At 49.8% G+C, this 57,671-nt stretch carries 55 protein-coding genes and 4 pseudogenes (2 of these 59 cut by a window edge); 33 read left to right on the top strand and 26 right to left on the bottom strand.

The window, feature by feature from the left end:
• Positions 1–512: the 5' end (the start) of a zinc-dependent alcohol dehydrogenase family protein gene (locus FAH67_RS01515; RefSeq protein WP_003679910.1), read on the bottom strand. 529 nt of this gene lie to the left of the window's left edge; 512 of the gene's 1,041 nt are visible here — the first part of the coding sequence; its start codon is at positions 510–512; the stop codon falls past the left edge of the window.
• Positions 513–674: 162 nt separating this feature from the next.
• Between FAH67_RS01515 and mutY the strand changes: the two genes are divergently transcribed.
• The gene (gene mutY / locus FAH67_RS01510) at positions 675–1,709 is read left to right on the top strand and encodes an A/G-specific adenine glycosylase (protein WP_003679909.1); all 1,035 of its coding nucleotides are present in this window, start codon (positions 675–677) and stop codon (positions 1,707–1,709) included.
• A 6-nt stretch (positions 1,710–1,715) separates the two neighbouring features.
• On the opposite strand, the gene FAH67_RS01505 is transcribed toward mutY, so the two are convergent.
• Both FAH67_RS01505 and FAH67_RS01500 read right to left on the bottom strand, forming a co-directional pair.
• Positions 1,716–2,072, bottom strand: a complete 357-nt coding sequence (locus FAH67_RS01505) for a hypothetical protein (RefSeq protein ID WP_003679908.1) — start codon at positions 2,070–2,072, stop codon at positions 1,716–1,718.
• Between the two features lie 3 nt (positions 2,073–2,075).
• A complete protein-coding gene (locus tag FAH67_RS01500) occupies positions 2,076–2,273 on the bottom strand; it encodes a zinc-finger domain-containing protein (protein ID WP_003745781.1) in 198 nt (65 codons plus the stop codon).
• A gap of 113 nt (positions 2,274–2,386) precedes the next feature.
• Here FAH67_RS01500 and FAH67_RS01495 point away from each other — a divergent pair, with 113 nt between their 5' ends.
• Entirely contained in the window at positions 2,387–2,881 is a 495-nt protein-coding gene (locus FAH67_RS01495; RefSeq protein WP_039863681.1) for a DMP19 family protein, read from the top strand.
• Between the two features lie 63 nt (positions 2,882–2,944).
• Here FAH67_RS01495 and FAH67_RS01490 read toward each other — a convergent pair whose 3' ends face one another.
• The gene (locus FAH67_RS01490; protein WP_244284779.1) at positions 2,945–3,604 is read right to left on the bottom strand and encodes a M48 family metallopeptidase; all 660 of its coding nucleotides are present in this window, start codon (positions 3,602–3,604) and stop codon (positions 2,945–2,947) included.
• Positions 3,605–3,729: 125 nt separating this feature from the next.
• Here FAH67_RS01490 and FAH67_RS11700 point away from each other — a divergent pair, with 125 nt between their 5' ends.
• Together FAH67_RS11700 and FAH67_RS11695 are read left to right on the top strand one after the other, a co-directional pair.
• Positions 3,730–3,888, top strand: a complete 159-nt coding sequence (locus FAH67_RS11700) for a transposase (RefSeq protein ID WP_112890726.1) — start codon at positions 3,730–3,732, stop codon at positions 3,886–3,888.
• Positions 3,889–3,905: 17 nt separating this feature from the next.
• Positions 3,906–4,367 (top strand): IS5 family transposase, encoded by a 462-nt coding sequence (locus FAH67_RS11695; RefSeq protein WP_112890756.1) that lies wholly within the window; start codon positions 3,906–3,908, stop codon positions 4,365–4,367.
• 43 nt (positions 4,368–4,410) lie between these two features.
• On the opposite strand, the pseudogene FAH67_RS01475 reads toward FAH67_RS11695, so the two are convergent.
• Positions 4,411–4,539 (bottom strand): annotated as a pseudogene (locus FAH67_RS01475) (M48 family peptidase); the annotation flags it as partial.
• 103 nt (positions 4,540–4,642) lie between these two features.
• Positions 4,643–5,551, bottom strand: a complete 909-nt coding sequence (locus tag FAH67_RS01470; protein ID WP_232500806.1) for a serine hydrolase — start codon at positions 5,549–5,551, stop codon at positions 4,643–4,645.
• Positions 5,552–5,864: 313 nt separating this feature from the next.
• On the opposite strand from FAH67_RS01470, the gene clpX reads away from it, so the two are divergent.
• The gene (gene clpX / locus FAH67_RS01465; RefSeq protein ID WP_003679945.1) at positions 5,865–7,130 is read left to right on the top strand and encodes an ATP-dependent Clp protease ATP-binding subunit ClpX; all 1,266 of its coding nucleotides are present in this window, start codon (positions 5,865–5,867) and stop codon (positions 7,128–7,130) included.
• Between the two features lie 194 nt (positions 7,131–7,324).
• On the opposite strand, the gene FAH67_RS01460 is transcribed toward clpX, so the two are convergent.
• Complete coding sequence (locus FAH67_RS01460) at positions 7,325–7,663, bottom strand: hypothetical protein (protein WP_003679946.1); 339 nt, start codon at positions 7,661–7,663, stop codon at positions 7,325–7,327.
• Between the two features lie 429 nt (positions 7,664–8,092).
• On the opposite strand from FAH67_RS01460, the gene FAH67_RS01455 reads away from it, so the two are divergent.
• Positions 8,093–9,487 (top strand): DEAD/DEAH box helicase, encoded by a 1,395-nt coding sequence (locus tag FAH67_RS01455; RefSeq protein ID WP_112890869.1) that lies wholly within the window; start codon positions 8,093–8,095, stop codon positions 9,485–9,487.
• A gap of 77 nt (positions 9,488–9,564) precedes the next feature.
• A pseudogene (locus FAH67_RS11690) lies at positions 9,565–9,672 on the top strand (IS5/IS1182 family transposase); the annotation flags it as partial.
• 103 nt (positions 9,673–9,775) lie between these two features.
• On the opposite strand, the gene acnB reads toward FAH67_RS11690, so the two are convergent.
• On the bottom strand, positions 9,776–12,361 hold the full coding sequence (acnB, locus tag FAH67_RS01450) for a bifunctional aconitate hydratase 2/2-methylisocitrate dehydratase (protein WP_003679951.1): 2,586 nt from the start codon (positions 12,359–12,361) through the stop codon (positions 9,776–9,778).
• 200 nt (positions 12,362–12,561) lie between these two features.
• Positions 12,562–13,603, bottom strand: a pseudogene (locus FAH67_RS01445) (sensor histidine kinase).
• Between the two features lie 93 nt (positions 13,604–13,696).
• Here FAH67_RS01445 and argH point away from each other — a divergent pair.
• From argH to FAH67_RS01400, 7 genes and pseudogenes are all read left to right on the top strand, one after another.
• Positions 13,697–15,076 carry an argininosuccinate lyase gene (argH, locus tag FAH67_RS01440; RefSeq protein WP_003679955.1) on the top strand — a complete coding sequence of 460 codons (1,380 nt, stop codon included), beginning with the start codon at positions 13,697–13,699 and terminating at the stop codon, positions 15,074–15,076.
• A 57-nt stretch (positions 15,077–15,133) separates the two neighbouring features.
• Complete coding sequence (locus tag FAH67_RS01435) at positions 15,134–15,604, top strand: DMP19 family protein (protein WP_003679957.1); 471 nt, start codon at positions 15,134–15,136, stop codon at positions 15,602–15,604.
• 296 nt (positions 15,605–15,900) lie between these two features.
• Positions 15,901–16,896, top strand: a complete 996-nt coding sequence (gene fbpA / locus FAH67_RS01425) for a heme ABC transporter substrate-binding protein FbpA (RefSeq protein WP_003679961.1) — start codon at positions 15,901–15,903, stop codon at positions 16,894–16,896.
• Positions 16,897–16,963: 67 nt separating this feature from the next.
• A complete protein-coding gene (gene fbpB / locus FAH67_RS01420; RefSeq protein ID WP_039863688.1) occupies positions 16,964–18,481 on the top strand; it encodes a heme ABC transporter permease FbpB in 1,518 nt (505 codons plus the stop codon).
• Positions 18,482–18,501: 20 nt separating this feature from the next.
• Entirely contained in the window at positions 18,502–19,560 is a 1,059-nt protein-coding gene (locus FAH67_RS01415) for an ABC transporter ATP-binding protein (RefSeq protein WP_003679964.1), read from the top strand.
• Between the two features lie 252 nt (positions 19,561–19,812).
• Positions 19,813–20,148, top strand: a pseudogene (locus FAH67_RS01405) (argininosuccinate lyase); the annotation flags it as partial.
• Positions 20,149–20,251: 103 nt separating this feature from the next.
• Positions 20,252–20,776 (top strand): hypothetical protein, encoded by a 525-nt coding sequence (locus FAH67_RS01400; protein ID WP_003679966.1) that lies wholly within the window; start codon positions 20,252–20,254, stop codon positions 20,774–20,776.
• Positions 20,777–20,826: 50 nt separating this feature from the next.
• Here FAH67_RS01400 and fumC read toward each other — a convergent pair whose 3' ends face one another.
• Positions 20,827–22,215: a class II fumarate hydratase gene (gene fumC, locus FAH67_RS01395; RefSeq protein WP_003679967.1), complete on the bottom strand. Its 1,389-nt coding sequence runs from the start codon at positions 22,213–22,215 to the stop codon at positions 20,827–20,829.
• Between the two features lie 320 nt (positions 22,216–22,535).
• On the opposite strand from fumC, the gene FAH67_RS01390 reads away from it, so the two are divergent.
• The 7 genes from FAH67_RS01390 (at position 22,536) to FAH67_RS01360 (ending at position 31,319) form a co-directional block, all read left to right on the top strand.
• Positions 22,536–24,455, top strand: coding sequence for a TonB-dependent receptor (locus FAH67_RS01390; RefSeq protein ID WP_003679969.1), 1,920 nt, complete (start codon positions 22,536–22,538; stop codon positions 24,453–24,455).
• Positions 24,456–24,512: 57 nt separating this feature from the next.
• Positions 24,513–25,490, top strand: coding sequence for an ABC transporter substrate-binding protein (locus FAH67_RS01385; RefSeq protein ID WP_003679972.1), 978 nt, complete (start codon positions 24,513–24,515; stop codon positions 25,488–25,490).
• A 215-nt stretch (positions 25,491–25,705) separates the two neighbouring features.
• A complete protein-coding gene (locus FAH67_RS01380) occupies positions 25,706–27,550 on the top strand; it encodes a DUF262 domain-containing protein (RefSeq protein ID WP_003679974.1) in 1,845 nt (614 codons plus the stop codon).
• A gap of 137 nt (positions 27,551–27,687) precedes the next feature.
• Positions 27,688–28,485: an ABC transporter permease gene (locus FAH67_RS01375; protein WP_003679975.1), complete on the top strand. Its 798-nt coding sequence runs from the start codon at positions 27,688–27,690 to the stop codon at positions 28,483–28,485.
• A complete protein-coding gene (locus FAH67_RS01370) occupies positions 28,485–29,177 on the top strand; it encodes an ATP-binding cassette domain-containing protein (RefSeq protein WP_172459154.1) in 693 nt (230 codons plus the stop codon). Before FAH67_RS01375 ends, FAH67_RS01370 begins: the two co-directional genes overlap by 1 nt.
• 309 nt (positions 29,178–29,486) lie before the next feature.
• Entirely contained in the window at positions 29,487–30,101 is a 615-nt protein-coding gene (locus FAH67_RS01365; RefSeq protein WP_003678684.1) for a CadD family cadmium resistance transporter, read from the top strand.
• Between the two features lie 120 nt (positions 30,102–30,221).
• A complete protein-coding gene (locus tag FAH67_RS01360) occupies positions 30,222–31,319 on the top strand; it encodes an NnrS family protein (protein ID WP_003678683.1) in 1,098 nt (365 codons plus the stop codon).
• Positions 31,320–31,371: 52 nt separating this feature from the next.
• Here the strand turns inward: FAH67_RS01360 and pgi are convergent, their stop codons facing one another.
• From pgi to zwf, 5 genes are all read right to left on the bottom strand, one after another.
• Positions 31,372–33,015, bottom strand: a complete 1,644-nt coding sequence (gene pgi, locus FAH67_RS01355; protein ID WP_003678682.1) for a glucose-6-phosphate isomerase — start codon at positions 33,013–33,015, stop codon at positions 31,372–31,374.
• A gap of 142 nt (positions 33,016–33,157) precedes the next feature.
• Positions 33,158–34,006 carry a DNA-binding transcriptional regulator HexR gene (gene hexR, locus FAH67_RS01350; protein ID WP_003678681.1) on the bottom strand — a complete coding sequence of 283 codons (849 nt, stop codon included), beginning with the start codon at positions 34,004–34,006 and terminating at the stop codon, positions 33,158–33,160.
• Positions 34,007–34,083: 77 nt separating this feature from the next.
• Positions 34,084–35,064: a glucokinase gene (locus tag FAH67_RS01345; protein ID WP_112890846.1), complete on the bottom strand. Its 981-nt coding sequence runs from the start codon at positions 35,062–35,064 to the stop codon at positions 34,084–34,086.
• Positions 35,045–35,740 carry a 6-phosphogluconolactonase gene (gene pgl / locus FAH67_RS01340; protein WP_039863451.1) on the bottom strand — a complete coding sequence of 232 codons (696 nt, stop codon included), beginning with the start codon at positions 35,738–35,740 and terminating at the stop codon, positions 35,045–35,047. The genes FAH67_RS01345 and pgl overlap by 20 nt, the downstream gene beginning before the upstream one ends.
• Positions 35,741–35,803: 63 nt before the next feature.
• Positions 35,804–37,249, bottom strand: a complete 1,446-nt coding sequence (gene zwf / locus FAH67_RS01335; RefSeq protein ID WP_039863473.1) for a glucose-6-phosphate dehydrogenase — start codon at positions 37,247–37,249, stop codon at positions 35,804–35,806.
• Positions 37,250–37,732: 483 nt separating this feature from the next.
• Between zwf and edd the strand changes: the two genes are divergently transcribed.
• Positions 37,733–39,568, top strand: a complete 1,836-nt coding sequence (gene edd / locus FAH67_RS01330) for a phosphogluconate dehydratase (RefSeq protein WP_003678702.1) — start codon at positions 37,733–37,735, stop codon at positions 39,566–39,568.
• 90 nt (positions 39,569–39,658) lie between these two features.
• Positions 39,659–40,297, top strand: coding sequence for a bifunctional 4-hydroxy-2-oxoglutarate aldolase/2-dehydro-3-deoxy-phosphogluconate aldolase (locus FAH67_RS01325; protein WP_003678704.1), 639 nt, complete (start codon positions 39,659–39,661; stop codon positions 40,295–40,297).
• A gap of 61 nt (positions 40,298–40,358) precedes the next feature.
• On the opposite strand, the gene FAH67_RS01320 is transcribed toward FAH67_RS01325, so the two are convergent.
• From FAH67_RS01320 to FAH67_RS01295, 6 genes are all read right to left on the bottom strand, one after another.
• Complete coding sequence (locus tag FAH67_RS01320) at positions 40,359–41,963, bottom strand: NAD(P)-binding protein (protein ID WP_003678706.1); 1,605 nt, start codon at positions 41,961–41,963, stop codon at positions 40,359–40,361.
• Between the two features lie 310 nt (positions 41,964–42,273).
• The gene (gene speD, locus FAH67_RS01315) at positions 42,274–42,657 is read right to left on the bottom strand and encodes an adenosylmethionine decarboxylase (RefSeq protein WP_003678708.1); all 384 of its coding nucleotides are present in this window, start codon (positions 42,655–42,657) and stop codon (positions 42,274–42,276) included.
• Complete coding sequence (locus tag FAH67_RS11455; protein WP_003678710.1) at positions 42,654–42,800, bottom strand: hypothetical protein; 147 nt, start codon at positions 42,798–42,800, stop codon at positions 42,654–42,656. The genes speD and FAH67_RS11455 overlap by 4 nt, the downstream gene beginning before the upstream one ends.
• A 2-nt stretch (positions 42,801–42,802) precedes the next feature.
• A complete protein-coding gene (locus FAH67_RS01310) occupies positions 42,803–44,323 on the bottom strand; it encodes a DUF4178 domain-containing protein (protein ID WP_172459140.1) in 1,521 nt (506 codons plus the stop codon).
• Positions 44,324–44,526: 203 nt separating this feature from the next.
• Entirely contained in the window at positions 44,527–45,540 is a 1,014-nt protein-coding gene (locus FAH67_RS01300; protein ID WP_003678715.1) for an SPFH domain-containing protein, read from the bottom strand.
• 50 nt (positions 45,541–45,590) lie between these two features.
• Entirely contained in the window at positions 45,591–45,989 is a 399-nt protein-coding gene (locus tag FAH67_RS01295; protein ID WP_039863452.1) for a DUF350 domain-containing protein, read from the bottom strand.
• A gap of 207 nt (positions 45,990–46,196) precedes the next feature.
• Here FAH67_RS01295 and FAH67_RS01290 point away from each other — a divergent pair, with 207 nt between their 5' ends.
• Complete coding sequence (locus tag FAH67_RS01290) at positions 46,197–46,949, top strand: CPBP family glutamic-type intramembrane protease (RefSeq protein WP_003678717.1); 753 nt, start codon at positions 46,197–46,199, stop codon at positions 46,947–46,949.
• 73 nt (positions 46,950–47,022) lie between these two features.
• On the opposite strand, the gene FAH67_RS01285 is transcribed toward FAH67_RS01290, so the two are convergent.
• The gene (locus tag FAH67_RS01285) at positions 47,023–47,370 is read right to left on the bottom strand and encodes a cupin domain-containing protein (protein ID WP_003678718.1); all 348 of its coding nucleotides are present in this window, start codon (positions 47,368–47,370) and stop codon (positions 47,023–47,025) included.
• Positions 47,371–47,545: 175 nt separating this feature from the next.
• Between FAH67_RS01285 and FAH67_RS01280 the strand changes: the two genes are divergently transcribed.
• Both FAH67_RS01280 and FAH67_RS01275 read left to right on the top strand, forming a co-directional pair.
• Positions 47,546–48,436, top strand: a complete 891-nt coding sequence (locus FAH67_RS01280; protein ID WP_003678719.1) for a DMT family transporter — start codon at positions 47,546–47,548, stop codon at positions 48,434–48,436.
• An 18-nt stretch (positions 48,437–48,454) separates the two neighbouring features.
• On the top strand, positions 48,455–48,811 hold the full coding sequence (locus tag FAH67_RS01275; RefSeq protein WP_003678720.1) for a SpoIIAA family protein: 357 nt from the start codon (positions 48,455–48,457) through the stop codon (positions 48,809–48,811).
• Positions 48,812–48,968: 157 nt separating this feature from the next.
• Here the strand turns inward: FAH67_RS01275 and argS are convergent, their stop codons facing one another.
• On the bottom strand, positions 48,969–50,687 hold the full coding sequence (argS, locus tag FAH67_RS01270) for an arginine--tRNA ligase (protein WP_003678721.1): 1,719 nt from the start codon (positions 50,685–50,687) through the stop codon (positions 48,969–48,971).
• A 153-nt stretch (positions 50,688–50,840) separates the two neighbouring features.
• On the opposite strand from argS, the gene FAH67_RS01265 reads away from it, so the two are divergent.
• Both FAH67_RS01265 and FAH67_RS01260 read left to right on the top strand, forming a co-directional pair.
• Complete coding sequence (locus tag FAH67_RS01265) at positions 50,841–51,377, top strand: isochorismatase family protein (RefSeq protein WP_003678723.1); 537 nt, start codon at positions 50,841–50,843, stop codon at positions 51,375–51,377.
• A 13-nt stretch (positions 51,378–51,390) separates the two neighbouring features.
• On the top strand, positions 51,391–51,891 hold the full coding sequence (locus FAH67_RS01260) for a GNAT family N-acetyltransferase (protein ID WP_003678727.1): 501 nt from the start codon (positions 51,391–51,393) through the stop codon (positions 51,889–51,891).
• Positions 51,892–51,948: 57 nt separating this feature from the next.
• Here FAH67_RS01260 and tehB read toward each other — a convergent pair whose 3' ends face one another.
• Both tehB and FAH67_RS01250 read right to left on the bottom strand, forming a co-directional pair.
• Positions 51,949–52,818 carry an SAM-dependent methyltransferase TehB gene (tehB, locus tag FAH67_RS01255; protein ID WP_039863453.1) on the bottom strand — a complete coding sequence of 290 codons (870 nt, stop codon included), beginning with the start codon at positions 52,816–52,818 and terminating at the stop codon, positions 51,949–51,951.
• Positions 52,819–52,830: 12 nt separating this feature from the next.
• Positions 52,831–53,220 carry a PH domain-containing protein gene (locus FAH67_RS01250; protein ID WP_003678731.1) on the bottom strand — a complete coding sequence of 130 codons (390 nt, stop codon included), beginning with the start codon at positions 53,218–53,220 and terminating at the stop codon, positions 52,831–52,833.
• A gap of 119 nt (positions 53,221–53,339) precedes the next feature.
• On the opposite strand from FAH67_RS01250, the gene rnhA reads away from it, so the two are divergent.
• The 3 genes from rnhA (at position 53,340) to FAH67_RS01230 (ending at position 55,669) form a co-directional block, all read left to right on the top strand.
• Entirely contained in the window at positions 53,340–53,777 is a 438-nt protein-coding gene (gene rnhA, locus FAH67_RS01245; protein ID WP_039863454.1) for a ribonuclease HI, read from the top strand.
• Between the two features lie 248 nt (positions 53,778–54,025).
• Positions 54,026–54,424 (top strand): HIT family protein, encoded by a 399-nt coding sequence (locus tag FAH67_RS01235; RefSeq protein ID WP_039863455.1) that lies wholly within the window; start codon positions 54,026–54,028, stop codon positions 54,422–54,424.
• Positions 54,425–54,475: 51 nt separating this feature from the next.
• The gene (locus FAH67_RS01230) at positions 54,476–55,669 is read left to right on the top strand and encodes an LD-carboxypeptidase (protein WP_003678737.1); all 1,194 of its coding nucleotides are present in this window, start codon (positions 54,476–54,478) and stop codon (positions 55,667–55,669) included.
• A 63-nt stretch (positions 55,670–55,732) separates the two neighbouring features.
• Here FAH67_RS01230 and serC read toward each other — a convergent pair whose 3' ends face one another.
• Entirely contained in the window at positions 55,733–56,839 is a 1,107-nt protein-coding gene (gene serC / locus FAH67_RS01225; RefSeq protein WP_039863456.1) for a phosphoserine transaminase, read from the bottom strand.
• 343 nt (positions 56,840–57,182) lie between these two features.
• Here serC and rimP point away from each other — a divergent pair, with 343 nt between their 5' ends.
• Positions 57,183–57,614, top strand: a complete 432-nt coding sequence (rimP, locus tag FAH67_RS01220; protein WP_003678740.1) for a ribosome maturation factor RimP — start codon at positions 57,183–57,185, stop codon at positions 57,612–57,614.
• Positions 57,615–57,641: 27 nt separating this feature from the next.
• Positions 57,642–57,671: the 5' end (the start) of a transcription termination factor NusA gene (gene nusA / locus FAH67_RS01215; protein WP_003678742.1), read on the top strand. The gene runs 1,476 nt beyond the window's last position; 30 of the gene's 1,506 nt are visible here — the first part of the coding sequence; its start codon is at positions 57,642–57,644; its stop codon lies beyond the right edge, outside the window.

The following is a 57,671-nucleotide window of genomic DNA, read 5'->3' as shown; positions in this document are numbered from 1 at the left end:
AAGACGGTATCGCCGGGTTTTACATCGCCGTATTGCACGCCGATTTCGTGGGCGGTCGGCAAAGCGTCGCTCAACAGCAGAGCGACTTCTTCGTTGACGTTGTCGGGCAGCGGCACGAGGCTGTTATCGGCATAAGGCGTGCGGACGTATTCGGCTTGCGTGCCGTCGATCATGTAGCCCAAAATCCAACCGCCGTTGCGGCAGTGTGAATAAAGTTGGATTTTGCAGTTGTCGCAAGTGCAGCATTTGCTGACGCATGAAATAATGACTTTATCGCCGACTTTGATGTTTTTTACAGCCTCGCCGACTTCTTCTACAATACCGATACCCTCATGACCGAGAATACGACCGTTGGCAACTTCGGGGTTTTTGCCTTTCCAAATACCCAAGTCGGTACCGCAAATCGTGGTTTTGACGATTTTGACGACTGCATCGGTCGGATCGATAATTTGAGGGCGGGGTTTTTCTTCGAAACGAATGTCGTTTGCGCCATGATAAACCATTGCTTTCATGTGAATCTCCTTGATTGGTTAATAAATTTTAACAATACAGCGTAAATCCACGTTAACTATATTTATATACCCCTACACTAGATAAGTCAATCCTGATTATTATTTTGAATGTTATAGTGTAACATACTGTTTTAAAAATAAATAATTAAAAAGTAAATATTAATGAACACATCCTCATCCTTCTCTCAACGACTCATCGATTGGCAACGGCAGCATGGCCGTCACGACTTGCCTTGGCAGGTCAAAGACCCTTATTCCGTCTGGCTTTCCGAAATCATGCTCCAGCAGACGCAAGTCGCCGCCGTGTTGGACTACTATCCGCGTTTCTTGGAAAAATTCCCAACCGTACAGGCACTTGCCGCCGCGCCGCAAGACGAAGTGTTGTCATTGTGGGCGGGCTTGGGCTATTACAGCCGCGCGCGCAACCTGCACAAAGCCGCGCAACAAGTCGTCGGACAATTTGGCGGCACGTTTCCATCGGAACGCAAAGACTTGGAAACCCTCTGCGGCGTAGGCAGAAGCACCGCCGCCGCCATTTCTGCCTTTGCTTTCAACCGACGCGAAACCATTTTGGACGGCAACGTCAAACGCGTACTCTGCCGCGTGTTCGCCCGCGACGGCAATCCGCAGGACAAAAAATTTGAAAACTCGCTTTGGGTGCTTGCCGAAAGCCTGCTGCCGTCTGAAAACGCCGATATGCCCGCCTACACGCAAGGTTTGATGGACTTGGGCGCAACCGTGTGCAAACGGACAAAACCCTTGTGCCATCAATGCCCGATGGCGGACATCTGCGAAGCGAAAAAGCAAAACCGCATCGCCGAGCTGCCGCGCAAAAAAACCGCCCCCGAAGTGCAAACCCTGCCGCTTTACTGGCTGATTGTCCGCAACCGAAACGGCGCAATCTTGCTGGAAAAACGCCCCGCCAAAGGCATTTGGGGCGGTCTGTATTGCGTACCCTGTTTTGAAAAATTAGACGATTTGTATGCTTACGCCGAACGCTTCGGCATTGTTTCAGACGGCCTTGAAGAACAAACCATGTTTACCCACCGCCTGACCCACCGCTTATTGATGATTACCCCTTTTCAGACGCAACAAAGGCCGTCTGAACATCTTTCAGACGGCCTTTGGGTATCATCGGAACATTTGGCGGATTATGGTTTGCCCAAACCTTTAATCAAATATTTGGCTAAAGGCTAAACCGCCCTATTCCACAATTTCTTTAAATACAACTTCTTTCCCTCCGCGAATCAATACGGCAAACCCATCGCCAATCTGCCAACGCGAGCTTGGATTGGCGTACTCAACGCCCTGACTCCGCAAGCGGACTTGCACCAGTTTCTCAACCGTATTGCCTTCACGCAACTCAACCATCATCGGGCTGTGGCTGTTGATATAAATTGCAGTAATCGTCCGGCCTTGTACAGATTGATAACGGACAGAATACGTCTGCGCCTGTGCAATGACAGGTAACGGCGCGTCAGGGAGCACAGCCTTATACGAGCCGCACGCAACGCACAAACTCACGCACAAAGCGCAGATGATTTTGTTCAACATAGGCATAGATCAGTAATGGTGATGCGGAATCTCGCCATCAAGACGGTAATAAGTGCCGCAATACGGGCATTCAATCTCACTGTTGGACTGAATCGGCAAGAACACACGCGGATGGCCGTTCCATGTTTCATGATTAGGGCCGGAGCAATGCAGCGGCAAATCCTGCGGCTTGATGACTACAACGTTTTTTTCAGACTGTGTACTCATGGTTTGGTTCCTCACTATGTTTTCTTATCTTCCGATATTGTAAAGCAAAACGGCCGCCAGGTTCAGACTGAAAACATTATATAATCACTTTTTTCAGACGGCCTTTGATGATTATGACTACCCTGCTCCGCCTTCAAGATTTCGATACTTCCGATTCCGCTTCATTTCTTTATACACTCAGCGCAGCCTATTTGGACTACACCGAACAGGCAGGCGATGAAGACATGTCCGGCCTCAACGACGAACAACATACATTGACAGCCCTTTGCTACCTCGACAGCCAGGTTCAAGAAGGCGGCTTCGTACAGCTTATCGCTTCAGGATACGGAGAATATATCTTCGGCAATCCGGTTGCCGACAGCCTACGCCGCTGGCGCATCAAACCGATACCGAAAATCTTAGACAAAGCCAAAGCCCTGTACGAAAAACACGGCGAAGCCATTGAAAAAATGGCAGACGAACAAAGGGATTTCGACGAAATCCGCAAAGCTTTTCCCGATTTTGAAGAGCTTGACGGCGATTATTATGACGTTGCCGACGAAGACTTGGAAACTGCGGCAGCGTACGTTCAGGCAAATTGGGATAAATTTGCCAAACTGTCAGACTGAAACCATAAAACTTTGCCGGTTCGAATCATCTGTTCAAACCGGCAAAATCATCAATACGTCAAATTAACGTTTATTTTTCTGATAAATCGGCATCACTTCAGGCAACATTTTGCGGATTGCATTGATACGCGCCTGATTGGTCGGGTGGGTCGACAAAATAGACAATGAGCTGCCGCCCTGTACTTTGTTCATTTTTTCCCACACGCTTACCGCTGCCTCAGGGTTGTAGCCTGCTTCAGCCATCAAACGCACACCGCCGGCATCCGCTTCGCTTTCCTGATAACGTGAGAACGGTTTGGTTGCCAACAAATCTGCACCCAAACCGACCAAATCACCATCCACACCGGTTGAGCTGGCCAAAATCGAACCGCCCAAGCCGGTCAACACTTGTCCGCCCAAAGCTTTTTTACTGTGCTCCAACAAAGCATGGGTCATTTCATGGCCGACAACAGCGGCAATTTCAGCATCAGTCAGCTTCAATTTTTCTACTATGCCGGTGTACACGGCCATTTTACCGCCCGGCATTGCCCATGCATTCATTTCATCACTGCGGATAACGTTCATCTGCCAGTTGAAAGGCACGCCGGTTTTGTTGACGCGCTCAGCATGAGGACGCAGACGTGCAAACACGCGTTGAACACGTTGAGCGGTTGGAGATGAAACATCCAAAGCTTTTTGACCACGCGCTTTTTGAATGACTTGTGTGTAAGAACCTGTATTCACAAAAATGATAAAATATCTTTATGACTAGGAAATCCTACCCAACAGACTTAACAGATGCCCAATGGCAAGCGATTGAGCCACATTTTAACCGGCTACGCCACTACAAATGGGATAAACGTAAATGAGTGAATGCCGTTTTGTACATTACCAAAACAGGTTGCCAATGGCGTATGCTGCCCAATGATTTTCCACCTTATCCGACCGTATGGAGTTTCTATCGCAGAGCCAACCAATCAGGCTTATGGGATAGGATTCTTTTGGCATTGGTTCAAAAAAACGTTTAATCCATCAAAAACAAGCGATGCCGACTTATGCCATTATTGATTCGCAAAGTGTCAAAACAGCTTCCGGCGCACATGATAAAGGTTTTGACGGAGGTAAAAAAATCAAAGGCCGTAAGCGACATATAGCTGTTGATACGTTGGGTAACCTATTGTCTGTTGTGGTTCATGCAGCCAATATTCATGACACAAAAGCAGGTATTTTTGCAGCAAAAAAAGCGTTTGAGACCTATCCGGGTTTAAAAGGTTTCTGTGCAGACGCAGGTTATCGGAATACATTTGAGCGCGAAGTATCGGAGCAATTGGGTTTAACTGTTGAGATTTCAAAGAAAATTCAAGATATTTCTTGGCATATTCTGCCCAAACGTTGGATTGTAGAACGAACGTTTGCATGGTTGGGTTGGTCTCGACGTTTGGCAAAAGATTTTGAGCAGACGAATTTATCTGCTGAAAATTTTGTCAAACTAGGGTATATTTCATAAATATTAAAATTTATCAAATAGTTGTTTGTGAATACAGGTTCTAACTTTTAGCCGCATCTTCATTTAAAGTCGCGGTATCGTAGCCAACCATATCTGCTACAGAAGTACAGCCGGTCAACGCCAAAATCACGCCCATGCCGGCCCAATATTTTTTATTCCATTTTTTCAACATGTTTTGTGTTTTTAAGTTAACGTAACGACATTGTATCCAAATTTAATACACTTTACACAAAAGGCCGTCTGAACGGTTTCAGACGGCCTTTAAGCGTAATATTTTAAGAGCGGCGCTGCAACATCCAAGACTCAATCTTACGCGCATCGTTCACGCGTGTTGTAGAAGACGGAGAGTTGAGCAATACGATAGTAATCGGCTGATTCTGTACATTGGCCTTAACCACCATAGAACGTCCTGCCTCGCGGATATAGCCGGTTTTCTGTAATTCAATATTCCAGCTGCCCTCACGCACCAATGCATTGGAGTTTTTGTAGTTTTGACGACCGTTTACCGTCCAAACCGAGCCGTAATTTGAAGTAGAATTTTTGCGGATCAGCGGATATTTGCTGGCTGCCGCAACCATGCGGTTCAAATCACGCGCAGTTGAAACGTTTTGGAAATTCAAACCGGTAGGCTCATAGAAACGGCTGCTGCTCATGCCCAGGCTTTGTGCTTTGGCATTCATTGCCGCAACAAACGCGCTCAGACCGCCCGGATAGGTACGGCCCAACGCATGGGTAGCACGGTTTTCACTGCTCATCAGGCTCAGGTGCAACAATTCGCCGCGAGTCAGTGTTGTACCGATACTCAAACGGCTGCCCGTACCTTTCAAACGGTCGATTTCAGCCTCGGTAATCGTGATAGGCTCGTTCATATCCAGATGCGCATCCAACACCACCATTGCGCTCATCAATTTGGAAATAGAGGCAATCGGCATGACACGATCAGGGTTTTTCTGATACAGCACTTCACCGGTTTTATTATTGAAAATCAAAGCAGATTGCGAAGAAAGCAGAGGACCTGCCAAAGTGGCTTGCGCTTCGACTTGGTCGGCATGACTCAACGCAAAAGCTTCCATCGGGTCATTTTGCACTGGGAAATTTTGCTCCAAAAATTGTCCCAATACATCCATATCATCGGCAACGGCAGGCGCAGAAGCAAAGACCAATGCCACACCTGTCCATACCATTCCTAAAGTTTTATAGAATTTCATATCTGCCAATTCAAAAAAATACATTTAATTCAACATTCTGTTAAATTTTTCGCTAATTGTAAAGCGAGTTGAGAAAACTTTGCGTTTGTTTGCGAGATATTCAAATCCAGCACCCTCATCTGTTTCTTACACGATACGGCGCAATGCCTGCTCTGATTTGAAAAAACACAAGATAGTCATTATACTTAGACTCCTTTGTCAGAGGCATTCCCTCAATCCGGCAATACGCCCGAAATATCTGTTCCCCCTTTACAACACAGCCTCCATACAATCATACGAAGAAATTATTATGTCTGAAGAAAAACGCACCTGTTCATTCTGCGGGAAGTCCGAAAACGACGTTAAAAATCTGATCGAAGGCGAACACGCCTTCATTTGCAACGAATGTGTAGAAACTTGCGGCATGATGCTGCAAGACAACGAGTCCGGCGAGATTGAAAACGAGCTTGCCAAAGCGAAAGAAGAAAACACCGAGAAAAAACTGCCTACCCCGGCCGAAATCGTTGCCAATCTCAACGACCACGTTATCGGTCAGGAACACGCAAAAAAAGCGTTGGCAGTATCGGTTTACAACCACTACAAACGCCTGCGCCACCCGAAAGCAGAGGGCAAAGTTGAATTATCCAAATCCAATATCCTGCTCATCGGTCCTACCGGCTCAGGTAAAACCCTGTTAGCGCAATCCTTGGCACGCAAACTGGATGTACCTTTTGTCATGGCGGATGCCACAACTTTGACCGAAGCCGGTTATGTCGGTGAAGACGTCGAACAAATCATCACCAAACTTTTAGGCAAATGTGATTTTGACGTTGAAAAAGCCCAGCGTGGCATCGTTTATATCGATGAAATCGATAAAATTTCACGCAAAAGCGACAATCCGTCCATCACGCGCGACGTATCCGGCGAAGGCGTGCAACAAGCCTTGCTGAAACTGATTGAAGGCACGGTAGCCAGCGTTCCCCCTCAAGGCGGCCGCAAACATCCGAACCAAGAATTCATCAACGTTGATACCACCAACATCCTCTTTATCTGCGGTGGCGCATTTGCCGGCTTGGAAAAAGTCATCCGACAACGTACTGAAAAAGGCGGTATCGGCTTTGGTGCGGCGGTGCACAGCAAAGATGAAAACGCCGATATTTCAGCCCTGTTTGAAACAGTCGAGCCTGAAGACTTGATTAAATTCGGTTTGATTCCCGAGCTTATCGGCCGTCTGCCCGTGATTGCCACATTGGCAGAATTGGACGAAGATGCTTTGGTCAACATTTTGACCGAACCGAAAAATGCCTTGGTCAAACAATATCAAACCTTGTTTGAAATGGAAGATGTCGGCCTTGAGTTTGAAGAAGACGCCTTGCGCAGCATCGCCAAACTGGCGATGGAACGTAAAACTGGTGCGCGCGGCCTGCGCTCTATCGTCGAACGTTGCCTCTTGGACACCATGTACGCCCTACCGGATTTGAAAGGCGTAGCAAAAGTCGTCATCAATAAAGAGGTCGTGGAAAAAGGCGAACAGCCAAAACTTTTCCGTGAAGACGGCAGCGAATATAAGCAATAAGGATCATTCTCCGAAAAAGACGTGTACCCGTTACACGTCTTTTTTATTTTTAAACATATCTCTGAATAATGGCCTTATACATGAAAAACAAAGGCCGTCTGAAACATATTCAGACGGCCTTTGTTTTCAAGTTGCTCTAAGTCTGCTTTCATCCGGAGTATTGATGAGAGTGACTTCCTTAAATTTTATGAAGCTTATTTTTTTGCTTTCTTAACAGCTTTTTTAGCAGGAGCAGCTTTGGCGGCAGGCTCAGAAGCCGCAGCTTCAGGAGCAGGAACAGCAGTTTCAGGAGCAGCTACAGGCTCAGATGCAGCAGGCTCGGAGGCAGCTGATTCAGCGGTACGTTGATAGCCTTTGTCTTTCATGCAGGCATCAAATACAGCGCGGTCAGCATTTTCACCAGATGCTTGTTGGCATTGAGTCATTGCTTCTTCAACAGTGATGCGTAGTGCTGCCGCTTCTTTAGGTTTGGAAGAAGAACAAGCTGCCAACATCAGGCTACCGGTTGCAAGAGCGATCAATAAAGTTTTCATAATTGTATATTCCTAAATTTTGATTTTATGGTTTACCGTTAAACGGGAGATACAGGCTACAAAACAAGCCCCGCACCTCAATATTGAGTACGTAAGTACAATTTAGTTTCATTTCAGCCTGTAAGTTTTTGATAAATTAATTCTATTGACGTTAAGACAAATGCTTAATTCCCAATAAACTCAAAATCTTGCAGGCCAGTAAATTTTTCTGTTTTTTCACTGTAAAAATATCAAAACATGGCTGTTCCTAACCGCAACCATCATTTGGGGAGTCCCTCTTTTTATGGCATAATGGACTACTTGACGGATTGTTCCGCTCCCCATTTTTTCAAACCGCAGAATCAACATCATACTGCGGTTTGTCCATTTCAGAATCAGATTTTTCAGACGGCCTCATCATTCAAAAGGCCGTCTGAACAGAAAGCCACCATCATGAATCCTTTCTCTTCACTCGGTTTAGGCAGCGAATTAGTCTCTGCCCTGACCGATCAGGGTTATGAAAACCCGACGCCTATTCAAGCCGCAGCGATTCCTAAAGCCTTGGCAGGACACGACCTTTTGGCCGCAGCACAAACCGGCACAGGCAAAACCGCCGCCTTTATGCTGCCCAGCCTCGAACGCCTGAAACGCTACGCCACATCCAGCACCTCCCCTGCCATGCATCCTGTCCGCATGTTGGTATTGACCCCAACCCGCGAACTGGCCGATCAAATCGATCAAAACGTGCAGGCCTACATTAAAAATCTTCCTTTGCGCCACACCGTCCTCTTCGGCGGCGTCAATATGGACAAACAAACTGCCGACTTGCGCGCCGGTTGCGAAATCGTTGTCGCTACGGTTGGCCGACTGCTCGACCACGTTAAACAAAAAAACATCAATTTAAACAAAGTTGAAATCGTTGTACTCGATGAAGCCGACCGTATGCTTGATATGGGTTTTATCGACGATATCCGTAAAATCATGCAGATGCTGCCCAAACAGCGACAAACCCTGCTTTTCTCCGCCACTTTCTCACCACCTATCCGCAAGCTTGCGCAAGATTTTATGCACACGCCTGAAATGGTTGAAGTGGCTGCGCAAAACACCACCAACGCCAATGTCGAGCAACACATCATTGCCGTTGATGCACTCAAAAAACGCAACCTGCTCGAACGTCTGATTGTTGATTTGCATATGAATCAAGTCATTGTATTCTGCAAAACCAAACAAAGTGTCGATCAAGTTACCCGAGACCTCGTCCGTCGCAACATTGCCGCGCAATCCATCCACGGCGACAAATCCCAACAAAGCCGACTGGAAACCCTCAACGCCTTTAAAGAAGGTACATTGCGCGTTCTGGTTGCCACTGACGTTGCAGCGCGCGGCCTGGATATTGCCGAGTTGCCTTTCGTCATCAACTACGAGCTGCCAACCCAACCTGAAGACTACGTCCACCGCATCGGACGTACCGGCCGGGCCGGTGCCGACGGCGTTGCCATTTCCTTAATGGATAAAACCGAGCAGAAAATGTTTGAATCCATTAAAGAGCTGACCGGCAGCGATTTGAATGTGGAACGCATCGAAGGCTTTGAGCCGCATTGGTGGGGCAACGACAATCAAGATGAAGCCGAAGCGCAACCGGTTCAGCACAACGACAGCCGCTCTCGCCGCGATGATAGAAACAAACGCAACGAATACGCGAATAAATCAGACAAAAACTCGAAAAAAGTAGAAGAGAAAAACGATCCGGGTATTGTCTGCGGCAAAATTGCCGGTAGAACACGCCGCAGCCGTCACAAGCGTCAGCCTTGCGCCCTGCTCCAACCTGGCTTTGGCGTAAAGTAAACAACGCTGATTAATCGGTTTTCTGATTATTTATCCTAAGCAAAGGCCGTCTGAAACTTATCTTTCAGACGGCCTTTTATAGTGGATTAAATTTAAATCAGGACAAGGCGACGAAGCCGCAGACAGTACAGATAGTACGGCAAGGCGAGGCAACGCCGTACTGGTTTAAATTTAATCCACTATATTAAACTAAAAATAAAAAGGACGTGATGAACACGCCCTTTATTTTTCCGTTTCAGACGGCCTTTATTATTTAGGGCCGTCTGAAAATCGGTTTACCTTGCTATATTAAACATTCACGGTTTCGGCTACTTCGTTGTAGCTGTCGATTTCGTTGAAGTTCATGTAGCGGTAGATTTGGTCGCCCTGCTCGTTGATGATACCGATATTGGCTTGGTATTCTTCAACAGTCGGGATTTTACCCAGTTTGGAGCAGATTGCCGCCAACTCTGCCGAGCCGAGGTAAACAAAGGTGTTTTTACCCAAGCGGTTCGGGAAGTTACGGGTAGAAGTGGACATTACAGTCGCGCCTTCGTGTACTTGGGCTTGGTTTCCCATACACAGCGAACAACCCGGCATTTCCATACGCGCACCGGCGCGACCGAGTACGCCGTAGTGGCCTTCGTCGGACAACTCTTTCGCGTCCATTTTGGTCGGCGGCGCTACCCACAGACGGACGGGGATGTCGCTCTTACCTTCCAAGAGTTTGGAAGCGGCACGGAAGTGGCCGATGTTGGTCATACAAGAACCGATGAACACTTCGTCGATTTTGGTGCCGGAACGTTCGGACATGAAGCATACATCGTCCGGGTCGTTCGGGCAGGCGATAATCGGCTCTTTGATATCGTCCATGTTGATTTCAATCACGGCGGCGTATTCTGCATCTTTATCTGCTTCAAGCAATTCTGGGTTCGCCAGCCATTTTTCCATGGCTTTGATGCGGCGTTCCAAAGTACGCGGATCTTCATAGCCGTTGGCAATCATGTTTTTCATCAACACGATGTTGGATTTCATGTACTCGATAATCGGCTCTTTGTTGAGCTTCACGGTACAGCCGGCAGCGGAGCGTTCGGCGGATGCGTCGGTCAATTCAAAGGCTTGTTCCACTTTCAAATCAGGCAGGCCTTCGATTTCGAGGATGCGGCCGGAGAAAATGTTTTTCTTACCGGCTTTCGCAACGGTCAGCAGGCCTTGTTTAATCGCGTACAGCGGAATGGCGTTCACCAAGTCACGCAGGGTTACGCCCAGTTGCAGTTTGCCGCTGAAGCGTACCAATACGGACTCAGGCATATCGAGCGGCATTACGCCGGTAGCTGCTGCGAAAGCAACCAAGCCGGAGCCGGCAGGGAAAGAAATACCGATAGGGAAACGGGTATGGCTATCGCCGCCGGTACCGACCGTGTCAGGCAACAGCAGACGGTTGAGCCATGAGTGAATCACGCCGTCGCCCGGACGCAGGGATACGCCGCCACGGGTAGAGATGAAGGCAGGCAATTCTTTATGGGTTCTCACATCGACAGGTTTTGGATAAGCCGCGGTGTGACAGAAAGACTGCATCACCATATCTGCTGAGAAGCCCAAGCAAGCCAAGTCTTTCAATTCATCGCGAGTCATCGGACCGGTAGTATCTTGCGAGCCGACAGTAGTCATGCGTGGTTCGCAGTAAGTACCCGGACGCACGCCTTTGCCTTCCGGCAAACCGCAGGCACGGCCAACCATTTTTTGGGCCAAGGTAAAACCGGCTTTGCTTTCAGCAGGCGCTTGAGGCAGACGGAATTCGGTAGAAGCAGGCAGTTTCAGTGCTTCGCGTGCTTTGGCAGTCAGACCGCGACCGATAATCAGGTTAATACGGCCACCGGCTTGCACTTCGTCCAGCAATACTTGAGATTTCAGGCTGAACTCGGCAACAGTTTCGCCGTTTTTCACGATTTTGCCTTCGTAAGGCAGGATATCGACGACATCGCCCATTTTCAGAGCAGATACATCGACTTCAATCGGCAATGCGCCGGAGTCTTCTTGAGTATTGAAGAAAATAGGAGCAATTTTGCCACCCAGGCATACGCCGCCGAAACGTTTGTTCGGTACGAACGGAATATCTTCGCCTGTATGCCAAATTACAGAGTTGGTAGCAGATTTGCGTGAAGAACCGGTACCGACCACATCGCCAACGTAAGCAACAGGATGGCCTTTGGCTTTGAGTTCTTCCAATAATTTAATCGGACCGACTTCGCCCGGTTTGTCAGGATTGATGCCGTCGCGCGGGTTTTTCAACATCGCCAGCGCGTGCAGAGGAATATCAGGACGGCTCCATGCATCAGGTGCAGGAGAGAGGTCGTCTGTATTGGTTTCACCGTCAACTTTGAAGACGGTAACAGTGATTTTTTCTGGAACTTTGGCGCGAGAAGTGAACCATTCGGCATCTGCCCAAGATTGCAATACTTCTTGCGCGTATTTATTACCTTTTTCGGCTTTTTCTTGAACATCGTGGAAAGAGTCAAACATCAACAGAGTGTGTTTCAGACCATTTGCAGCAATAGGTGCAAGTTTGTCGTTGTCCAAGAGTTCGATGAGTGCATGAATGTTGTAACCGCCAAGCATGGTACCTAACAGCTCGGTAGCATACTCAGGGGAAATCAGCGGACTGGATGCGCTGCCTTCGGCAACGGCAGCCAAAAATGAGGCTTTAACTTTGGCGGCATCGTCCACACCGGGTGGTACGCGGTGAGCCAACAGCTCAACCAAGAACTCACCTTCACCGGCAGGTGGATTTTTCAGCAGCTCAACCAAATCAGCAGTCTGCTGAGCAGTCAGAGGAAGGGCGGGAATACCAAGGGCGGCGCGCTCGGCGGCGGCTTTACGATAGGCTTCTAACATCTCTTTGTTCCTTTTTCTGTTTTTTCTTCTGGGCAATTGCAAATGATTTACAATTAAGAATTGTAAACAATCCTTTTAAGCATCATAGACCAGTTTTCAAAAAATGGGAACAGTTATGTTACTGAATGTAATAAATTTAAACTATTTTGTTTAATGTATTAATAGTCTAACCTACCTAAAGCCACCCTCTTCTATGCGTTTTAGCCAAACAGACGGGAAACTTCGGCTGATTTTTTACGGTACGGCAATATGATTTCAACGCGGAACAGGCCGTCTGATTGGATGTTTCTGATTTTCGCGTCGGTGTCATACATCAAAGTCAGGCGCTCTTTCAGATTGCGCAAGGCCATAGAATTGCCTTTATGCGGCTTGGTATTTTCATTAGGTTCCGTTCCGCACGGATTTTCGATACTGATGAAAATAGATGATTTTTCCAATTTTGTTAATACCGTAATTATCCCTGGACGGTGGATAGATTCGACACCATGGAATACGGCATTTTCCAAAAGCGGTTGCAGCAGCAGATGCGGCGTTTCTGCATCGTCGGGCGCATGGTGCTGCCACATAACCTGTACACGCATATGTCCCATTCGGATTTGCTCGATGGCAATATATTCCTGCGTCCACTCGATTTCCTGCCCTAATGTACTGTTTTGACTACCGTCGCGCAGTTGTGCGCGGAACAAGTTGGCCAGATTCTCCAGCAAAGTTTCCGCGTCATACGGACGCAGACGGATTAAGCTGATGGCGGCATTCAGGCTGTTAAACAAGAAATGAGGACGGATACGCGCCGTCAACGCGCTCAGCCTGGCTTCGGAAATAGAAGGCGCAAGGCTGTTTCGGCGTGCCGCTTCGATGTACATGAAACTGAAACAAAAAAGTCAGCAAGAAGAAGTGTTGAATCAACGGCCAAATATCCGTCTTCAAAATTACTAAATCGACAAACAAGAAAATCAGCAGGTTGGAGACGTAGGAAACCACGACGCTGTACTGCGAGCGAAGCAGGGACGGCGCAAATGCCTGTAAGAAATAGACTTTAAGTAAAATTAAAATTAAAAGGATGACTGGGCAAGCCCATGAAAAATGTTGGAAAATCTGTTCCGGATAAGGCACGCCCGATACCGTCATCAACGGAAAGATAAACAAACTGATTAACAAAACAATGAGTAGGCGCACCAGAGTTGCGGAGTTGCGCAAATCCGGCACTGCGAAATTCTGGTTTATTTGACGTATAATAGATATGATTTCAACCGTTTTCTTTCATAATGTATAGACGGGTCTGCTATATTGAAGACGTAGACCCTGTTTTTTTATTTATATTTTAAGGATGCTGATATGAGCAAGGACAAAACCTGGTCAGGCCGTTTTAACGAACCTGTTTCCGAGCTGGTCAAAAAATATACCGGCTCGATTGATTTTGACAAACGACTGGCAGAATGGGACATCCAAGGCTCGCTGGCACACGCGCAAATGCTGACACAGTCGGGCGTTTTGAGCGAAGACGACCTCTCCGCCATCCGTCAGGGCATGGCCGAGATTATAGCAGAAATCAAAGAAGGAACGATTTCCTGGTCGCTGGATTTGGAAGATGTCCACATGAACATCGAACGCCGCCTGACCGATAAAATCGGTGATGCCGGCAAACGCCTGCACACCGGCCGCAGCCGCAACGACCAAGTCGCTACCGACATCCGCCTGTGGCTGCGTGACCAGATTACCGTTATCCAAAGCCTGATTCAAAACCTTCAGACGGCATTGCTGGATTTGGCGGAACAAAACGCCGAAACCGTTATGCCCGGCTTTACCCACCTGCAAGTCGCCCAGCCCGTCAGCTTCGGACACCATATGCTCGCCTACGTCGAAATGCTCGGCCGCGATAACGAACGGATGGCGGACTGCCGCCGCCGCGTCAACCGTATGCCGCTCGGCGCAGCCGCCCTTGCCGGGACGACCTACCCGATTCGGCGAGAAATCACCGCCGAGCTATTGGGCTTTGAACAAATCTGCCAGAACTCGCTCGATGCCGTATCCGACCGCGATTTTGCCATTGAGTTCACCGCCGCCGCCTCGTTAATTATGATCCACCTGAGCCGCCTGTCTGAAGAATTGATTTTGTGGATGAGTCCGCGTTTCGGCTTTATCGACATCGCCGACCGTTTCTGCACAGGTTCGTCCATCATGCCGCAGAAGAAAAATCCCGACGTGCCCGAACTCGTGCGCGGCAAATCCGGACGCGTTATCGGGCACCTTATCGGCCTGATTACCCTGATGAAATCCCAGCCCTTGGCGTACAACAAAGACAATCAGGAAGACAAAGAACCGCTGTTTGACACTGCCGACACACTCATCGACACACTGCGGATTTACGCCGATATGATGCGCGGCGTAACCGTCAAACCCGACAATATGCGCGCCGCCGTGATGCAGGGTTTTGCCACCGCCACCGACTTGGCGGATTATCTGGTCAAAAAAGGTATGCCCTTCCGCGATGCCCACGAAGTCGTCGCCCAAGCCGTGCGACACGCCGATGAAGCCGGCGTCGATTTGAGCGAATTGCCGCTCGAAGTTCTACAAGGCTTCAGCAAGCTGATTTCAGACGACGTGTACGGCGTACTGACACCCGAAGGCAGCCTCAACGCCCGCAACCACTTGGGCGGTACCGCGCCGGAACAAGTCCGCTTCCAAGTGAAACGCTGGCGGGAAATGTTGGCTTAACCCCCAAATGCCGTCTGAAGAAATGTTCAGACGGCATTTTTAAAAGGCAAGAACACGATGACCGATACGGATACCCAAGCCGACCGCTTCGAACAGATGATGTGGCAGGCGGTGGACAAACTTTTTGAACAGCATGACGGCAAACTCGAAAGCTTGGACGGACGGGAACAGGAACTGGTTTTGATTTGGCGGGCGGAAGCCGACATCGGCAACGGCGGCATACTGCAATTTGTCTGCAACTGGGGTTTTCCCGCCGCCGAAAAGACTTGTTCCGTTCTGAAAAAAATCGGCGCGGTACACAGCGCAATGCTGATCCATCGGGCGGCAGACACATTGGACAAAGAAATCCGCCACCTCCAATCGGAAGGTAAAAACCTGAAAGAAATGTGGGATATAACGCAACATCTCGACAACAAAACCGCCTCACTGCTGAACAGTCTGGATGAACAATATTGGCAAGACCCCGACAAACTGTATCTGCTGGGATGGCAATACTATTCCGGCAACCCTGTTCAGACGGCATTTTAAAGGGAAGGGTTCTCAAGTATTCCGGCAAATCAAGATGCCGCCTTTGCCCTCATTCCGCCTCCCGTACGGCAATATGAAACAGCCCGGTTTTTGCCCGTTCCGACACGTATTACCCGCCGCTTCCGCCTTACGGGCGCGATGCACGGAAAAAAATACAAGTCAGAACAAACAATAACCGGATCGGACAACAATAAATTTAAAAAATAATTATTTGCATTTATAAAAAAGAAGGAATACACTACACACCGTTATGTCTTAACAAGATATACACCCTCATTCATTAGGAAAAAATCGATATGAAAACATCTATCCGATACGCACTGCTTGCCGCAGCACTGACCGCCGCCGCCCCCGCGCTGGCAGACATTACCGTGTACAACGGCCAACACAAAGAAGCGGCACAAGCCGTTGCAGATGCCTTTACCCGGGCTACCGGCATCAAAGTCAAACTCAACAGCGCCAAAGGCGACCAACTTGCCGGTCAAATTAAAGAAGAAGGCAGCAGAAGCCCCGCCGACGTATTCTATTCCGAACAAATCCCGGCACTCGCCACCCTTTCCGCAGCCAACCTCCTAGAACCCCTGCCCGCCTCCACCATCAACGAAACACGCGGCAAAGGCGTGCCGGTTGCCGCCAAAAAAGACTGGGTGGCACTGAGCGGCCGTTCGCGCGTCGTCGTTTACGACACCCGCAAACTGTCTGAAAAAGACTTGGAAAAATCCGTCCTGAATTACGCCACGCCGAAATGGAAAAACCGCATCGGTTACGCCCCCACTTCCGGCGCGTTCTTGGAACAGGTTGTCGCCATCGTCAAATTAAAAGGCGAAGCGGCCGCATTGAAATGGCTCAAAGGCCTGAAAGAATACGGCAAGCCTTACGCTAAAAACTCCGTCGCCCTTCAAGCGGTTGAAAACGGCGAAATCGATGCCGCCCTCATCAACAACTACTACTGGCACGCTTTCGCGCGTGAAAAAGGCGTACAAAACATCCACACCCGCCTGAATTTCGTCCGCCACAGAGATCCCGGCGCACTCATTACCTATTCCGGTGCTGCCGTGTTAAAATCCTCCCAAAACAAGGATGAGGCGAAAAAATTCGTCGCCTTCCTCGCCGGCAAGGAAGGACAGCGCGCCCTGACCGCCGTCCGTGCCGAATATCCTTTGAATCCGCACGTGGTATCCTCCTTCAATTTGGAACCCATCGCCAAGTTGGAAGCACCCCAAGTGTCCGCCACCACTGTTTCCGAAAAAGAACACGCCACCCGGCTGCTTGAACAAGCCGGTATGAAATAAGCCGTTTTCGGATTGTCAAACGGGCGGACATTTATACTGTCCGCCCGTTTTGCCGATGAAAAACACTATGTCTCCTAAAAAAATACCCCTTTGGCTTACCGGCCTCATCCTACTGATCGCCCTGCCGCTTACCCTGCCTTTTTTATATGTCGCTATGCGTTCGTGGCAAGTCGGCATCAACCGCGCCGTCGAACTGCTGTTCCGCCCGCGTATGTGGGATTTGCTCTCCAACACCTTGACGATGATGGCTGGCGTTACCCTGATTTCCATTGTTTTAGGCATCGCCTGCGCCCTTTTGTTCCAACGTTACCGCTTTTTCGGCAAAACCTTTTTTCAGACGGCAATCACCCTTCCCTTGTGCATCCCCGCATTTGTCAGTTGTTTCACTTGGATCAGCCTGACCTTCCGTGTCGAAGGCTTTTGGGGGACGGTGATGATTATGAGCCTGTCCTCGTTCCCGCTCGCCTACCTGCCCGTCGAGGCGGCGCTCAAACGCATCAGCCTGTCTTACGAAGAAGTCAGCCTGTCCTTGGGCAAAAGCCGCCTGCAAACCTTTTTCTCCGCCATACTCCCCCAACTCAAGCCCGCCATCGGCAGCAGCGTGTTACTGATTGCCCTGCATATGCTGGTCGAATTTGGCGCAGTATCCATTTTGAACTACCCCACTTTTACCACCGCCATTTTCCAAGAATACGAAATGTCCTACAACAACAATACCGCCGCCCTGCTGTCTGCCGTTTTAATGGCGGTGTGCGGCATCGTCGTATTCGGTGAAAGCATATTTCGCGGCAAAGCCAAGATTTACCACAGCGGCAAAGGCGTTGCCCGTCCTTATCCCGTCAAAACACTCAAACTGCCCGGTCAGATCGGCGCGATTGTTTTTTTAAGCAGCTTGTTGGCTTTGGGCATTATTATCCCCTTTGGCGTATTGGTACATTGGATGATGGTCGGCACTTCCGGCACATTCGCGCTCGTATCCGTATTTGATGCCTTTGTCCGTTCCTTAAGCGTATCGGCTTTAGGTGCGGTTTTGACTATATTATGTGCCTTACCCCTTGTTTGGGCATCGGTCCGCTATCGCAATTTTTTAACCGTTTGGATAGACAGGCTGCCGTTTTTACTGCACGCCGTCCCCGGTTTGGTTATCGCCCTATCCTTGGTTTATTTCAGCATCAACTACACCCCTGCCGTTTACCAAACCTTTATCGTCGTCATCCTTGCCTATTTCATGCTTTACCTGCCGATGGCGCAAACCACCCTGAGGACTTCCTTGGAACAACTCCCCAAAGGGATGGAACAGGTCGGCGCAACACTGGGACGCGGACACTTCTTTATTTTCAGAACCTTGGTGCTGCCGTCCATCCTGCCCGGCATTACCGCCGCATTCGCACTCGTCTTCCTCAACCTGATGAAAGAGTTGACCGCCACCCTGCTGCTGACCTCCGACGACATCCACACACTCTCCACCGCCGTTTGGGAATACACATCAGACGCACAATATGCCGCCGCCACCCCTTACGCGCTGATGCTGGTATTATTTTCCGGCATCCCCGTATTCCTGCTGAAGAAATACGCCTTCAAATAACAGCTTGAGGAAGCACCGCCATGACCGCCGCCCTGTGCATCGGACACCTGTCCAAAAGTTTTCAAAACACCCCGGTTTTAAACGACATTTCGCTCAGCCTCGACCCGGGCGAAATCCTCTTCATCGTCGGCGCGTCCGGCTGCGGCAAAACCACCCTTTTACGCTGCCTCGCCGGTTTTGAACAACCCGATTCCGGCGAAATTTCGCTTTCCGGCAGAACCATCTTTTCAAAAAATACCAACCTCCCCGTCCGCGAACGCCGTTTGGGTTACGTCGTACAGGAAGGCGTACTGTTTCCCCACCTGACCGTTTACCGCAACACCGCCTACGGGCTGGGCAACGGGAAAGGCAAGACGGCGCAAGAACGGCAGCGCATCGAAGCTATGTTGGACTTGACCGGCATTTCCGAACTTGCCGGACGCTATCCGCACGAACTTTCGGGCGGACAGCAACAGCGCGTCGCCCTCGCCCGCGCCCTTGCACCCGATCCCGAACTGATTTTGTTGGACGAACCCTTCAGCGCGCTGGACGAACAGTTGCGCCGCCAAATCCGTGAAGAAATGATGTCTGTTTTGCGGCAAAACGGCAAGTCCGCCGTTTTCGTCAGCCACGACCGCGAAGAAGCCCTGCAATACGCGGACAAAATAGCCGTCATCCAACAAGGCAAACTACTCCAAGCCGCCTCGCCTGCCGAACTTTACCGCCGCCCCGCCAACCTTGATGCCGCCCTGTTTATCGGCGAAGGCATCGTGTTCCCCGCCGCGCTCAACGCCGACGGCACCGCCGATTGCGGATTAGGCCGCCTGCCCGTCCAAAGCGCCGCACCCGCAGGCACGCGCGGCACACTGCTCATCCGTCCGGAACAGTTCAGCCTTTACCCCCATTCCGCACCCGCCGCCGCCATTCACGCCGTGGTTCTCAAAACCACGCCCAAAGCACGGCACACCGAAATCAGCCTCCGGGCCGGACAAACCGTCCTCACGCTCAACCTCCCCGCCGCCCCTACCCTGTCAGACGGCATTTCCGCCGTCCTCCATTTGGACGGCTCCGCCCTGTTCTTCCCCGGAGACACTCCCTGAAAGACGGCGGCATCTCCAAGCCTGCGGATATTTATAGTGGATTAACAAAAATCAGGACAAAGCGACGAAGCCGCAGACAGTACAGATAGTACGGAACCGATTCACTTGGTGCTTCAGCACCTTAGAGAATCGTTCTCTTTGAGCTAAGGCGAGGCAACGCCGTACTGGTTTAAATTTAATCCACTATATCTTGTTGGAAACAGAATTTGTTTGCTATATTCGACCTGCGCGCCTCAAGCCAAACACGGCACGCGCGGCGTGACCGTCAAACCCGACAATATGCGCGCCGCCGTGATGCAGGGTTTTGCAACGGCTACCGACTTGGCGGATTACTTGGTGAAAAAAGGCATGCCTTTCCGCGACAGCCACGAAGTCGTTGCTCAAGCCGTGCGCCATGCCGATGAAGCTGGCGTTGATTTGAGCGAATTGCCGCTTGAGGTCTTGCAAGGTTTCAGCGGTTTGATCGCCGAAGATGTTTACAGCGTGCTGACACCCGAAGGCAGCTTAAACGCGCGTAACCACTTGGGCGGCACTGCGCCTGAACAAGTCCGTTTCCAAGTCAAACGCTGGCGTGAATTGTTGGCTTAAACCCATCTAAACACACAATAAAAACAGATAAATCTAAACTTACCTTCAAACGAGAAAACACGCCTCCTGACTTTGCCGCCGTCTTCAAACAAAAGGAGCAAGGATGAAAAACATTGTCTTAAAATTGGTCATGATCTGCCTATTCAGCGGATGCTATGCCGTATTCGTCGCCTGGGAAAATGGCGGATTCAGCCAGCTCCATGATTTTCAAGCAATAGAGAGCAACGGCATGAGCATATACCTTCATCAAACTTCCCCCGCAGTCATGCAGGCTGAAAAAAACGAGCTGTCGATTTTGCAAAACAACCAAAACAGCTTGGCCTCTTGCGTCGGCATTGAATCTTTATGCGAACAAGCCAAGCCAGGAATCTGGGTTGAACATGCCAAATTCTTACAGCATAAGGACACGGGCAAATTATTGGTACTTTCGTTGGACTATTTGGAAAACAATGACACCGCAAAAACCCTACACAACCGCTATACTGCATCGCTCCTACCCCAAGCAGACAGAACAGAGGCATGGCATTACGCCTGGCATACATTTCTGAGCTCAATAATGTTTCTAATGGGCATCAATCTGCTGCCAATGATTTTTACCCTATTTGAGGAAAAGGAAACCGCAGCATAAAAACATGCCGTCTGAAAACATTTTCAGACGGCATGTTTCATTATTAAAGCTTAACGCGGATGAACCATATCGGCAGGAACGACCAATTCGTCAAACTCCTCGCCTGTCAACAAGCCCAATTCGATGGCGGTTTCGCGCAGCGATTTGTCGTTTTTGTAGGCGGTTTTGGCGACTTTGGCGGCGTTTTCGTAGCCGATTTTGCGGTTTAACGCAGTAACCAACATCAGGGAATGGTGCAGGAAATAGTCGATTTTTTCCGGTACGGGTTCGATACCGACGGCGCAGTGTTCGTTGAAGCTGTTGCACGCATCGCCCAACAGACGAATGGATTGCAAAAGGTTGTAGGCGATAACAGGCATATAGACGTTCAGCTCGAAGTTGCCCGATGCGCCTGCCATGCCGATGGTAACGTCGTTGCCGAACACTTGGCAGCACACCATGGTCATCGCTTCGCATTGGGTCGGGTTGACTTTGCCCGGCATGATGGACGAACCCGGCTCGTTTTCGGGAATTTTGATTTCGCCCAAACCGCAACGCGGGCCACTTGCCAGCCAGCGGATATCGTTGGCGATTTTGTTCAGGCTTGCCGCCAGAGTTTTTAATGCACCCGAAGCAGCAACGGCAGCATCGCGTCCGCCCAAAGCTTCAAATTTGTTCGGTGCGCTGACAAACGGTAGGCCGGACAATTCGGCAAGTTTGGCGGCGGCTTTTTCGGCGTATTCGGGATGGCTGTTCAAACCCGTACCGACCGCCGTGCCGCCCAAAGCGAGTTCGTATAAACCTTTGAGCGCGTCGTTCAGACGGCCTAAGCCGTGGTCAAGTTGGGAAACGTAGCCGGAAAACTCTTGACCCAAAGTCAACGGCGTCGCGTCTTGCAAGTGGGTGCGGCCGATTTTGACGATAGGGGCGAATTCTTGGGCTTTTTTGTCCAAGGTGTCGCGCAAGGCTTTTACCGCCGGAATAAGGTGGCGGTTGATTTCAATCGCGGCGGCGACGTGGATGGCGGTTGGGAACGCGTCATTGGTTGATTGCGCGTGGTTTACATGGTCGTTGGGATGGACGGGCTGATACGCCGCCAAACCCGTACCGGCGATTTCGTTGGCGCGGTTTGCCAGCACTTCGTTCATGTTCATATTGGACTGCGTGCCGGAGCCGGTCTGCCACACTACCAATGGAAACTGCCCGTCAAGCTTGCCGCTCAACACATCGTCCGCCGCCTGCGTAATCAAATCCGCCTGCTCGGGCTTAATCCTGCCGAGGGAAACATTGGTCGCGGCGGCGGCTTTTTTCACTAATGCCAAAGCATAAATCAGCGGCTGCGGCAGGGTTTCGCCGCCGATTTTGAAATTGTTGCGGCTGCGCTGGGTCTGCGCGCCCCAATAGGCTTCGGACGGGACTTCGACATTGCCCATCGTGTCGTGTTCGGTACGGGTACTCATGCGTTTCTCCTATATTTAAATAGAAATAATAATGATTCGTAAAATTATTATAACCGGCAATAGGCCGTCTGAAAAGAGAGAGTTTTTCAGACGGCCTATCTGCTCTATAAACGGGAAACACAAACGCAGATGAAATTCAAACACAAACCTCGCTAACACTCCCCTCTTCTAAAAGTTTTTAGCCCGTATCGGCTTGTGTTCAAGACTAAAGCTTTCCTTACCGACAATAAAGTTTTGTCGGCTTCAGACACTTTATCGTTTCTTTACTTTGCTTCTCTCTAAGAGCATAATAAATAAAAATGATTATCAGGATATAAATAATGAAACAAAACCATTTGATTTGCTTGTTAATGAGCAGTTTTGCCGCCGCAAACGGCTTTGCCGAAACCTTGACAGACCCTGACGAAATCCAGCCTGTCAAAACCTTCTCCCCTCCCAAACCGATTGCACCGACCGCCGCACAAGGCTATTTCCCCGAAAACCAATTCGACCGCACCGACCGCAGCGATTATTACTTTGTTACCGAAAACATAGACCAAGCCTTCCGTCCGCTGAAGGCAAACAGCGGTTTTTACGGCAAAAGCTTTTACAACTCCGTTACCGCGCAAGCGCGTGGGGCGAAGGTATACGGCGTAGCCAACCTCAATCACACCAAGGCAAACGGCTACAAAGACGGCAACAGCAACCAGACCGATTGGAAATACAGCCGCTTCAATCAGGCTTTGGTACTCGGTTTCGTGCCGTCTGAAAATCAAGAATACCGCCTCACTTATCTGCACGACGACATCAACAACGACCGCCAACCGCAGTTCGTCAACGACGCATTGGACACCGAACGCCACATCTCCAAACTCAACGCACGTTGGGGCAATGCCGATTTAAGCAATACGGTCAGCGCGGAAGCAGGTATCATCAAACTCAAACGCCGCGCCGACAATTACTCCCTGCGCCAAAACAACACACCGCAGCAAGTGTTCGTAGAGCTCGACCGCAAAGTGTACGACTTCTCGCTCAAACACGACGCGGATTTCGGCAAATTCCACAACACGGCCGCCGTCAGCTACCGCAACGACAGCCAAAACGGCGAGCGCAACGCCCACATCGCCATGCGCGATTTCCTCAACGGCTACCGTTTCGCCGATGTACACCTCAACCGCTGGCGCATTGCCGATACCTTGTCTTACAAGTTTGACGACCGACACAAACTGGGCTTGGGCTTAAGCTACGAAATCAACGAAGCTGACGTTCGCAAAAATACGGCGCAGCCTGAAAACCCAATAAAACCCGGTTTCTCCTTCGCCTCATCGCAACAAATCTGGAAAACCCATTACGGCTACGACTTCGACGGCAAAGTGCGCCGTCGTGCCTTCTCAGGCGAACTCAAATACGATTTCACGCCGTCTGAAACGCAAAAATACAGCATTTCCCTCGCACATTTGGAACGCATCGGCGACAACACCGAACGCTTCAACTCGCTTGCCGCCATCATGCAAAACCGTACGAACGGCGCGCTGATGAACCAAAACTCGGCCGCCGCCATCGCAGGCAATCCCCTGCTGAAAACCGAAAAACACAACCGCATCAAGCTCACCGCCGACAGCCGCAACGACTACTACAACGGCTATATGAACTCGCTCGCAGGCGCGGGATGGAACGCGGGCGGCACGCTTGTGGCGGACAAAGTCAAAGACCTGATTATTTTTGACCGCGCACACGGACAAAGCGGTATTTCATCCAACGGCGGCGGCATCATCACACGCAACGTGGACGCACGCCTCATTACCGCGCAGGCCTACGCGCGTTACAACTTCAATCCGCATTGGGCCGCAGGCATCAAAGCCGCCTACAACTACGGACACAACGAAACCGACGGCAGGCCGCTCTATCAAATCCGTCCGTTTGAAGCCGCCGTCCAAGCCGACTACAAAAACTACTTTGCCCACGGCAGTTACAACATCGGCGCGGCAACACGCTTTGTCGCCAAACAAACGCGCGGCGATTTTGATATGGCAAGCGGTTTGGGCATAGACAAACGCGAAGCCGCCAAAGGCTTTACCGTTGCCGACGTTTATGCCGGCGTAAACATCAAAGACAAATACGGCTTGCGCTTGGGCGTGAACAACGTATTCAACAAAAAATACGCCGAACACATCAGCGGCGACCACGTCCTCGCCCTATCCCCCAGCGTAGTGTATGCGCCGGGCAGGACGTATTGGCTGAGTTTGCATGCGGCATTTTAAAATCATGCCGTCTGAAAGAATGCCTGCATTGGCTTATTAAGAATTAGGAGATAAAAAATGGATATGAAAAGACGCGATTTCTTAAAAATGACCGCCGCGCTGGCAGCCGCAGGCGTTTCGCCTTCATTGTTGGCAGCCGGTAAAGAGCAATTTACCGTGTACGGCGCGCCGGCGATGCCCAGCGTAACCATTGCCGTAGCGGCATTGCAAGGCAAGCTGGCGAAACAGGCGGACGTGTCGCTGAAAATCTGGCGTTCGCCCGACCAACTGCGCGCGGGCGTGGCAAGCGGACAATTTAAAGTGATGATGAGTCCGAGCAATGTCGGCGTAAACCTGCGCAACCAAGGACAGAAAGTCGGCATGGTGAATATTTTAACTAACGGCATCACGCAGCTGATGTGCAAAGGCAGCGCGATTACCTCGCCGCAGGATTTGGTCGGCAAAAAAATCCTCGTACCGTTTAAAAACGATATGCCCGACATCGTGTTGCAAGCCTTGTTGAAAAAACTAAAAATCGACGCACACAAAGCCAGCATTACCTACGCTGCCACACCGCCCGAAGCAGTCGGACTGTTTCTAAGTAAAGATTACCACGCCGTCATCCTGCCCGAACCGATGGCAACCGCCAGCCTGCTCAAAGGTAAAACCATGGGCATAAACGTCGTACGCGGCTTTGATTTGGTAAAAGCATGGGGGCAGGCGTTTGACACCAAACCGCTGATTCCGATGGCAGGCATCATCGCCAACGAAGAATATTTCCACGCGCACAAAGCGCAGTTCGACCTCTTCCATCAGGATTTGAAAAACGCACTCAACTGGATACTGACCAACCGCCAAAGCGCCGCAAAAATCGGCAAAAACTACCTCCCCGCCCCCGAACCCGCCCTAGTCATGGGCTTGGACGGTGCGCGGCTGACGGTAACCAAAGGCAGCGAAGTGAAGGACGAGATTTTGAAGTTTTACGAAATCCTGATGCAGTTCAACCCGAAACTTCTGGGCGGCAAACTGCCGAATAACGGGTTCTTCTTGGCTTAAAAGAGGATAGAGGCCGTCTGAAAGTGTAGAATAGTTGTAAATATTCAATCTTCTATTTTCAGACGGCTCATCAAGGCATTAGTTAACTGAATAGCTTGGGGAAAATTTTAATACACAAAATGAAGTTTAGAAAATATGTAACGATTACCTTGATAAATATATTCTAAAAACATACATAATGTTATAATTTAATTTTATAAAACCCAAGGAAAATAATGAGTAACTTTAAAAACAAAATTGAAGCACATCATAGAAATATATTTGATGTATTAAATGAGCAAAAATATACAGTAGATTTTTTTCAGCGTGAATACAGTTGGGGAAAAAAACATATTGAAGCATTAGTTACTGATTTAACGTCTACTTTTCTTACAGAATATACATCTGGAGATAAACGAGAGGAAGGAGAAAAATATAATAACTATTATCTTGGTCCATTTGTAGTAAGTTTGAAAGATGGAAAACGCAGTATTATTGATGGGCAGCAACGTCTAACTTCACTTACTTTATTTTTAATTTATCTCAATAATTTACAAAAAGAATTGAATCAATCAGAAAAGATCGAATCAATGATTTTTTCAGAACTTCGTGGAAATAAGTCTTTTAATATTACAGTAGAAGAAAGAGTTACCTGCCTTGAAGCATTATTTAATCATGGTGAATATAATCCACATGAAGATGATGATGAATCAACAATAAACATGGCAAAGCGTTATCAGGATATAGTGGAGGCATTTCCCGAAGAGTTAAAAAATGAAGCTTTTCCATTCTTTATAGATTGGCTGAAGTATAACGTTATTATGGTAGAAATTATTGCATATTCAGATGAAAATGCTTATACCATTTTTGAAACCATGAATGATCGAGGATTAAATCTTACACCATCTGAGATGTTGAAAGGATTTATTTTATCTAGATTTAAAAATTCTGATAAACGAAAGCTATCTAATGAGCAATGGAAGAAAGCGATGATAGACCTTAAATCCTTTGAAAGGGATGAAGAACAGAGATTTTTCCAATCTTGGTTGAGAGCTAAGTATGCTGATAGTATTCGTTCAGGTGGAGTAGGTTCACAAAATGAGGATTTTGAAAAAATAGGGACTCGTTTTCATAGCTGGGTTAGAGATAATCTAAAGAAAATTGGGTTAGATGAGAATGATGACCAAACTTTTGAAAATTTTATTCAAAAAGATTTCAAATTCTATTTGAAATATTATATTAAGATTCTTAATGCAGAAAAAACGCTAACCACAGGACTTGAGTATGTTTATTATATAAATCAATGGGGCATTGCTCCAACATTAAGTTTTCCATTAATGCTTTCTCCATTAAATCTTTGCGATAGTGAAGAAATAGTTTGTAGGAAAATAAATATAGTTGCACGTTATATTGAAACATTTGTTGTAAAACGCTCCATTAACTTTAAGAAATTTTCAGCAAATTCAATTCGTTATACCATGTATCTTTTAGTTAAAGATATTAGAGGAAAAGATATTGATGAACTGAAAGCCATATTCTCTAAGAGACTTTCTGAAATGCAAGAATCATTTAATGGGATGGCTGACTTCAGACTTCATGGACAAAATTATAGATTCGTAAAATTTTTACTTTCTCGTATTACTGCTTGGGTTGAACAAAAAGCGGGAATAAATACTAATTTTGTAAGTTATTTCCAGCCAGAGTCAGGAAAATCTTTTGAAGTAGAGCATATTTGGGCTGATAAATTTTTAGATCATACTGATGAATTTAATCAGGAACATGAGTTCAAACAATACCGAAATAGAATTGGTGATTTGGTATTATTACCACGAGGTATAAATCAATCTTATGGGGATTTACCATATGAAAAAAAACATACTCACTATATAAAAGAAAATTTATTGGTAAAATCACTTTGTCCATTGGCATATGAAAAAAATCCTAATTTCATCAATCCAACGAATGAATTAAATTTACCATTTCGAGCTCATACCGAATTTAAAAAGAAAGATATTGATGAAAGACAAAAACTTTATCAAGCTATTTGTGAGCAAATTTGGGATCATGAATTAAAAAACTAGAACTCTCAAATTATAAAAATTGCTAAATTCAAAAAGTAAGTATAGGTTGGGTTACAGCATTCCGTCTAACCCAATCAACCATTTTTTCAGACGACCTATCGTCCCCAAACCATCCCCATCAAACCAACACCCAAACCATGATTAAAACCGACAAAATCCGCAAACCGCAGCCTGCGGTGTTTTACATCATCGACTACCTTTGGAGCGGCTTTGCCGGTCTGAGCGTGGCGATGGTGGTGGTGGCGTTGTGGGCGTGGGGCAGTGCCGTATTTGGTGAGTTTATGCTGCCTGCGCCGGTGGAGGTGTTTCAAAAGTCTTTAGATTTATTGAAACATTTTCAGGAAAACGAAATTGGGATTTCGCTATGGCGGTCGGTGGTGGGGATTTCGGTTGCGCTGGTAGCGGGATTGGCGGTGGGGCTGGTGGCAGGCAGTTTTAAGACAGCGATGGCATTGCTTAAGCCTGTGATTACGGTTTTGTTGGCGATGCCGCCGATTATTTGGGTGGTGATGGCTCTGTTTTGGTTCGGTTTCGGCAATCCGAGCGTGTTGTTTACCATCATTGTGTTGGTTGCGCCGCTGACGTTTGCGAGTGCGGCGGTCGGGATGGCAAGCGTGAACAAGCAGCATGAGGAGTTGTTTGACGCTTATAAATTAGGCCGTCTGAAAAAAATCCGTTATCTGTATATCCCGCATCTGACGGGCTATGTGATTTCCAGCGTCGGCGTGGCGGTGGCGATGGGGGTGAAGGTGGTGATTATGGCGGAACTCTTGGGCGCGAGCGAAGGCGTGGGCGCGCGGATTGCGGACGCGAGGGCGATGCTGGAGACTTCGACGGTGATGGCTTATGTGGTGTTGGTTATCGTGTTTGTGTCGCTGTTTGAATACCTGATTACCAAGCCTTTGGAAATTTTGTTTATGCCGTGGAGGAGATGATGCTCCGTCTTGAAAACGTGCGTTTTGAAATTCTCCGCGACCCCATTGTGCGCGATTTCAGTTTGAACCTGCAACATGGCGAAGTGAAAGCCTTGTTCGGACCGAGCGGCTGCGGCAAGACGACGGTTTTGCGGCTGATTGCAGGCTTGGAAACGCCGAAATCGGGCACGATACGCAATACTTTCCGCAAAACGGGTTTTCTGTTTCAGGAAAACCGCCTGCCGGAAAACCTGACCGCGATGCAGAATATCGCCATTTTTATGGACAAACCCGATGAAGGCGAAATCGTCGCGCTGGCGGCGAAAGTCGGGCTGACTGCGGGCGATTTGAACAAATATCCGACCGAATTGTCCGGCGGCATGGCGAAACGGGTGGCATTTTTGCGCCTGCTGCTGTGCGGCTGCGACCTTGCCTTGCTGGACGAGCCGTTTGTCGGTTTGGACCGCGATTTGCGCGATATTTTGGTCGCCATGCTGGTGGAGAAAATCGAGCGACAGGCTATGGCTTGTATGCTGGTAACGCACGACCGCTTCGAAGCCGCGCGCCTGAGCCATGAAATCATGCTGCTTTCCGCTAAGGGCATGAACGTGCAAAACGTGATTACCCTGCCTACGCCGCTGTCCGTACGCGATTCGGCTTTTGAAGAAGCCGTGGTGGCAAGAGAGTTTCAGGGGATTCATTATTATGAGTGATAGGAATTTAAATTTCTGACAAACCTTGCGGTTCGTTGCCCTCTCCCTAACCCTCTCCCACGGGGAAAGGGGATCAGGTTTCTCAAAATCAGAGAGCCGTAGAATTGGGAATCAGATGTCAGGTAAACCTGAAAATGTTCAGGCTCGACAGCCCAATTCCCTCTCCTCGTGGGAGATGGCTAGGGAGAGGGTAAGCAAGCCGCAGGCTTGCCTCTTTAGCGAAAGATACGAATCTGTTATCCGAACGCGATTCGGTTTTTGAAAAAGCCGTGGTGCCAAGGGGGCAGGGGATTCATTATGAGGTGCTTTATGTTTTCGACTGTGATTACTGCTGCTGTTTTATATATTGCTACAGCAGTAGATTTGTTGGTAATACTATTAATATTTTTTGCTAGAGCAAATACTAGAAAAGAATATCGAGATATTTATATCGGACAATATTTAGGTTCTGTAATTTTAATATTAGTTAGTTTATTTCTAGCTTTTGTTTTGCATTATGTTCCGGAAAAATGGGTGTTGGGTTTATTAGGTTTAATACCGATTTACTTAGGTATTAAAGTTGCTATTTACGACGATTGTGAGGGCGAAAAAAGAGCTAAAAAAGAATTGGATGAAAAAGGGTTGTCAAAATTAGTCGGTATTGTTGCTTTGGTTACAGTTGCTAGTTGTGGTGCAGATAATATTGGACTTTTTGTTCCTTACTTTGTGACTTTAGATCTTGTCGACTTATTAGTTACTCTTCTTGTATTTTTAATATTGATTTTTGTTTTAGTATATACAGCACAAAGATTGGCTAATATTGCAGGTGTTGGTGAAATTGTAGAGAAGTTTAGTCGTTGGATAATGGCTGTTATTTATATTGGTTTAGGGTTATTTATTATTATTGAAAATAATACAATTCAAACAATAATATCAATAATATGAATGATACGGGCATTTGAGTATCTGACAAACCTTCGGCTTGCTTCTTCAATACAAGATACAACCCTGTCCTCCCAATAAATCTATATCCGAAAGCATCTTCATGCAGAATCAAGCCAAACCATGAATAAGTTTTTCACCCACCCCATGCGGCCGTTTTTCGTCGGTGCGGCGGTGCTTGCCATACTCGGCGCGTTGGTGTTTTTCATCAGCCCCGGTGCCGTCATTTTGCACCGCCAAATCTTCTTAGAACTCATGCTGCCTGCGGCATACGGCGGCTTCCTGACTGCAGCCATGCTCGAATGGACGGGTTATAAAGGTCGTCTGAAACCTGTCGCTACTTTGATGGCGGCATTACTGCTCGCCGCATCTGCCATACTGCCCTTTTCGCCGCAAACTGCCTCGTTTTTCGTTGCCGCCTATTGGCTGGTATTGCTGCTGTTCTGCACTTGGCTGATTTGGCTCGACCGGAACACTGACAACTTCGCTCTTTTAATGTTGCTTGCCGCGTTTACTGCTTTTCAGACGGCCTATGCCGTCAGCGGCGATTTGAACTTACTGCGTGCGCAAGTACATCTGAACATGGCAGCGGTCATGTTTGTATCCGTCCGCGTCAGCGTCCTTTTGGGCGCGGAAGCCCTCAAAAAATGCCGTCTGAAAGACCCTGTATTCATCCCCAACGTTGTCTATAAAAACATCGCCATCACCTTCCTGTTGCTGCACGCCGCCGCCGAACTTTGGCTGCCCGCGCAAACCGCCGGTTTTACCGCGCTCGCCGTCGGCTTCATCCTGCTTGCCAAGCTGCGCGAACTGCACCATCACGAACTCCTGCGCAAACACTACGTCCGCACCTATTACCTGCTCCAACTCTTTGCCGCGGCAGGCTATCTGTGGACAGGCGCGGCGAAATTGCAAAACCTGCCCGCCTCCGCGCCCCTGCACCTGATTACCCTCGGCGGCATGATGGGCGGCGTGATGATGGTGTGGCTGACCGCCGGACTGTGGCACAGCGGCTTTACCAAACTTGACTACCCCAAACTCTGCCGCATCGCCATCCCCATTCTTTTCGCCGCCGCCGTTTCGCGCGCTTTCTTGATGAACGTGAATCCGATATTCTTCATCACCGTCCCCGCGATTCTGACCGCCGCCGTGTTCGTACTTTATCTTTTCACGTTTGTACCGATTTTTCGGGCAAATGCGTTTACAGACGATCCGGAATAAAACAAAAGGCCGTCTGAAAATTTCAGACGGCCTTTTGTTTTAAATAAATGCTTTATTTGTTGGCGTTCAAATAAAGATTAATCAGGCGTGTAGTGGATCTGTCGTGTTTTTGCACTTCGGTCTCGCCGGTCAATTCGGCAAGAATGGTTTTGGCCAACTGTTTGCCGAGCTCTACGCCCCATTGGTCAAAGCTGTTGATACCCCAAATAATGCCTTGAACAAAGGTTTTGTGTTCGTACATGGCAATCAGGCTGCCCATATTGCGCGGATTGATTTTATCCATGAGGATGAGGTTGGTCGGACGGTTGCCGGAAAAGGTTTTGTGCGGAATCAGCTCTTCGATACGCGCTTCGTCCATGCCTTGAGCTTGAAGCTCGGCGCGCACTTCGTCCGGCGTTTTACCGCGCATAAAGGCTTCGGCTTGGGCAAAGACGTTCGCCAACAGGATTTCATGGTGGCCGCGTAGGTTGCTGCGTTTTTCAAGGGAGGCAATCAGGTCAATCGGCGTGATGTGCGTACCTTGGTGCAGCAGTTGGAAGAAGGCATGCTGGCCGTTGATACCGGTTTCGCCCCAAATAATCGGCGAAGTTTCGTAACCGACAGCTTTGCCGTCAAGGGTCACTTGTTTGCCATTGCTCTCCATATCGAGCTGCTGGATGAATTTGGGCAGGCGGTGCAGATGTTGGTCGTAAGGCGCGATGACGTGGCTTCCGCCGCCGTAGTAGTTGATGTACCAGATGCCGATAAGGGCGAGGATGGCGGGCAGGTTGCGCTCGAGCGGGGTGTTGATGAAATGTTGATCCATCAGGTGCGCGCCGTTGAGCATTTCGATGAAGTTTTCTTCGCCGAGATACAGCATAATCGGCAATCCGATGGCGGACCACAGGCTGTAACGGCCGCCGACCCAGTCCCAAAATTCAAACATATTGGCGGTGTCGATACCGAATTCGGCAACGGCTTTTTGGTTGGTCGATACGGCAACGAAGTGTTTGGCGACAGCGCTTTCATCGCCTGCATGATCCAAGAACCATTTACGCGCGGTCAGGGCGTTGGTCAGGGTTTCTTGGGTGGTAAAGGTTTTGGAAGCAATGATGAACAGCGTGGTTTCAGGGTGGACTTTAGACAATACGTCGCTCAGTTGGGAGCCGTCCACGTTGGAGACAAAGTGCATCTTCAGGCGCGGATGTCCGAAAGGCTTGAGCGCGGTACACATCATCAGCGGGCCCAAATCCGATCCGCCGATGCCGATGTTGACAATATCGGTGATGACTTGGTTGGTATAGCCCAACCAACTGCCGCTGCGGACTTCGTGTGCAAATTCGCCCATACGTTGCAGGACATGGTTGACCTTAGGCATCACATCCTCGCCATCCACGACGATGGGGGCATTGGTGCGGTTACGCAGGGCAACGTGGAGTACGGCGCGGTTTTCTGTCGTATTGATTTTTTCGCCGTGGAACATTTGCTGCATCCGTTCCGGCACGCCTGCTTCACGCGCCAACTCGAACAAAAGCGACATGGTTTCGTCGTTGATACGGTTTTTAGAATAATCCAAAGTCAGGCCGCCAACCTGCAGCCAGTAGCGCTCGGCACGTTCGGGATCTTGCTCGAACATTTCACGCATGTGTTGTTCTTTGGTTTCGTCAAAATGTATCCATAATTTTGACCAAGCTGGTAAATCGTAAAGCTGTTTCATCGGATGCTCTCCTGGATAGTGGACAGTTTTGTTGAGAAAACGGCCGTGAGGTCGTCTGAAACGGGAACGGGGTGGTTTCCGTTTTTTGAGGTTTCAGACGGCCTTGATGTGGGTTGGGCCGTCTGAAGATATCAGTGAAGAATCAATCTTTATCATATTCGATGTGTTTGTTATGTATGCTTTTTTTACTTTTTTGCAGTTGAATGCTGGCAGTGTCGCCCAAGCGTAAAGCCAAGCCGATGGCAAGAATGTCAATAACAGCCAACTGCAGAAGACGGGATACCATAGGCGTATAAAGCTCGGCATTTTCCTGAGTGGCAATGCTCAATACGCAGTCGGCCATTTGGGCCAACGGCGAATCATTGCGGGTCAGCGCGATAACGGCTGCGCCGTTTTCTTTGGCAATACTGGCCGCATCCAACAATTCGATAGATGAGCCGGTATTGGAAATCGCCACCAACACATCCTGCTCGGTCAATACGGAAGCCGCCATCAACTGGGTATGCGTATCAACATAGGCAACGGTGGACATACCGAAGCGGAAGAATTTGTGTTGCGCGTCTTGAGCAACGATGCCGGAGTTGCCGACACCATAAAACTCAACGCGTCGTGCGTGCTTCAGAATGGCAATTGCGTTTTCCAGCTCGGACTCTTTCAAGAAACGGCGCTCGCCCAAGAGGGAGGCTGCGGCATTACCCAAGACTTTTTCAACCACGCTGCCCATATTGTCATCGGCGTTCAATTCTGCATGAACGTAAGGCATGCCTTCATGACCGATGCTGGCAGACAAAGCGAGTTTGAACTCAGGCAAGCCTTTGTAACCCAAGCTGCGGCAGAAACGGATTACAGTCGGCTGACTGACGGAAGCACGCTCGGCGATTTCCGCCACAGCGGCATGAACGAACCATTTCGGCTCGGCCAGTGCAGATTCGGCAACTTTGCGTTCTGCGCCGGAGAGATTGGACAATGATTCGCTGATTTTGCTTAACATATACTCTACCCTTTGATTCTTTGACGTTCAGGACAAGGTATATTTTCGTACCCTGCCCTGCACCGCCGTTTGTGTGTTTAAACGTTATTTAAATGATTGTCTAATGCCACCGCCGCGCCGACGATGCCCGGAAATTCGCTCAATACGACATACACAGGAATGGCGGCAAGATAAGCTTCAAAGCGGCCTTTATTTTCAAAGCGGCTGCGGAATGGAGACGTTTTAAAGTAATCCAATACACGCGGGATAATCCCGCCGCACAAATACACGCCGCCGCGCGCGCCCAAAGTCAAAGCCAAATTGGAAGCGACCGTACCCAGCATGGCGCAGAAAATATCCAAAGTCTGACGGCAAATAGGCGATGTTCCGCTCAATGCCTTATCGGTAATTTCAGAAGGCTTCAGACGGCATTGTTTGATGTTGTCGCGTTTGGCCAATGTTTCGTAAATCAGGCTCAAACCTGCGCCGCTCAAAAAACGCTCGGCAGAAACATGGCCGTATTTGTTTTTAGCGTATTGCCAAATCAACACTTCCATATCGTCAAACGGTGGGAAGCTGGTATGGCCGCCTTCGCCTGCCAACGCCACCCAGCCGGCAGCGCTGTGCACCAAACCGCTGACACCCAAACCGGTACCCGGACCGATAACGGCTTTAGGCGCAAATTCGATTGGTTTTTGACCGCCGATTTGTATCAAGTCTTTCTTATCGGTTTGTGTTACCGCCAAAGCTTGGGCGGTAAAGTCGTTCAACAAAATCAACGTTTCAAAACCCAAAGCCTGACGGGTGGTTTCGATGGAGAATGCCCAGTGGTGGTTGGTCATCTGCACCCAGTCGCCCAAAATCGGATTGGCAATCGCAAAGGCTGCATGCAAAACTTTCGGGCTGCCTGCGCGTTCCAAATAAGTTTTGGCGGCATCGACAATGGTGTCATAATCCTTGCAAGGCAAGACTTCAGCCTTTTCAATGACCCGTGGTGCAGTTTCAAGTGCAAAACGGGCATTCGTACCGCCGATATCGGCGACCAAACGAGGGTAAGCTTCAGCGTGCATAGTAGACATGGCAGTTAATTCCTTGGTGATTGAGAATCAGACTGGTCGGATATTCGGTGTCAACCCTTGCAGCAGCCTTGTCGAATACCGCTTTTTTCTCTGCGCCTTGAATGGCCAAAAATACATTCGGCGTTTTGGCAATCGCACCCAAAGTCATGCTCACACGCTCATGCGGCGCGGTAACCGGCGTAGTATGAATCAATGTCAGGTCATTGGCTTCATTGATTGCTGCCTGTAATTGAGGCGCTTGAGGGAACAACGACGCCGTATGCCCGTCTCCGCCCATCCCCAACACCAGCACGTCAGGTTGCTTGTAATGTTTCAATGCGTAAGCAACGACAACTTCAGGTTGTAATTCAGTTTCAGACTTTCCGTCTTCAACAACAGGAATCCATGTGGCAACGGCCGCGTTATTTTTGAGCAGATATTCGCGTACCAAGCCTGTATTGCTGTCGGCATGCGTGGTCGGAACGATACGCTCGTCCACCAAAGTAATGCCAACGTTTTGCCAATTTAAATCTTTTTGCGACAAAGCCTCGAAAAACGCAATCGGCGAACGCCCGCCGGAAACGGCCAAAACCGCATGGCCTTTCTCATTCAACGCGGCTTGCAATGCGGTGGCAACAGCATCAGCGAGAGCTTGCGCGGCAGTTGCAGCGTTTTCTTGTTCGTGCCAAACAAACATGTTTCGTCCTTTCATGGTTTCAGACGGCCTTTTGTTGGAAAACAAGGCCGTCTGAAAAAAATATTATTGCTCTTCGTGCCACTTGTTGCCGTCTCGAGCCAAGAGTTCGCGCGCGGCTTCCGGTCCCCACGAATGCGCGTCGTAGCCGTGCGGCGGGGTGGTGTTGTTTGCCCAGTTTTCCAAAATCGGCATCACATATTCCAAAGCGGCTTCGAGTTCGTCGCGGCGGTTGAACAAAGCGAGTTTGCCGTTGATGACATCCAGCAGCAGGCGTTCGTAAGCTTCGGCACGGCGGCCTTCGAGAGCTTTTTCCAAGTCGGTTGCCAGCGGCACGATTTCCACTTTATTGCCTGCGCCCGGCGTTTTCATTTGGGTATAGAGGCGGACGGATTCGGTCGGCTGAAGCTCGATAACCAAACGATTCGGCGCAGGTTGGCTGTTGTCAAAAATATGGTTTTGCAGCGGACGGAAGTTCAACACGATTTCCGCCACTTTGCCTGCCATGCGCTTACCGGTACGCAGGTAGAAAGGCACGCCTTTCCAGCGGTCGTTTTCGATTTCGGCTTTGATGGCGACATAGGTTTCAGTGAAACTGTCTTTCGGTACATCGACTTCTTCCAAATAGCCGTTCATGCCGTTTGCTGCAACATACTGACCACGAATAACATTTTCGTTGACGGATTCGATGGTCAGCGGTTTCAGCGATTTGATGACTTTCACTTTTTCATCACGCACGGCATCGGCATCCAAGCTCGCCGGTGCTTCCATCGCAGTCATACAAAGCATTTGCATCAAGTGGTTTTGCACCATATCGCGCAACGCGCCGGTAATGTCGTAAAACTCGCCGCGCTCTTCCACGCCGAGCTTTTCGGCAATGGTCAGCTGTACGCTTTCAATATATTTGTTGTTCCACAAAGGCTCGAACATCACGTTGGCAAAACGCAATGCCGGCAGGTTTTGCAGGCTTTCTTTACCCAAATAATGGTCGATACGGTAGATTTGGCTTTCTTTAAAATAGCGGGCGACATCGGTATTGATTTGTTGGGAAGAGGACAAGTCCGTACCCAATGGTTTTTCCAAAACCACGCGCGCGTTGTCGGCGTTCAAACCGATTTCGGCAAGGTTTTCACAGGCTTGTGCAAAGAATTTCGGCGCGGTGGAAAGATAGATGACGACATTGTCGGTTTCCTTGCGGGCTTTGACTTTTTCGCCCAAGGCAGTGAAATCGCCTTTCTCTGTAACATCGACTTTCAAATACTCGATACGTCGGATAAACGAAGCCCACGCTTCATCTGAAAAATTTTGTTTGATATGGATTTTAGAATTCGTTTCCACTTTAGCCAAAAAGCCGGCGGTATCCAATTCGCTGCGGCTTACGCCCAAAATACGGCCTTCGGGATGAAGCAAACCGGCCACGTGCGCCTGATACAGGCAGGGCAAAAGTTTGCGCATTGCCAAATCGCCGGTCGCACCGAACAACACCAAATCAAAATTTGTCTGTGTACTCATCGTTTCATCTCTCGCTGAGGAAGCTTGCTTCAAAACTTTTGGACTGTCGTCATCCATAAAAATCAATTAAAATCAAAAGCCTTTAAGCAATAAGCAGTAAAAAAACCAATCGCCTGCACCAAAATTTCAAACAAGCGGGCTAGTGAGTAGTAATACTACACATGGCTACAGATTTTGTCTATTCTCATTTTTACAAATTGTTTGATTTAACATAAAAATTTGATGACTTTCGCAGCCCACCATTTTACGAATTGACCATACCTCGATTTAAATCAAATTTCTTCCACTTTGTGAATTATTTTGTAACAAAATTACAGAATTTGTACTATAATACGCAGACGCTTCGAAGAGAAATCTTCAACATTTCAGACGGCACTCATTTATTTATTCCCACAGCTCCAGGCCGTCTGAAAAACACCCAATACAAAAATCAGAAACGCGCAAACAAAATCCCTATCATATCGTTTTGCCAGGAGACAGCCCATGAACCCCACTCCTATTCACCCTAAACTCGCCGAGATTACCGAACGCATCATCGAGCGCAGCCGCCCGACGCGTGAAAAATATCTGGCGAAAATCCGTAGTGCCAAACAGATGGGACGCTTAGAGCGCAACCAGCTCGGCTGCAGCAATTTGGCGCACGGCTACGCCTCTATGCCCAAAAGCATCAAAATCGAAATGCTTCAGGACACCGTCCCCAACTTAGGCATCATCACCGCCTACAACGATATGGTTTCCGCACACCAGCCGTTTAAAGACTTCCCCGACCAAATCAAAGACGAAGCGCAGAAAAACGGCGCGACCGCACAAGTCGCCGGCGGCACGCCCGCTATGTGCGACGGCATCACGCAAGGCTACGCCGGTATGGAATTGTCGCTGTTTTCCCGCGACGTGATTGCCATGAGTACCGCCATCGGGCTGTCGCACCAAATGTTTGACGGCGGCCTGTTTATGGGCGTGTGCGACAAAATCGTGCCGGGTTTGATGATCGGCGCGTTGTCGTTTGGTCATATTCCGGGCATCTTCGTCCCCGCAGGTCCGATGTCCAGCGGTATCGGCAATAAAGAAAAAGCCCGTACCCGCCAGCTTTTCGCCGAAGGCAAAGTCGGCCGCGATGCCTTGCTCGAAAGCGAAATGGGTTCCTACCACAGCCCCGGTACCTGTACCTTCTACGGTACCGCCAACTCCAACCAAATGATGATGGAAATGATGGGCGTGCACCTGCCTGCCGCCGCCTTCGTCCACCCTTACACCGACCTGCGCGAAGCCCTGACCCGCTACGCTGCCGGACACCTCGCACGCGGCATCAAAAACGGCACCATCAAACCTTTGGGCGAAATGTTGACCGAAAAATCCTTCATCAACGCCCTGATCGGTCTGATGGCGACCGGCGGCTCGACCAACCACACCATGCACCTCGTCGCTATGGCGCGTGCGGCCGGCGTGATTCTCAACTGGGACGACTTTGACGAAATTTCCTCCATCATCCCGCTGCTCATCCGCGTTTATCCGAACGGCAAGGCCGACGTGAACCACTTTACCGCTGCCGGCGGCCTGCCTTTCGTCATCCGAGAATTGTTGGACGCAGGTCTGTTGCACGACGATGTCGATACCGTCGTCGGACACGGTATGCGCCACTACACCAAAGAGCCTTTCCTTATCGACGGCAAACTCGAATGGCGCGAAGCCCCCGAAACCAGCGGCAACGATGACATCCTGCGCAAAGCCGACAATCCGTTCTCCCCAGACGGTGGTCTGCGCCTGATGAAAGGCAACATCGGTCGCGGCGTAATTAAAGTATCTGCCGTGCGCGAAGGTTGCCGCATCATTGAAGCGCCCGCCATCGTATTCAACGACCAACGCGAAGTGTTGGCTGCGTTTGAGCGCGGCGAATTGGAACGCGATTTCGTCTGCGTCGTCCGCTACCAAGGCCCGCGTGCCAACGGTATGCCCGAGTTGCACAAACTGACCCCGCCTTTGGGCATCCTGCAAGACCGCGGCTTCAAAGTGGCGCTGCTGACCGACGGCCGTATGTCCGGCGCGTCCGGCAAAGTTCCGGCCTCCATCCACATGACCCCCGAAGCCCTGATGGGCGGCAACATCGCCAAAATCCGTACCGGCGACCCGATCCGCTTCGACTCCGTTACCGGCGAACTCAACGTTCTGATCAACGAAGCCGAATGGAATGCCCGCGAAGTCGAACAAATCGACTTGGGCGCGAACCAACAAGGCTGCGGTCGCGAACTCTTCGCCGGCTTCCGCAGCATGACCAGCAGCGCGGAAACCGGTGCGATGAGCTTCGGCGGCGAATTTGCCTAAACCCTTTTCAGACGGCCTTTTAAAACAATCAGGCCGTCTGAAACCATGTTAACGAACCTATTACGATACAGTCCCCAACGGAGACCTAAAATGTCCAAACTGACCCCCCGCGAAATTTTGACCGCCGGCGCAGTTGTGCCGGTAATGGCGATTGACGACTTAAGCACCGCCGTCGATTTGTCCCACGCCCTTGTCGAAGGCGGCATCCCTACCCTCGAAATCACCCTGCGTACACCCGTCGGACTCGACGCCATCCGCCTGATTGCCAAAGAAGTACCCAACGCCATCGTCGGCGCGGGTACGGTAACCAATCCCGAACAGCTCAAAGCCGTCGAAGACGCAGGCGCGGTTTTCGCCATCAGCCCGGGTCTGCACGAATCCCTCGCCAAAGCCGGCCACAACAGCGGCATCCCCCTGATTCCCGGCGTTGCCACTCCGGGTGAAGTCCAACTGGCCTTGGAACACGGCATCGACACCCTCAAACTCTTCCCCGCCGAAGTCGTCGGCGGCAAAGCCATGCTCAAGGCACTCTACGGCCCTTACGCCGACGTGCGCTTCTGTCCGACCGGCGGCATCAGCCTGGCAACTGCACCCGAGTACTTGGCACTGCCTAATGTCTTGTGCGTCGGCGGCTCATGGCTGACTCCGAAAGAAGCCATCAAAAACAAAGACTGGGATACCATCACCCGTCTGGCTCGCGAAGCTGCCGCTTTGAAACCAAAAGCCTAATCAGGTTATAAGGTTAAAAAAGGCCGTCTGAATATGATTTCAGACGGCCTTTTTATATCAATTAAGCCAACACTTTCCGTGCCGCTTCCACACCCCAATACAAAGCCTCTTCAAATACCGAATAGCTGCTTAAATCACTGTGTGCGAACAACAATCCGACATTTCGATTTCTGATTTTTAATAAAGCCTCATCGCTTAAATAGCCGGGTTTCGGCACGCTCATGCCATGCCCCCGAACGGTAATGTCAACATGGGAAACGTGCCGCCAAAAGCCTTCGCCGTAAGCGGTAAGCAGATCTTGTGCGGCAAGCCGGAGCAGCTCTTCGTCGCTTGCTTCAAGCAGCTGGCGGCGGACGGCTTGTGGCGTATCGTGGTTGAGCGCGGCGTAGGCGGTAAAAATCGTGCGTTCAGGATGGGCAACCCGAATAAGCTGGTTGGTCGCAACAACATAGCCCAACCCTTGGCTGCCATAAACCACATTGTCCCACGCAAGTTCGCTGTTGTTTTTTTCTTTCGGGAAACTGTGCAGTTCAAAATTAGAAACCAGCCATGGCGCGTATTCTGGGATGTCCAGACCAAATTGTTCGGGAGAGTCAATAATGCGGGCGGCAACCATCAGCGGCATGGCGGAGATAACGTGTTGCGCGGTGACGGCAACGGTTTCCCCTTTTGCATTATCACGCAGCCACACTTCAATCCGGCCGTCTGAAAGCGGTTTGATTTTGACGGCGGAAGCATTAATTGAAGCAGGCTTCTCCAAACGGATACGGTTTTCAGACGGCCATTGCCAGCCTTCCTGCAAACCGGCATGACGGCGCAGGTTTTCAGAAAGATGCGCCAAACCTTCGGGCCAAGTGAGGACGGTTTCTGCATTGTTGCGGGCGGCAAAATAATGCAGTCCGGCAAAGGCAGACACTTGCCTGATGCCTTGTCCGTAATCGTCGCGGCAACAATAATCGAGATACCACAAAAGATCAGGCGAGTGGTAGCCTTCTTGCTCAAGCCATTGTTTGAACGTCAGATTATCGAGTTTGCGCCATGTCTCATCGGCCGATGACAGCGCAATCGGAATAGCAAAAATTTTCTTACCGTCATCGCCGTAAGCCTGTTTCAGACGGCCTATTAAATCAAAAAACCGTTTGGAATCCGCATCTTCTTTCGGCAATAAATGTTCCACCCATTTATCCTGATATAAAAGGCGCGATTCGGGCGCATAGACCAAATCGGTTTCCCTAAAGCTGCCGTCCGGCTGCAAAATACCAAAATCCGCCAGCATCTCGCGCACATACACGCTTTCTTTCGACGGCAAAGCCAAATAATGCGCACCGCTCGGCGCTTTCAGGCCGTCTGAAGACGTATAGGCGGCATTGTTGCCATTGCGTTCAAACCCTTCTGCCAACAATACATCACAGTGATTATGCTTCGCCAAATACCACAACGCCCCCAAACCCGCCGCACCGCCGCCGAGTATCAACGTATTGCATTCATAACGACGGGTCGGCGCTTGCAGCAATTCCCCGTCGCGCAACAAATGCCCCAACGGCAAGCCGACACGGTTAATAGAAACCGGCGGTTTGCGGTTGAGGTACTTATAAGTCTGCCAAGAGAAAGCAGAGGCGGCACTAAGCGCGGCGGTATAGCTGAGAAATTGACGGCGGGTTAGCATGTTTTATAAAAAGGTTGTCTGAAAAAATAAAAATAAAACGGTACAATGAAGTTACGCAGGTCTCGCGTTATTTATGCCCTACCGAATAACCATCCCTTACCGCTTCTAGCAACCAGCATACTGCGCCAATGGCCACACACCAGCGTCACGGCAGTAGCGGAATACACCTCCACAGGCGCACCACAGCTTGGGCAATCGGTTTTAAAAAAGGCGTTTTTTCCATATAGCGTCAATATTTCAGTTTAAGCAGCACAAGGTTTAAGGCCGTCTGAAAACGGATTGAATATGCTTTCAGACGGCCTTATAGATTTTATTGTTCAACCGCTGGTTGTATATCGTCCAGTATACCTTCGCCACGTTGTGCAACCGTCCAAACAGCCCTTTCTGCCACCAACTCCCTGCACAAGATTTCCTTCACTTTTTCCAATTTCATACCGCCGCAAATAAATGCGTCAATGGCGGCAAAACGGTGTTCCGGCCAAGTGTGGATACTGATGTGGGACTCGGCGAGCAGTAAAACTCCGGTTACGCCGCCTACGCCACCGAATGTGTGGAAGTGTTCGGTTAATATGGTGGCTTCTGCTGCCTGTGCGGCAGCTACCAAAGCGGTTTTCAGACGGCCTTCATCTTTTAAGATGGCTTTATCGCAGCCATATAAGTCCAATAGACCATGATTACCGGGGGCATGGGTCATTTATGGCCTCCGGAATAGCCACTGCCGCCATAATAACCGCCGGAGTGCATACGTGAGCCGTCGGAGTCGGAAGAGCCGTAGCTGATGATCATGGAGATGATGATGATAATGGTGCTGAAAATGATATAAGTGGCTCTCGACATGATTAATCCTCGTCCCCGTCTTCTTTGCCCATAGTCCACAGCAACCAGGCTCCTATAATGACCACGAAGGGGTCGGCAGAATTGCCGTCCATCATAAGGGCGGGAAGGTTGACGACAACCAAGATGGCGGTCATGATGATTCTCAGTGATTTATCAATACCGTCTGCCGCCATTTTTGCGGTGTAATGCAGTGCGCGGCTGCTCAGACTAAATGCCTCGGCAATTTCGCTGTAATCAACCGGCACGCTTTTGCTCCATGCCATTTCGTGAGTGTTCAATTCGGCAGAAAGTTTTCGGTTTTGTCCGTCGCGGTAGTCGCTGTAATAGTTCAAATCGCCGCTGCGGATGCGCCAGTAGAACGCGCCGGCCGCGACTTCGACTTTGCCGCCGTAGTCGTAAAGTTTGCCGCAGCCTTGCGGTTGGCGGTTTCGGTCGAGTCGCGGCCATGTGTTTTGGGTTTGGGAAAGGCTCCAGCCGTCATCTGATTCGACCAGCCACAGGAAACCTTGCGTCGGGTTGTAAAGCAGATATTCCAACCATTGGCCCTCGGGCGTGAGCGTGCGGTTGGCGCCGCTGAACAGGTTGTCGAATGTTTCCTGTGCGTCGGTTTCGGCGTATATGACCGCTCCCATAACGTAAAATTCGCGTTTTTTTAGACGACCTTTCGAACCGATGGGCAGGGTAAACAGGCTTTGCTGCGCCGTGCGCATGGCGTTGGCAGTAATGAGTTCCGCTTTATCTTTGCCGACTGTCAATTCGCTGCTGCAGCTTGGGCAGTTGAGATGGGAGGTGAGGCCGTTGACCCAGTGGACGGACGAGCCGCAGTTGGGGCAGTTCTCAGAGGCGATGCTGCCTTTCAGACGGCCTGCGCTTTCTTTAATTTCATCTTCGTGGCGCTTGTTTTCCAGCTTCAAATCATCTAGGTTTACCATCCGACCGAAGAAGGCTTCGGGTGTTGTGTTGTTGTAATCGAGCGTGATGAAAAGGTTTTCGCAACGCCAGTCGGAAACCCGATTTTCTGTATCCTCTTTCAAAACAAACGGCAATTCGCCCTGCGCGGCGGCGCGTTTCAAACTGATTTTGCGAACATCCGAGGCAATATAGTGCTTATCTTGAAAAGTCAGCTCGCTAAATCCGGCTCGCGTGTCTTCAAATTTCGGCGGATTATCGACTTCGACCGGCATGGTCATCACATACAAATCGCCCGCCTCAGAAAGCCACCCGGCCCTGCCGTCGTCAAATAGCGCATACCATTCATTCCACGCACCATCGTCGTATTGCACCTGAAGCCGTCCGACCAAGGTAAAGCGTTGCGCGACAAATGTGCCGCTGGTTCCGATTTGCAGCGGACTAAAATCTTCCAGCAATGCGGAATCGCGGCCGGAGTCGACAACGCCGTTATCTTGCCGCACCAGCATGCTGTTGCAATAGCCGCACACCAGCGTCACAGCAGAAGCAGAATGCGCTTCGACAGGTGCGCCGCAGCTTGGGCAGTCGGTTTTGAAGAAAGGAGTTTGAGACATGGGTTTGCTTTTTCAGAATGGATTGGAATGTTTCAGACGGCCTTAACGTTTATATCAACTGGTTTTATCAATAATTTCAGATTAGAAACAAACCAAATCGCCGAACAGACTCAATCAAATGATTCAAAAGGCCGTCTGAAACCTTTTCACAGAAGCAGCTCAACGCTTCTTTGAATGATATTTTTCAGACGGCCTTCAATTTGTCAACCAATCAACTGTTTCAACACTTCAACCTTGGCCTTATCAAAATCTTCTTGCGAAATCAAACCGCCATCCAGCAAAGACTTGAGTTTCACCAATTTCGCCTGCGGATCTTCGGTAGCCGGCTGAGCATTTTGCTGAGCCTGTTGCACATTCGGCTGCATCATGCCAGACATGGCACCCGCCATCGCCTGACCAATACCGGCACCCACGCCCAAGCCTGCACCGATTCCGGCAAGTCCGCCTTCATTTTGTGCCGCAAGCGGGATGGATTCGGCGGTTTGATATTGGGTGTAGCGTCCCAAATCGCCGATAACGCCCATCGAAATTTTCTTATCCAACGCAGCCTGAATAGACGCAGGCAAGGTAATGCTCTCAACAGTGAAGTTTTCCAACGCCAAACCCAGCTTGGCAAATTCCGCACCAAGCAACTCGCCGATTTTTTGCGACAGTAAAACTTGGTTCGCCGCCATATCCAAGAATGGGATACCGGAGCTGCCAAACGCGGCCGCCAATTGGGTGACTGCAATATTGCGCAGCTGGTTTTCCAAGTCTACGCCGCTGTATTGCGCCGCCACGCCGCTGACTTCTTTGAAGAATTTTGCCGGATCGCTGATGCGGTAAGAATACATACCGAACGAACGCAGTTGCACCGCGCCAAATTCGGCATCGCGCACGGTAACAGGTTGGGACGTACCCCATTTTCGTGCGAGCTGTTGTTTGGTATTGAAAAAGTAAACATCCGATTTAAACGGGGATTCAAAAAGCTTGTCCCAGTTTTTCAAGTTGGTCAGCACTGGCAGCGTTTGCGTATTGAGCGTGTAACGCCCCGGCCCAAACACGTCGGCGGTTACGCCTTCATCGACAAACATCGCCATCTGCGCCTCACGCACAGTCAGGCTCGCACCGTTTTGGATCTCCTCATCGGCAATCGGAAAACGCCACATCAACAGGCTGTCATCGGGATTCGGCCATTGAATGACGTCGATAAACTGTTTCTTGATAAAGTTGAACATTTCAGTTCCTTATAAAATAAATCGGGATACAAAATTCAAGGTATGGGTATTCAAGTCAAGCAAGCCGCATTCAAAATGCCGATCGAGATGGACACTGCACCAAGCAACGCGCCGACGGCGACATTGTTGCCGATAAGTTCTGCGGTAGCGCCTTTAATCATCATTGTCGCAGCGAAATAGACAAAAATCTGAATCACGGCTGCGGCAAGTCCCCACAGGATAAAATCGATGAAGCTGACGCTGTGGGCAATACTTGAGGCAAGCGTCAGACAGAAACCAATCAATGCGCCGCCAAATGACAAGGCGCAGGCAAGGTTGCCGTTTTTAATCAGGCGCAATTCTTCAGCGGGGGTAATCCGCAGATATACGGCACCGAAAACGACAGTCATGGCGACACCTGCCAACATATATTGCAGGTAAAGCAGATATTGGGACAGAGAAATACTCACGATAAGATTCCTTGGTTTGCAATAAAGTGATTATGCCATATTCTTGAAGCTAAACCCTTCGGAAAATATGGCATTTTTAGAAGCGCTTCAGGCCGTCTGAAAGGGTCTGATTTTTTAATTCATGTTTTATTGTGATAATTGTTGACGATTTTTGTATATTTATGTAACTATTACGCACCGATATTTAGTTAGAGAAAAGAGGAGAATATGAGCATACTCGCCGCTATCCGCCCTAAAGAGCCTTTGCGCCATCTGCGCTGGTTTGACATGCTGATTGTTACCGCCATCCTGTTCGGTCAATTTGCCTACCGTTCTACCCAACTTTATATTGCCAGCCTGATGCCGCAAGTGGAAACGGCCGCAGTTACCGAAGAAGTACGTGATACTGCGGTAACCGGTGTGGCTTATTCGGAAAACATGAACCTGCAGTTGACGCTGCTTGCTATTGCTTTGATTTACCTCATTATCCGCCGTTTCGACTTCAAACAGTTGCCGATTCGCTTTAATTTAGGCGTATTGTTTTGGACGCCTGTGATTTTTATCCTGATGGGTCTGACCGCCGATGCGGTAACTTCATTAAGCGGCGGCTACAATTATTTCACTACTGAAATCTTCCAATACATCAAGCCATTATCCATTTTCGACAAATTCGCCGCCCTTGCGCCGATGGCCATCCTCTACGGCCTTTTAAACGGCTTTTACGAAGAATTCTGCTTCCTCGGCCTTTTAACCTGCGTGGAAGACAAATACAAATGGCAGGTATTGGCCTATTCGACCTTGGTGCGCGTCTCCTTCCATACTTACCAAGGCATGCTTTGGGCGACCGTTATCGGCGTTGTTTTCGGCTTGATGTACTACTTCTTCTACAAATACAAAGTCAAAAACCTGTTGCCGTTTTTCCTGGTTCACGCCTTGGCAGATATCTTCGGTTCCGGCTTCATCTATTTGATTTGCGCTTAATGGCAATAGTTGAATGAATAAACAAGGCCGTCTGAAACATCATTTTTCAGACGGCCTTTTATCATCTATCGGTTTACTTAATCAAAGTAATTGCCACATCCGCATCTTCGGTTGCAACTGCCTCAATTACTGCATCGCCGCCAAACCGCAACACCGAGCCTGCGCCGACCGTATGTTTTTCAGTCTGATTTAACGTCACGTCAAAGCTTCCCTTTCCAACAGCAAAAATCAGCGTTTTAAAACCCGGATGATCGTGCGGCTTAATCTGCTCCCCTTTCTTCATGTCTTTCTTAACGACCATGTAATTTTCGCCGCTGAAAATTTTACCGTTTTCGGAAGAAACCTCTCCCAAAGGCGCGGCAGAAACGGTAACGGAAAACAAAGCAGACAACAAAATAGCAGAAATATTGGAAACTTTCATGGCAAGCCTATTCTTAAAATAGGGCTTCCATTCTATAAAAACCCACTTTATTATTCAATAATAATTCTTATTTTCTAATAAAAAGGCCGTCTGAAACCCAACGATATTGTTCAGACGGCCTGATTGACCTGTATAATATTTTCTTATTAAGAAAATCGCTTTACATACCCATCAAATGGAAACCGTCAGAAAAGATCCGCTCGGCTCGGCATGGGCGGTTATTGCCGCACTCAGCTTTACCGTCATGAACCTCTCCGTCAAAGCCGCCTCTACACATTTCGGCTTTTCCAGCGGCGAGCTGGTCTTTTGGCGCATGCTGGTCTCCACCCTGTTCTTAGGCATCATGGCCAAAGTGCAAGGCAACACATTTTCCACGCCGCATTGGAAAACACATCTCAACCGCAGCGTCATCGGCACGCTTGCCATGATGTGCACGCTTTATTCCGTCATACATCTGCCGCTGGCAACAGGCGTCACGCTCAACTACACCTCCTCCATCTGGCTTGCCATCTTTTCATTTTTCATTTTAAAAGAACGAATTACGCTTTATACCCAAGCCATTTTGGTTATGGGCTTTATCGGCGTTATCCTGTTGCTCAATCCATCTTTTCAAGGCGGACAGGAATTTGCCGCACTGGTCAGTTTGGCAGGCGGCGCCATGTCAGGCTGGGCGTATTTGCAAGTGCGCGAACTCTCGCTTTTGGGCGAACCGGGCTGGCGCGTGGTGTTTTATCTGTCGCTTACCGGCCTGATTATGTCCGCTATTTGGAGCTGCTTTACCGGCTGGCATCCGCTGACCGTGTCTTCCCTGCCCTATCTGGCCGGCATCGGCATCTCCGCCATGATTGCCCAACTTGCCATGACCCGCGCCTACAAGGTCGGCAAGAAATTTACCGTTGCCTCGCTTTCCTACCTGACCGTCGTTTTCTCCGCCCTGTCCGGCGTACTGCTTTTCGGCGATAAAATCACTTGGCAGGAAGCTGCCGGCATGGTTATCATTGTTGCAGGCGGCGTGTTCAGCAGTTTTACTCCGGCCTCAATCAAAAAATTTCTGATGAAGCAATAATTTAACAAGGAGAACACCATGATTTCCATCCGCGAACAATCTTACGGCTTAAACGTAGCGCTGTACAACGAGTTCACTTTGGACGATTTCCGCCAATTGGAAGAAGCCTTGTTGGCTGCAAAACAAAAAGTTCATCTGCCCGACATCCTGTTGGACTTGTCCATGCTGAAAGACTTCACCATCGATATGGCGGTCGAGCAAATCAAATTCCTCAACCAACACGAAACCGACTTCGGCCGCGTTGCCGTCATTACCGACGACATCTGGATCAAACTCGGTGCGCGCCTGTCCAGCCTCTTGACCAACCAACATCCCAAATATTTCAGCGACGCTGCCGAAGCACAAGCTTGGTTGTTGGCAAGCAATTTAAAATAAAAACAAGGCCGTCTGAACGCATTACTTGAGCAAATTCAAAACCGCTTAGACTCAAAATCAACGGTATCACAATATTTTTTAAAGCATAAAAAAGGCCGTCTGAAACCTTGCAACCCGCAAAGTTTCAGACGGCCTTTCATCGTTTTTATTCAAAAACTTACATGACATTCAATACATCAATGCCCAACAACTCCAAGCCTTGTTTCAGCGTGTCGCCGGTCAGCTTCGCCAGTTGCAGGCGGCTGTTGCGGGTTGCGCCTTCTGATTTCAGGATTGGGCAGGCTTCGTAGAAGCGGCTGAACAAGGTAGCAATTTGATAGAGGTAGGCAGCAAGGTAGTGCGGATACGCAGTATCTGCCACGCTTTGCAGTACGTCTTCAAATTTCAACAGCTCGGCAGCCAGTTGTTTTTCCAAAGGTTCGGTCAAAACGGTTGGCGCAGTTGCGTCCCATTCGCCTGCTTTGCGGAACACGCTTTGCACACGGGTATAGGCGTATTGCAGGTAAGGAGCGGTGTTGCCTTCAAACGAGAGCATAGCGTCCCAGTCGAACACATAATCGCTGGTGCGGTTTTTGCTCAAATCGGCATATTTGACCGCGCCGATGCCGACGGTTTTACCGATTTTTGCCGCCTCATCCGCGCCCAATTCGGGATTTTTCTCTTTCACCAAAGCCGTAGCGCGTTCGACGGCTTCGGTCAGCAGGTCAACCAGTTTCACGGTGTCGCCGCTGCGCGTTTTGAACGGTTTGCCGTCTTTGCCCATCATCGTGCCGAAGCCGACAAATGCCGCGCCGACGTTTTCCGGCAGATAGCCTGCTTTACGGGAAGTGGTAAAGAGTTGTTCGAAGTGCAGGGCTTGGCGATGGTCGACGACGTACAGCAGGCGGTCGGCATGAAGCGTGCCGACACGGTAGCGTAAACACGCCAAGTCGGTGGAAGCATAAAGGAAGCCGCCGCCTTGTTTTTGCACGATAAATGCGGCGGGTTCGCCTTCTTTGTTTTTGAACTCGTCCAAGAATACGACTTTTGCGCCGTCGTCTTCGACCGCCAGACCTTTTTGAACCAAATCATCGACCACGGGCTGCAAATCGTCGTTGTACTTCGATTCGCCCGCCACGTCTTCGGGGCGCAGCTTCAAGCCCAACGTGTCGTAAACGGCTTGAGCATGCGAGAGCGAAATATCGACAAACTGTTTCCACAACGCCAACACGGTTTCATCGCCGCCTTGCAGCTTCACAACGTATTCGCGCGCGGTGTCGGCAAAGGCAGGGTCTTCGTCAAAGCGCACTTTGGCGGCGCGGTAAAACTGCTCCAAATCCGCCAGCTCGAAGGCGGCGTTGTCTTTTTGCTGCTCAACCAAATAAGCGACCAACATGCCGAACTGCGTACCCCAGTCGCCGACGTGGTTTTGGCGGATGACGGTGTTGCCCATAAATTCCAATACGCGCGAAATGCTGTCGCCGATGATGCTGGAACGCAGATGGCCGACGTGCATTTCTTTGGCCAGATTGGGCGAGGAATAGTCGATGACGACAGTTTGCGGTTTGTCGGTTTTTGCCACACCGAAACGCGCGTCGTTCAAGGCCGTCTGAATGTTTTGGGCGAGGAATTCAGGGCGCAGGCGCAGGTTGATAAAGCCCGGGCCGGCCACTTCCGCGCTTTCAATCACAGCGTTGTCGGCTAAGGCTTCGGCCACCTTTTGCGCCAACTCGCGCGGATTTTGTTTGGCTTTTTTCGCCGCACCCATCACGCCGTTGATTTGGAAATCGCCGAAGTCGGGATTTTTCGCCGCTTGCAATACGACGGGGCTGTCGGACAAACCGGCAGCGGCAAAGGCTGCTTGGGCTTCACGTTCGACGGTTTGGTATAAATTCATGTTGTCGGTCTCTATCAATTCAAATCAGGCGGTATTTTAAAAGAATTTCGGGCTTTAAAACAGGGCAAGCTGCAATACTTTTCCAGCGGCTTGTTATATGATTACATTCTGATTCAACGATTTTGCTGTAAAGGCCGTCTGAAAGGAAAAGCCATGAACCCCAAAAATACGCTTTGTCTGATTGTCGATATTCAAGAACGCCTGCTGCCCGCCCTTTCCGGCGTGGACGAAATGTTGGAACGCTGCCGCCTGCTGATTCAAGGTTTGACGGCTTTGGGCGTACCCTTTGCCGTAACCGAACAATATCCGAAAGGTTTGGGCAACACCGTATCCGCCGTATCGCTGCTGTTGCCCGAAGGCACGCCTGTTGTCGAGAAAACCCGATTCTCGGCTTTTTTGCCCGAAATTCGGGAAATCTTACGCAAAAACGACATCAAACACATTATTTTGGTGGGTGCGGAAGCGCATATCTGTATGCTTCAGACGGCCTTGGATTTGAAGGCGCAAGGTTACGCCGTATCCCTGCCTTTTGAATGCACCACCTCGCGCACAACGACCAACCGCGACAATGGGTTGGCGCAAATGAGCCGTCAGGGCATTATCATTTCCAATGTCGAAAGTATCTTGTTCCAACTGCTCGGCGATGCCAAACATCCGGCCTTTAAGACTATCTCCAAACTGATTCAATAACAGGCCGTCTGAAATGCAATACACCATCCGCCCTGCCCTGCGCCAAGACTTGCCCGCCATCGTCGATATTTACAACAGCACCGTGGCCACGCGCCAATCCACCGCAGATTTGTCGCCGACCACGGTTGCCGAGCGTGAAATATGGTTTGCCGCGCACACGGACAAACGCCCGATCTACGCCCTTTACGATACCGACGGCACCGTATTGGCCTGGGGCAGTTTCAGCGACTACCATCCGCGCTACGCCTACCACATCAGCGCGGAAGTCAGCATTTATGTCCGCCACGATATGCGCGGCGCAGGTGTGGGCAAAATCCTGTTGCGGAATATGCTCGAACGCGCGCCGTCCTTAGACATCCGCAACGTCATCGCGCTTGTGTTCGGCCACAACTATCCGAGCCTGAACCTGTTTCACCGTTTTGGTTTTGAAGAATGGGGGCGGCTGCCGCAAGTCTGCGATTTAGAAACCATGTTGGCAGACGTGGTGATTTTGGGCAAAAGGATTGTCGATTGATTACGACAAAGGCCGTCTGAAAACTGAATTCAGACGGCCTTTTTTACGGCAAAACCTTTATTCCGGTTTCTTCGCCAGCATGGTGACGAATTTAAACTGAATCGGATTGCCGAATTCGTCTTTCGCGTGCATCGAACCCAGCTCTTCCTTGTATTCCACCAATTCCCAATCCTTATAGTATTCGCGCAGCTCTCCCTCGCCGAACTTGAATGGGAACGGCATCGGGCAAGGGAAATCTTCCGTATCCATCGCAGAAACGATCAGGTTGTAGCCGCCGGGGTTGGTATGTTCCTTCATATTGGCAATCACATCAGGAACGTAACGCGGCATCAGGAACATAAACACCACGGTCGCCACCATATAATCGAAGTTTTCCTGAATATTGGCGGCATTGAGGTCGTATTCAAACGCGCGGACATTCAGTTCTTCGATACGCGCCAGCTCTTCCACGTTTTGAACCGCGTTCGGATTATTATCGACAGCGGTAACGTCAAAACCTTTCAAACCCAGATACAGCGCATTGCGGCCCTGACCGCAGCCCATATCCAAAACCTTGCCGACGGGCACGATGCCCTCGGCGGCGCGGACGGCCGAATGTGTCGCGCTCATGCCGTATTTCTTATTGAAATAATCCACCGCCTCGCAGTAAAACGACAGTTGGATTTCCGTATCTTGCGTTTGCGGCGCGATAAAGTGCCATGCTTGCGGATGGATAATCCAATCATCGCTTTCAGGCGTCAGCTCGTGCGTGGCCATAATATTGCCCGCCTCGTCCACTTCGTTGAAGTTCAGACGGCCTTGGAGGACATTGAGGCAGCCCCAAGTACCGGCGGCGGTATTGTGTTTGGACAACAAGGCTTCGGGAATCTCATCCGCCGTCCACACCGGCATCTGTTTGTAACAAAACAATTCTTGCTGTTCGCTCATCATGTTTCCTTTCTATTTTGACGGTTTCAACACAGCTTCTGCCAAAGCTTTCTGAATGGCAATCACGCTCTTGTCGCTTTTAAACTGCAAGGTTTCGGTCGGCGCCTCGCCGGAAGAAACCCAAATCTTCAGCTCGGCATCCAAATCGAAATGACCCGAGGTTTCCACCGAAAAGCGCGATACGGAACGATACGGAATCGAACGGTAAGACACTTTCTTGCCTGTCAAACCCTGTTTGTCCACCAACACCAGCCGATATTCGGTAAACACAATCAAATCGCGCACCAGGCTGAATGCCATTTTTACCTGTTCGCCATCAATCAGGATATTCGCCAAATCGCGTTCCACCGCATCGGCGTCTTTTTGCGAAGCATTGCCCAAAAGGCCGCTGAACAATCCCATATCTGCCTGCTTTCTATACGAGTGATAAGTGCAGGGTATTTTACACGCGCAAACCGTATTTGCCGATATTTCAGACGGCCTTATGTTATGATACCGCCTTATTCGACAAAGACATGCCCATGGATAAACCCGTTTACCTCTACACAGACGGCGCATGCAAAGGCAACCCCGGCGCAGGCGGCTGGGGGGTATTTATGCGCTACGGCACACACGAAAAAGAACTGTTCGGCGGCGAAGCCGAAACCACCAACAACCGCATGGAGCTGACCGCCGTTATCGAAGGACTGAAATCCTTAAAACGCCGCTGCCAAGTCGTCATCTGCACCGACTCGCAATACGTCAAAAACGGCATGGAAAGCTGGATACACGGCTGGAAAAAAAACGGCTGGAAAACCGCCGCCAAAAAACCGGTCAAAAACGATGATTTATGGAAAGAGCTGGATAGTCTGGTTCAACAGCACGATGTCCGCTGGACTTGGGTAAAAGGCCACGCCGGACACCCTGAAAACGAAAAAGCCGACGAGCTCGCCAATCAGGGGGCGGCAAAATTTTTATAACACTGCATCCATGAATGTACTCAAACATCTCAAGCCGTTGTTTTGGATTGCCGTCATTGCATTGATTTGTGTGACCACTATAAGAGTGCCGAAGAATGTGCCGACTTAATCACGCCCGCCTATTTATTTTGGTGGTTTATACCTAAACCGTGGCTGTTCACATTCATCACGCTGACTGCTATTTACCTCATTCTAAAAATCCTGACGGCAATCACCCGATTCCTATTCAGACTGAAAAAGAGAAAACCATGACCTGCCCCATCTGCACTGCCGACAACGAAGACATTTTGCTGCAAACCCAAAACCTGCGCGTGATTGCCGTCCACAACGAAGCCGGCGCACCGGCATTCTGCCGCGTTATTTGGAATGACCATGTTTCCGAGATGACCGACCTTTCCCCTGCCGAACGCAACGAAATCATGGAAATGGTGTATCAGGTTGAAGCCGCAATGCGCCAAGTCTTCCGCCCGGCCAAAATCAATCTGGCCAGCCTCGGCAATGTTGTGCCCCACCTGCATTGGCACGTCATCGCCCGTTTTGAAAACGACGCCAACTTCCCCGCGCCGATTTGGGCCGCGCCCGTCCGCGAACACGGCATGACCTTGCCCGAAAACTGGCCGGAACAAATCAAAAACTTAATCGCTTAAACTTTCAGCCAAGTTCAGGCCGTCTGAACATATAACGAAAGGAAAACCTCAATGAACTCCACCACGCGCCGCCATTTCCTGCGTACCTGCTCTGTCGCAGCAGGTGCAGGGTTGTTGCAAGCCTGCGGCACAGGCACGACAACCACGCCGCAAACCAAAACCACTTCCACCACCGCGAAAGCCAAAACCGTGCAACCTAAGCAACCCCATCCGCCACGTTCCGGTGACAACCTCCTGCGCGTTGTTGCGCCGTCAGGCTTCGCCGAAGACCCCAACCGCGTGACCACCGGCCTGACCCGCCTCTACAATGCAGGCTTTACCGTAACCAACCAACAGGCAGGTAGCCGCCGTTACCAACGCTTTGCCGGCAGCGATGCCCAACGTGCCGCAGACTTCCAAGACGTTGCCAGCGGCCGCGTCGAAACGCCTAAAGTCTTGATGGGCCTACGCGGCGGCTACGGCGCGGCACGCATCCTGCCGCAAATCGACTTTGCCTCACTCGGTGCCAGAATGCGCGAACGCGGCACATTGTTCTTCGGTTTCAGCGACGTGTGCGCCGTCCAACTCGCCCTATTAGCCAAAGGCAATATGATGAGCTTTGCCGGCCCGATGGTATACAGCGAATTTGGCAAAGCAGACCCCAGCGTCTTTACCATGGATTCCTTTATCCGCGGCACGACCAACAATGTCAACATCGTTGATGTCCCAACCATCCAACGCGCCGATATCAACGTCGAAGGCACATTGTGGGGCGGCAACCTCAGCGTGCTCGCCTCCCTCGCCGGTACGCCTTACATGCCCGATATTCAAGGCGGCATCCTCTTTATCGAAGATGTCGGCGAGCAACCCTACCGCATCGAGCGCATGCTCAATACGCTTTATCTGTCAGGTGTTTTGCAAAAACAACGCGCCATCATCTTCGGCGATTTCCGCATGGGCACCATCCGCGACGTGTACGACTCCAGCTACGACTTCTCCGCCGTCGTCAACCACATTTCGCGCACCGCCAAAATTCCTGTATTGACCGGCTTCCCATTCGGCCACATCACCAACAAAATCACTTTCCCCTTGGGCGCGCATGCCAAAGTCCGCAGTACCGGCAACGGCGGTTATTCCGTCACCTTCAACGGCTATCCTACGCTGAACCCGTCCGCACTGACACTCGACAACCTGCTGCCGCCTCCTGTTCCGACTTACGACAATACTATCTACCGCGACAGCATTACTGAAGAAGTCACCGAATAAGGCTTGTTCAAATCAAAAGGCCGTCTGAAACCCAGTTTCAGACGGCCTTTTTATATCTTCATCTTAACCGTAACGTCGTTGGAAATCTTTCATAAAGTCAGCCAACGCGTTCACACCTTCAAGCGGCATCGCATTGTAAATGCTGGCACGCATACCGCCGACGGTTTTATAACCCTTAAGCAGGCACAAGCCCTGCAACTCGGCTTCCAACACAAAGCGGTGATCCAAGTCTTCGCTTGCGGTTTTGAAGACCACATTCATCTTGGATCGCGCATCAGGATGAATATCGTTGATGTAAAAACCGCCGCTGCCGTCTATCGCCTCGTACAAGGTTTGCGCCTTTATCCGATTGACCGCTTCAATTTTTTTCACACCGCCCTGCGTTTGCAGCCAGCGGAACACCAAACCCGACATATAAACCGCGTAAGTGGAAGGCGTGTTGTACATACCGTCGCGGTTGATGTGCGAACGGTAGTTGAACACATCGGGAATATCGTTCGGACAACGTTCCAGCAAATCCTCGCGGATAATGACCACGGTCGCACCGGCAGGGCCGATATTTTTTTGCGCGCCGGCATAAATCAAGCCGTAATCGGATACATCAAACTCACGCGACAAAATCTCGCTCGACATATCGCACACCAGCGGCGGCAGGCCGTCTGAAAGTTTGGGGACGTTTTGATACTGCAAGCCGTTTACGGTTTCATTAATCGCAAAATGAACAAACGCAGAATTCGGGTTGACATCCCAATCCTCCACCGCAGGCAGGTTTTTATAGGCATATTGCCCGCCCCCGTGCGCCGCCAAACGGATTTCCGTATCGGTCAGCCGCCCCATCTGCTCGTAGGCGATGCGGCTCCAGTTGCCCGTTACCACCGCGTCGGCAGTGCTGAAACCGCGTGCCAGATTCAGAACCGCCATATTGAATTGCGTGGTCGCACCGCCCTGTAAAAACAGGATTTTATAGTTGGACGGAATATTCAAAAGCTGGCGCAAGTCTTGTTCGGCATGATGCAGAATACTCAAAAACATATCCGAACGGTGGCTCATCGCCATCACGGGGAAACCCGTACCGTTGTAGTCGAGCATTTCCTGTTGCGCGGTACGCAATACCGCTTCCGGCAATACGGCAGGACCTGCGGAAAAATTGTAAATCGGGTGTGCGGACATGGCGGCCTTCTTTCTTATTCGGTGGGTATGAAGAAATTGTAGAACCGCCTTGCACATTGTGCAAGCACGAAAAATCAGGAAATACAAGGCCGTCTGAAAACAAAGCAATACCAATTCTTTGTTTTACAAAATAATTTCAGAAACGCCACATCAAAACTTGTCAACAATTTCCTTTTCAGACGGCCTCACTCTTCCACCTTCCATTTAAGCAATCACTTCAAAAAATCCACGCCAAATCAACACTTTTCTTTTATCTTGAAAACAGTTATAATAGGATAATTTTTCAAATCACACGAAAAATGGCCGCGCGGCCATTTTTTTGTTTATGTACTTCTGGAGAAGCATGGATATTCAAAGCATTCTTGATAAAACCCTGCCCGGCTTGGGCTACGAGCTGGTCGATTTCGAACTGACCGCACAAGGCGATTTGCGCGTTTTCATCGATAAAGAAGGCGGCATCACCGTCGAAGACTGCGCCACTGTCAGCAACCATCTGAGCCGCGTGTTTATGGTTGAAGACATCGACTACAAACGTTTGGAAATCTCCAGCCCGGGTCTTGACCGTCCGCTGAAAAAAGCCGCCGACTTCGTGCGCTTTGCCGGCCAGAACGCCAAAATCAAAACACGCCTGCCGATTGATGGTCAGAAAAACTTCATCGGCCGCATCGAATCTTGCGAAAACGACATCGTTACCGTCTCTTTCGACGGCAAGACCGCCCAAATCGAATTGAGCAACATCGACAAAGCCCGTTTGCGCCCCAAATTTAAATTTTAAAAACCGATTACTTGGAGATTCTAGAAAATGAGTCGCGAAATGTTACAGCTGGCCGAA

Source organism: Neisseria flavescens, from assembly GCF_005221285.1.
GTDB classification, from domain to species: Bacteria; Pseudomonadota; Gammaproteobacteria; order Burkholderiales; family Neisseriaceae; genus Neisseria; species Neisseria flavescens.
This window is presented reverse-complemented; position numbering and strand designations above follow the sequence as displayed.

Coding starts and splice junctions, on each gene's coding strand:
- mutY (WP_003679909.1), top strand. CDS start 675: ATGAACACATCCTCATCCTTCTCTCAACGACTCATCGATTGGCAACGG.
- FAH67_RS01505 (WP_003679908.1), bottom strand. CDS start 2,072: ATGCCTATGTTGAACAAAATCATCTGCGCTTTGTGCGTGAGTTTGTGC.
- FAH67_RS01500 (WP_003745781.1), bottom strand. CDS start 2,273: ATGAGTACACAGTCTGAAAAAAACGTTGTAGTCATCAAGCCGCAGGAT.
- FAH67_RS01495 (WP_039863681.1), top strand. CDS start 2,387: ATGACTACCCTGCTCCGCCTTCAAGATTTCGATACTTCCGATTCCGCT.
- FAH67_RS11695 (WP_112890756.1), top strand. CDS start 3,906: ATGCCGACTTATGCCATTATTGATTCGCAAAGTGTCAAAACAGCTTCC.
- FAH67_RS01470 (WP_232500806.1), bottom strand. CDS start 5,551: ATGGTATGGACAGGTGTGGCATTGGTCTTTGCTTCTGCGCCTGCCGTT.
- clpX (WP_003679945.1), top strand. CDS start 5,865: ATGTCTGAAGAAAAACGCACCTGTTCATTCTGCGGGAAGTCCGAAAAC.
- FAH67_RS01460 (WP_003679946.1), bottom strand. CDS start 7,663: ATGAAAACTTTATTGATCGCTCTTGCAACCGGTAGCCTGATGTTGGCA.
- acnB (WP_003679951.1), bottom strand. CDS start 12,361: ATGTTAGAAGCCTATCGTAAAGCCGCCGCCGAGCGCGCCGCCCTTGGT.
- argH (WP_003679955.1), top strand. CDS start 13,697: ATGAGCAAGGACAAAACCTGGTCAGGCCGTTTTAACGAACCTGTTTCC.
- FAH67_RS01435 (WP_003679957.1), top strand. CDS start 15,134: ATGACCGATACGGATACCCAAGCCGACCGCTTCGAACAGATGATGTGG.
- fbpA (WP_003679961.1), top strand. CDS start 15,901: ATGAAAACATCTATCCGATACGCACTGCTTGCCGCAGCACTGACCGCC.
- fbpB (WP_039863688.1), top strand. CDS start 16,964: ATGTCTCCTAAAAAAATACCCCTTTGGCTTACCGGCCTCATCCTACTG.
- FAH67_RS01415 (WP_003679964.1), top strand. CDS start 18,502: ATGACCGCCGCCCTGTGCATCGGACACCTGTCCAAAAGTTTTCAAAAC.
- FAH67_RS01400 (WP_003679966.1), top strand. CDS start 20,252: ATGAAAAACATTGTCTTAAAATTGGTCATGATCTGCCTATTCAGCGGA.
- fumC (WP_003679967.1), bottom strand. CDS start 22,215: ATGAGTACCCGTACCGAACACGACACGATGGGCAATGTCGAAGTCCCG.
- FAH67_RS01390 (WP_003679969.1), top strand. CDS start 22,536: ATGAAACAAAACCATTTGATTTGCTTGTTAATGAGCAGTTTTGCCGCC.
- FAH67_RS01385 (WP_003679972.1), top strand. CDS start 24,513: ATGGATATGAAAAGACGCGATTTCTTAAAAATGACCGCCGCGCTGGCA.
- FAH67_RS01380 (WP_003679974.1), top strand. CDS start 25,706: ATGAGTAACTTTAAAAACAAAATTGAAGCACATCATAGAAATATATTT.
- FAH67_RS01375 (WP_003679975.1), top strand. CDS start 27,688: ATGATTAAAACCGACAAAATCCGCAAACCGCAGCCTGCGGTGTTTTAC.
- FAH67_RS01370 (WP_172459154.1), top strand. CDS start 28,485: ATGCTCCGTCTTGAAAACGTGCGTTTTGAAATTCTCCGCGACCCCATT.
- FAH67_RS01365 (WP_003678684.1), top strand. CDS start 29,487: ATGTTTTCGACTGTGATTACTGCTGCTGTTTTATATATTGCTACAGCA.
- FAH67_RS01360 (WP_003678683.1), top strand. CDS start 30,222: ATGAATAAGTTTTTCACCCACCCCATGCGGCCGTTTTTCGTCGGTGCG.
- pgi (WP_003678682.1), bottom strand. CDS start 33,015: ATGAAACAGCTTTACGATTTACCAGCTTGGTCAAAATTATGGATACAT.
- hexR (WP_003678681.1), bottom strand. CDS start 34,006: ATGTTAAGCAAAATCAGCGAATCATTGTCCAATCTCTCCGGCGCAGAA.
- FAH67_RS01345 (WP_112890846.1), bottom strand. CDS start 35,064: ATGTCTACTATGCACGCTGAAGCTTACCCTCGTTTGGTCGCCGATATC.
- pgl (WP_039863451.1), bottom strand. CDS start 35,740: ATGTTTGTTTGGCACGAACAAGAAAACGCTGCAACTGCCGCGCAAGCT.
- zwf (WP_039863473.1), bottom strand. CDS start 37,249: ATGAGTACACAGACAAATTTTGATTTGGTGTTGTTCGGTGCGACCGGC.
- edd (WP_003678702.1), top strand. CDS start 37,733: ATGAACCCCACTCCTATTCACCCTAAACTCGCCGAGATTACCGAACGC.
- FAH67_RS01325 (WP_003678704.1), top strand. CDS start 39,659: ATGTCCAAACTGACCCCCCGCGAAATTTTGACCGCCGGCGCAGTTGTG.
- FAH67_RS01320 (WP_003678706.1), bottom strand. CDS start 41,963: ATGCTAACCCGCCGTCAATTTCTCAGCTATACCGCCGCGCTTAGTGCC.
- speD (WP_003678708.1), bottom strand. CDS start 42,657: ATGACCCATGCCCCCGGTAATCATGGTCTATTGGACTTATATGGCTGC.
- FAH67_RS11455 (WP_003678710.1), bottom strand. CDS start 42,800: ATGTCGAGAGCCACTTATATCATTTTCAGCACCATTATCATCATCATC.
- FAH67_RS01310 (WP_172459140.1), bottom strand. CDS start 44,323: ATGTCTCAAACTCCTTTCTTCAAAACCGACTGCCCAAGCTGCGGCGCA.
- FAH67_RS01300 (WP_003678715.1), bottom strand. CDS start 45,540: ATGTTCAACTTTATCAAGAAACAGTTTATCGACGTCATTCAATGGCCG.
- FAH67_RS01290 (WP_003678717.1), top strand. CDS start 46,197: ATGAGCATACTCGCCGCTATCCGCCCTAAAGAGCCTTTGCGCCATCTG.
- FAH67_RS01285 (WP_003678718.1), bottom strand. CDS start 47,370: ATGAAAGTTTCCAATATTTCTGCTATTTTGTTGTCTGCTTTGTTTTCC.
- FAH67_RS01280 (WP_003678719.1), top strand. CDS start 47,546: ATGGAAACCGTCAGAAAAGATCCGCTCGGCTCGGCATGGGCGGTTATT.
- FAH67_RS01275 (WP_003678720.1), top strand. CDS start 48,455: ATGATTTCCATCCGCGAACAATCTTACGGCTTAAACGTAGCGCTGTAC.
- argS (WP_003678721.1), bottom strand. CDS start 50,687: ATGAATTTATACCAAACCGTCGAACGTGAAGCCCAAGCAGCCTTTGCC.
- FAH67_RS01265 (WP_003678723.1), top strand. CDS start 50,841: ATGAACCCCAAAAATACGCTTTGTCTGATTGTCGATATTCAAGAACGC.
- FAH67_RS01260 (WP_003678727.1), top strand. CDS start 51,391: ATGCAATACACCATCCGCCCTGCCCTGCGCCAAGACTTGCCCGCCATC.
- tehB (WP_039863453.1), bottom strand. CDS start 52,818: ATGAGCGAACAGCAAGAATTGTTTTGTTACAAACAGATGCCGGTGTGG.
- FAH67_RS01250 (WP_003678731.1), bottom strand. CDS start 53,220: ATGGGATTGTTCAGCGGCCTTTTGGGCAATGCTTCGCAAAAAGACGCC.
- rnhA (WP_039863454.1), top strand. CDS start 53,340: ATGGATAAACCCGTTTACCTCTACACAGACGGCGCATGCAAAGGCAAC.
- FAH67_RS01235 (WP_039863455.1), top strand. CDS start 54,026: ATGACCTGCCCCATCTGCACTGCCGACAACGAAGACATTTTGCTGCAA.
- FAH67_RS01230 (WP_003678737.1), top strand. CDS start 54,476: ATGAACTCCACCACGCGCCGCCATTTCCTGCGTACCTGCTCTGTCGCA.
- serC (WP_039863456.1), bottom strand. CDS start 56,839: ATGTCCGCACACCCGATTTACAATTTTTCCGCAGGTCCTGCCGTATTG.
- rimP (WP_003678740.1), top strand. CDS start 57,183: ATGGATATTCAAAGCATTCTTGATAAAACCCTGCCCGGCTTGGGCTAC.